Annotated in this window: 43 protein-coding genes and 10 pseudogenes; 28 read left to right on the forward strand and 25 right to left on the reverse strand. The window is 65.4% G+C overall.

Translation table 11 applies throughout. The features are described from left to right. Nucleotides 1–90 precede the first annotated feature (90 nt). Nucleotides 91–972, reverse strand: coding sequence for a KPN_02809 family neutral zinc metallopeptidase (ypfJ, locus tag G205_RS12275; protein WP_009358244.1), 882 nt, complete (start codon nucleotides 970–972; stop codon nucleotides 91–93). Nucleotides 973–1,031: 59 nt separating this feature from the next. Here ypfJ and G205_RS12280 point away from each other — a divergent pair, with 59 nt between their 5' ends. Together G205_RS12280 and G205_RS12285 are read left to right on the forward strand one after the other, a co-directional pair. Next, the gene (locus tag G205_RS12280; protein ID WP_009358245.1) at nucleotides 1,032–2,438 is read left to right on the forward strand and encodes a class I adenylate-forming enzyme family protein; all 1,407 of its coding nucleotides are present in this window, start codon (nucleotides 1,032–1,034) and stop codon (nucleotides 2,436–2,438) included. Next, the gene (locus G205_RS12285; RefSeq protein ID WP_009358246.1) at nucleotides 2,407–3,615 is read left to right on the forward strand and encodes a thiolase family protein; all 1,209 of its coding nucleotides are present in this window, start codon (nucleotides 2,407–2,409) and stop codon (nucleotides 3,613–3,615) included. Before G205_RS12280 ends, G205_RS12285 begins: the two co-directional genes overlap by 32 nt. Nucleotides 3,616–3,637: 22 nt before the next feature. On the opposite strand, the gene G205_RS12290 is transcribed toward G205_RS12285, so the two are convergent. The 3 genes from G205_RS12290 to G205_RS12300 are packed head-to-tail and all read right to left on the reverse strand — an operon-like array spanning nucleotide 3,638 to nucleotide 5,653. After that, on the reverse strand, nucleotides 3,638–4,273 hold the full coding sequence (locus G205_RS12290; RefSeq protein ID WP_009358247.1) for an energy-coupling factor transporter transmembrane component T family protein: 636 nt from the start codon (nucleotides 4,271–4,273) through the stop codon (nucleotides 3,638–3,640). Next, on the reverse strand, nucleotides 4,270–4,998 hold the full coding sequence (locus G205_RS12295; RefSeq protein WP_009358248.1) for an energy-coupling factor ABC transporter ATP-binding protein: 729 nt from the start codon (nucleotides 4,996–4,998) through the stop codon (nucleotides 4,270–4,272). The genes G205_RS12290 and G205_RS12295 overlap by 4 nt, the downstream gene beginning before the upstream one ends. A gap of 10 nt (nucleotides 4,999–5,008) precedes the next feature. Next, nucleotides 5,009–5,653 (reverse strand): biotin transporter BioY, encoded by a 645-nt coding sequence (locus tag G205_RS12300; RefSeq protein WP_009358249.1) that lies wholly within the window; start codon nucleotides 5,651–5,653, stop codon nucleotides 5,009–5,011. Nucleotides 5,654–5,792: 139 nt separating this feature from the next. Here G205_RS12300 and G205_RS12305 point away from each other — a divergent pair, with 139 nt between their 5' ends. The 3 genes from G205_RS12305 to G205_RS12315 all read left to right on the forward strand — a co-directional run bounded on the left by G205_RS12305 (nucleotide 5,793) and on the right by G205_RS12315 (nucleotide 8,473). Further along, nucleotides 5,793–6,479 (forward strand): LmeA family phospholipid-binding protein, encoded by a 687-nt coding sequence (locus tag G205_RS12305; RefSeq protein WP_035752924.1) that lies wholly within the window; start codon nucleotides 5,793–5,795, stop codon nucleotides 6,477–6,479. A gap of 60 nt (nucleotides 6,480–6,539) precedes the next feature. After that, the gene (locus G205_RS12310; RefSeq protein WP_009358251.1) at nucleotides 6,540–7,604 is read left to right on the forward strand and encodes a spore photoproduct lyase family protein; all 1,065 of its coding nucleotides are present in this window, start codon (nucleotides 6,540–6,542) and stop codon (nucleotides 7,602–7,604) included. 263 nt (nucleotides 7,605–7,867) lie between these two features. Next, nucleotides 7,868–8,473 (forward strand): hypothetical protein, encoded by a 606-nt coding sequence (locus tag G205_RS12315; protein WP_009358252.1) that lies wholly within the window; start codon nucleotides 7,868–7,870, stop codon nucleotides 8,471–8,473. On the opposite strand, the gene G205_RS12320 is transcribed toward G205_RS12315, so the two are convergent. Beyond that, on the reverse strand, nucleotides 8,470–9,144 hold the full coding sequence (locus G205_RS12320; protein WP_009358253.1) for a recombinase family protein: 675 nt from the start codon (nucleotides 9,142–9,144) through the stop codon (nucleotides 8,470–8,472). The genes G205_RS12315 and G205_RS12320 overlap by 4 nt on opposite strands. A 1,216-nt stretch (nucleotides 9,145–10,360) precedes the next feature. Here G205_RS12320 and G205_RS12325 point away from each other — a divergent pair. Further along, nucleotides 10,361–10,768, forward strand: a complete 408-nt coding sequence (locus G205_RS12325) for a hypothetical protein (RefSeq protein WP_009358254.1) — start codon at nucleotides 10,361–10,363, stop codon at nucleotides 10,766–10,768. A gap of 1,622 nt (nucleotides 10,769–12,390) precedes the next feature. Further along, nucleotides 12,391–12,768, forward strand: a pseudogene (locus G205_RS12335) (IS21 family transposase); the annotation flags it as partial. Nucleotides 12,769–12,888: 120 nt separating this feature from the next. Here the strand turns inward: G205_RS12335 and G205_RS12345 are convergent. From G205_RS12345 to G205_RS12355, 3 genes and pseudogenes are all read right to left on the reverse strand, one after another. After that, nucleotides 12,889–13,877 (reverse strand): annotated as a pseudogene (locus G205_RS12345) (tyrosine-type recombinase/integrase). Beyond that, the gene (locus G205_RS12350; RefSeq protein ID WP_009358259.1) at nucleotides 13,874–14,812 is read right to left on the reverse strand and encodes a tyrosine-type recombinase/integrase; all 939 of its coding nucleotides are present in this window, start codon (nucleotides 14,810–14,812) and stop codon (nucleotides 13,874–13,876) included. The pseudogene G205_RS12345 and the gene G205_RS12350 overlap by 4 nt, the downstream one beginning before the upstream one ends. Next, nucleotides 14,809–16,014, reverse strand: a complete 1,206-nt coding sequence (locus G205_RS12355; protein ID WP_009358260.1) for a site-specific integrase — start codon at nucleotides 16,012–16,014, stop codon at nucleotides 14,809–14,811. Before G205_RS12355 ends, G205_RS12350 begins: the two co-directional genes overlap by 4 nt. Before the next feature lie 141 nt (nucleotides 16,015–16,155). Here G205_RS12355 and G205_RS12360 point away from each other — a divergent pair. The 4 genes and pseudogenes from G205_RS12360 to G205_RS12370 all read left to right on the forward strand — a co-directional run. Further along, nucleotides 16,156–17,313: pseudogene (locus G205_RS12360) on the forward strand (DDE-type integrase/transposase/recombinase); the annotation flags it as partial. A gap of 148 nt (nucleotides 17,314–17,461) precedes the next feature. Continuing rightward, nucleotides 17,462–17,755 carry an ATP-binding protein gene (locus G205_RS23580; protein WP_275450415.1) on the forward strand — a complete coding sequence of 98 codons (294 nt, stop codon included), beginning with the start codon at nucleotides 17,462–17,464 and terminating at the stop codon, nucleotides 17,753–17,755. After that, nucleotides 17,719–18,087 carry an ATP-binding protein gene (locus tag G205_RS23585; RefSeq protein ID WP_275450414.1) on the forward strand — a complete coding sequence of 123 codons (369 nt, stop codon included), beginning with the start codon at nucleotides 17,719–17,721 and terminating at the stop codon, nucleotides 18,085–18,087. The genes G205_RS23580 and G205_RS23585 overlap by 37 nt, the downstream gene beginning before the upstream one ends. Before the next feature lie 119 nt (nucleotides 18,088–18,206). Then, nucleotides 18,207–18,479, forward strand: coding sequence for a hypothetical protein (locus G205_RS12370; protein ID WP_009358263.1), 273 nt, complete (start codon nucleotides 18,207–18,209; stop codon nucleotides 18,477–18,479). Nucleotides 18,480–18,585: 106 nt separating this feature from the next. Here the strand turns inward: G205_RS12370 and G205_RS12375 are convergent, their stop codons facing one another. Then, complete coding sequence (locus G205_RS12375; protein WP_009358264.1) at nucleotides 18,586–18,966, reverse strand: hypothetical protein; 381 nt, start codon at nucleotides 18,964–18,966, stop codon at nucleotides 18,586–18,588. 265 nt (nucleotides 18,967–19,231) lie between these two features. Between G205_RS12375 and G205_RS12380 the strand changes: the two genes are divergently transcribed. Further along, nucleotides 19,232–19,498: a hypothetical protein gene (locus G205_RS12380; RefSeq protein ID WP_009358265.1), complete on the forward strand. Its 267-nt coding sequence runs from the start codon at nucleotides 19,232–19,234 to the stop codon at nucleotides 19,496–19,498. Between the two features lie 624 nt (nucleotides 19,499–20,122). Here G205_RS12380 and G205_RS21750 read toward each other — a convergent pair. From G205_RS21750 to istA, 3 genes are all read right to left on the reverse strand, one after another. Beyond that, entirely contained in the window at nucleotides 20,123–20,575 is a 453-nt protein-coding gene (locus G205_RS21750; protein ID WP_152419577.1) for a hypothetical protein, read from the reverse strand. A 75-nt stretch (nucleotides 20,576–20,650) separates the two neighbouring features. Then, the gene (gene istB, locus G205_RS12385) at nucleotides 20,651–21,409 is read right to left on the reverse strand and encodes an IS21-like element helper ATPase IstB (RefSeq protein WP_009358266.1); all 759 of its coding nucleotides are present in this window, start codon (nucleotides 21,407–21,409) and stop codon (nucleotides 20,651–20,653) included. Further along, nucleotides 21,406–22,641, reverse strand: a complete 1,236-nt coding sequence (gene istA / locus G205_RS12390) for an IS21 family transposase (protein WP_009358267.1) — start codon at nucleotides 22,639–22,641, stop codon at nucleotides 21,406–21,408. The genes istB and istA overlap by 4 nt, the downstream gene beginning before the upstream one ends. 296 nt (nucleotides 22,642–22,937) lie before the next feature. Here istA and G205_RS12395 point away from each other — a divergent pair, with 296 nt between their 5' ends. After that, on the forward strand, nucleotides 22,938–23,393 hold the full coding sequence (locus G205_RS12395; RefSeq protein ID WP_152419579.1) for a DUF6278 family protein: 456 nt from the start codon (nucleotides 22,938–22,940) through the stop codon (nucleotides 23,391–23,393). Nucleotides 23,394–23,487: 94 nt separating this feature from the next. Here the strand turns inward: G205_RS12395 and G205_RS12400 are convergent, their stop codons facing one another. Beyond that, nucleotides 23,488–23,760 (reverse strand): DNA gyrase subunit A, encoded by a 273-nt coding sequence (locus tag G205_RS12400; RefSeq protein WP_009358268.1) that lies wholly within the window; start codon nucleotides 23,758–23,760, stop codon nucleotides 23,488–23,490. 96 nt (nucleotides 23,761–23,856) lie between these two features. On the opposite strand from G205_RS12400, the gene G205_RS21755 reads away from it, so the two are divergent. Next, the gene (locus G205_RS21755) at nucleotides 23,857–24,192 is read left to right on the forward strand and encodes a hypothetical protein (RefSeq protein ID WP_152419580.1); all 336 of its coding nucleotides are present in this window, start codon (nucleotides 23,857–23,859) and stop codon (nucleotides 24,190–24,192) included. A 100-nt stretch (nucleotides 24,193–24,292) separates the two neighbouring features. On the opposite strand, the gene G205_RS21935 is transcribed toward G205_RS21755, so the two are convergent. Further along, the gene (locus G205_RS21935) at nucleotides 24,293–24,520 is read right to left on the reverse strand and encodes a hypothetical protein (RefSeq protein WP_160166611.1); all 228 of its coding nucleotides are present in this window, start codon (nucleotides 24,518–24,520) and stop codon (nucleotides 24,293–24,295) included. 153 nt (nucleotides 24,521–24,673) lie between these two features. Further along, the gene (locus tag G205_RS12405) at nucleotides 24,674–25,117 is read right to left on the reverse strand and encodes a hypothetical protein (protein ID WP_235046906.1); all 444 of its coding nucleotides are present in this window, start codon (nucleotides 25,115–25,117) and stop codon (nucleotides 24,674–24,676) included. Nucleotides 25,118–25,210: 93 nt separating this feature from the next. On the opposite strand from G205_RS12405, the gene G205_RS22880 reads away from it, so the two are divergent. The 3 genes from G205_RS22880 (at nucleotide 25,211) to G205_RS12415 (ending at nucleotide 27,609) form a co-directional block, all read left to right on the forward strand. Continuing rightward, nucleotides 25,211–25,534, forward strand: coding sequence for an alpha/beta fold hydrolase (locus tag G205_RS22880; RefSeq protein ID WP_009358270.1), 324 nt, complete (start codon nucleotides 25,211–25,213; stop codon nucleotides 25,532–25,534). A 179-nt stretch (nucleotides 25,535–25,713) separates the two neighbouring features. Continuing rightward, nucleotides 25,714–25,845: a hypothetical protein gene (locus tag G205_RS23490; protein ID WP_009358271.1), complete on the forward strand. Its 132-nt coding sequence runs from the start codon at nucleotides 25,714–25,716 to the stop codon at nucleotides 25,843–25,845. Between the two features lie 165 nt (nucleotides 25,846–26,010). Next, nucleotides 26,011–27,609 carry an ABC-F family ATP-binding cassette domain-containing protein gene (locus G205_RS12415; protein WP_009358272.1) on the forward strand — a complete coding sequence of 533 codons (1,599 nt, stop codon included), beginning with the start codon at nucleotides 26,011–26,013 and terminating at the stop codon, nucleotides 27,607–27,609. 18 nt (nucleotides 27,610–27,627) lie between these two features. Here G205_RS12415 and G205_RS12420 read toward each other — a convergent pair whose 3' ends face one another. Genes G205_RS12420 through G205_RS12435 form a run of 4 tightly spaced genes read right to left on the reverse strand, consistent with a single transcriptional unit; the run spans nucleotide 27,628 to nucleotide 29,678 of the window. Continuing rightward, nucleotides 27,628–28,107 (reverse strand): YbaK/EbsC family protein, encoded by a 480-nt coding sequence (locus G205_RS12420; protein ID WP_009358273.1) that lies wholly within the window; start codon nucleotides 28,105–28,107, stop codon nucleotides 27,628–27,630. A gap of 3 nt (nucleotides 28,108–28,110) precedes the next feature. Next, nucleotides 28,111–28,980: an SURF1 family cytochrome oxidase biogenesis protein gene (locus tag G205_RS12425; protein WP_009358274.1), complete on the reverse strand. Its 870-nt coding sequence runs from the start codon at nucleotides 28,978–28,980 to the stop codon at nucleotides 28,111–28,113. Continuing rightward, on the reverse strand, nucleotides 28,981–29,250 hold the full coding sequence (locus tag G205_RS12430; RefSeq protein ID WP_009358275.1) for a hypothetical protein: 270 nt from the start codon (nucleotides 29,248–29,250) through the stop codon (nucleotides 28,981–28,983). It lies immediately after the preceding gene. Then, the gene (locus G205_RS12435) at nucleotides 29,247–29,678 is read right to left on the reverse strand and encodes a DUF3099 domain-containing protein (protein ID WP_009358276.1); all 432 of its coding nucleotides are present in this window, start codon (nucleotides 29,676–29,678) and stop codon (nucleotides 29,247–29,249) included. The genes G205_RS12430 and G205_RS12435 overlap by 4 nt, the downstream gene beginning before the upstream one ends. A gap of 151 nt (nucleotides 29,679–29,829) precedes the next feature. Here G205_RS12435 and G205_RS12440 point away from each other — a divergent pair, with 151 nt between their 5' ends. Continuing rightward, on the forward strand, nucleotides 29,830–30,555 hold the full coding sequence (locus tag G205_RS12440; RefSeq protein WP_009358277.1) for a beta-ketoacyl-ACP reductase: 726 nt from the start codon (nucleotides 29,830–29,832) through the stop codon (nucleotides 30,553–30,555). A 127-nt stretch (nucleotides 30,556–30,682) separates the two neighbouring features. After that, a pseudogene (locus G205_RS12445) lies at nucleotides 30,683–31,437 on the forward strand (SDR family oxidoreductase). A 70-nt stretch (nucleotides 31,438–31,507) separates the two neighbouring features. Here the strand turns inward: G205_RS12445 and serB are convergent. Further along, nucleotides 31,508–32,400: pseudogene (serB, locus tag G205_RS12450) on the reverse strand (phosphoserine phosphatase SerB). Between the two features lie 147 nt (nucleotides 32,401–32,547). On the opposite strand from serB, the gene G205_RS12455 reads away from it, so the two are divergent. From G205_RS12455 to G205_RS12475, 5 genes and pseudogenes are all read left to right on the forward strand, one after another. Then, the gene (locus G205_RS12455) at nucleotides 32,548–33,333 is read left to right on the forward strand and encodes an ABC transporter ATP-binding protein (RefSeq protein WP_009358279.1); all 786 of its coding nucleotides are present in this window, start codon (nucleotides 32,548–32,550) and stop codon (nucleotides 33,331–33,333) included. A gap of 15 nt (nucleotides 33,334–33,348) precedes the next feature. Then, nucleotides 33,349–34,133, forward strand: a pseudogene (locus G205_RS12460) (sulfite exporter TauE/SafE family protein). A gap of 7 nt (nucleotides 34,134–34,140) precedes the next feature. Continuing rightward, nucleotides 34,141–34,948: pseudogene (locus G205_RS12465) on the forward strand (TrmH family RNA methyltransferase). 139 nt (nucleotides 34,949–35,087) lie between these two features. Next, nucleotides 35,088–35,345, forward strand: coding sequence for a type B 50S ribosomal protein L31 (locus G205_RS12470; RefSeq protein WP_009358283.1), 258 nt, complete (start codon nucleotides 35,088–35,090; stop codon nucleotides 35,343–35,345). 95 nt (nucleotides 35,346–35,440) lie between these two features. Then, nucleotides 35,441–36,532 carry a lipoate-protein ligase LplAB gene (locus G205_RS12475; RefSeq protein WP_009358284.1) on the forward strand — a complete coding sequence of 364 codons (1,092 nt, stop codon included), beginning with the start codon at nucleotides 35,441–35,443 and terminating at the stop codon, nucleotides 36,530–36,532. Between the two features lie 90 nt (nucleotides 36,533–36,622). Here the strand turns inward: G205_RS12475 and pepN are convergent, their stop codons facing one another. Both pepN and G205_RS12485 read right to left on the reverse strand, forming a co-directional pair. After that, a complete protein-coding gene (gene pepN, locus G205_RS12480) occupies nucleotides 36,623–39,256 on the reverse strand; it encodes an aminopeptidase N (RefSeq protein ID WP_009358285.1) in 2,634 nt (877 codons plus the stop codon). A gap of 32 nt (nucleotides 39,257–39,288) precedes the next feature. After that, a pseudogene (locus tag G205_RS12485) lies at nucleotides 39,289–40,277 on the reverse strand (YeiH family protein). 172 nt (nucleotides 40,278–40,449) lie between these two features. On the opposite strand from G205_RS12485, the pseudogene G205_RS12490 reads away from it, so the two are divergent. The 3 genes and pseudogenes from G205_RS12490 (at nucleotide 40,450) to G205_RS12500 (ending at nucleotide 43,840) form a co-directional block, all read left to right on the forward strand. After that, nucleotides 40,450–42,005, forward strand: a pseudogene (locus tag G205_RS12490) (circularly permuted type 2 ATP-grasp protein). Between the two features lie 60 nt (nucleotides 42,006–42,065). Beyond that, nucleotides 42,066–42,992, forward strand: a complete 927-nt coding sequence (locus G205_RS12495) for an alpha-E domain-containing protein (protein ID WP_009358288.1) — start codon at nucleotides 42,066–42,068, stop codon at nucleotides 42,990–42,992. Further along, a pseudogene (locus G205_RS12500) lies at nucleotides 42,989–43,840 on the forward strand (transglutaminase family protein). Before G205_RS12495 ends, G205_RS12500 begins: the two are co-directional and overlap by 4 nt. 43 nt (nucleotides 43,841–43,883) lie before the next feature. Here the strand turns inward: G205_RS12500 and G205_RS12505 are convergent. From G205_RS12505 to glgC, 3 genes are all read right to left on the reverse strand, one after another. After that, the gene (locus tag G205_RS12505; RefSeq protein WP_009358289.1) at nucleotides 43,884–44,369 is read right to left on the reverse strand and encodes a pyridoxamine 5'-phosphate oxidase family protein; all 486 of its coding nucleotides are present in this window, start codon (nucleotides 44,367–44,369) and stop codon (nucleotides 43,884–43,886) included. Between the two features lie 15 nt (nucleotides 44,370–44,384). Beyond that, nucleotides 44,385–45,836, reverse strand: a complete 1,452-nt coding sequence (locus tag G205_RS12510; protein ID WP_009358290.1) for an SDR family NAD(P)-dependent oxidoreductase — start codon at nucleotides 45,834–45,836, stop codon at nucleotides 44,385–44,387. An 84-nt stretch (nucleotides 45,837–45,920) separates the two neighbouring features. Next, complete coding sequence (glgC, locus tag G205_RS12515; protein ID WP_009358291.1) at nucleotides 45,921–47,330, reverse strand: glucose-1-phosphate adenylyltransferase; 1,410 nt, start codon at nucleotides 47,328–47,330, stop codon at nucleotides 45,921–45,923. A 101-nt stretch (nucleotides 47,331–47,431) separates the two neighbouring features. Here glgC and glgA point away from each other — a divergent pair, with 101 nt between their 5' ends. Next, a complete protein-coding gene (gene glgA / locus G205_RS12520) occupies nucleotides 47,432–48,637 on the forward strand; it encodes a glycogen synthase (protein ID WP_035752937.1) in 1,206 nt (401 codons plus the stop codon). Nucleotides 48,638–48,697: the final 60 nt, after the last annotated feature.

The following is a 48,697-nucleotide window of genomic DNA, read 5'->3' on the forward strand; positions in this document are numbered from 1 at the left end:
AGGTGGCCGGGCCGTCGTCGTCCCGTTTTCGATTGCTCCGTAACCGCCCTTATGAAGGCCGAAAACGGCGGTTACGGAGCAATCGATGGGTTAAAGGCTCGGCGCCGCAAACGTGTCGCACTGGTTGATGTCGCCGGTTTCGAAGCCGCGGTAGAACCAGCGCTGCCGCTGCTCGCTGGAACCATGCGTCCAGGCCTCCGGCGTCACCCGTCCGGTGGCCGCTTCCTGGATCCGGTCATCGCCCACCGCCGAAGCCGCGGACAGCGCGTCATTCAGGTCCTGCTGGGTGAGGGGCTCAAGGAACGGCTGGCCGTCCGGACCCGGCTGGGTGGAGGCGTGCTTTGCCCACAGCCCGGCGTAGCAGTCGGCCTGCAGTTCAACCCGGACGGCGCCGGACTCAGGGCCCTGCGGATCCTGCTGCGCGCGGTCCAGGTAGCCCAGGACGTTCTGGATGTGGTGGCCGAACTCGTGCGCCACCACGTACTCCTGGGCCAGCGGCCCGCCGGAGGAACCGAAGCGGTTCACCAGTTCCGTGAAGAACCCGGGATCGAAGTAGGCGGTGGTGTCCGTGGGGCAGTAGAACGGTCCCACGGCACTGGAGGCCGTTCCGCAGCCGGTGCTCACCGCCTCGTCGAAGATCACGGTCTCGGGCTGCGGATACTGGACGCTGTACTGCTCCAGGTAGGCGGGCCAGAACGCGTTGAGGCTGTTGACGGTGCCGGTGATGCGGCAGTCCACGCGCGCGTCGGCGTCGGCCCCGGTTTCGCAGGCCGGCGCCGTACCCTCGCTTTGCGGGGCAGGGGCCGCGCCGCCCGCCAGGCCTTCGAGGAGCTGGGGATTGATGCCGAAGAGCGCCGCGATCAGCAGGATGAGCCCGCCACCGATGCCGCCGCCCACCTTGACGCCCCGCCCCATGCCGCGCCGGTCCTGGACCTGCGAGGGATCCAGCTGCACATTGTCATTGAAACTCATAAAGTCACATTACCCCTGGGCCCGGAAGTCAATCCGTGCAGGCCGGTAAAGTTGATCCGATGCCTTTCCTCAACAGAATCCAGCGATGGGCCGGCGAACGGCCCAACGACACCGCCGTCGTGATCGCGGGCCGCCGCCTGTCCTGGGCAGAGCTCCGGGACGCCGCGGCCGGCCAGGTTGCGGAGACGAAGGCGGTCACCGCACTGTGCGAGGCCAATTCCGTCGATTTCGCCGTCAACTACGCGGCCGCCGTGGCGGGCGGGCGCCAGTGCGCCGTCCTGGATCCCGCCTGGCACAAGCACCTGCAGGACGACATCATCCGCCGCATCGATTCATCCGCTTTGCCCGCGGCGGTCTCGCCTGATGACGAACTTCGCGACGGGCCGGGGGACATCACCTTCCTGATTGGGCTGACGTCCGGCACCACGTCCGTGCCCAAGGCCTTCACCAGGTCCCGGCGCTCCTGGCAGCAGTCCTTCGACGCCTCCATCGAGTTCTTCGGCCTGCGGCAGGATGACGTCACGCTGGCGCCCGGACCGCTGGCGGCCAGCCTGAACCTGTACGCGCTGAGCGAGTGCCTCTACGCCGGCTCGGAATTCCAGACGCTCGAGCATTTCGACGTCGGGGACGTCCACTCCGCGATCACCCACGACCGCGTCACCCGGCTGGTTTTGGTGCCCACCATGCTGCGGATGCTCAGCGAACGCGGCCTCACCGGCTGCGTGGACGCCTCCGGGGTGCGCACCATCATCTGCGCCGGTTCAAAACTGGACGCCCGGACCCTTGAGGCTGCCCGGCGCTGGGCGCCGCACGCCACCATCTATGAGTACTACGGCGCCTCGGAACTGAGCTTCGTCTCCGGGGCCGGGCTGCCTGCCGGCCAGCCCGCGGCCGTCGGCGGAACCGGCATCGGCCATCCCTTCCCCGGAGTAGACGTTGCCATCCTCGACGATGACGGGAGGCCGGTGCCCGGCGGCGCGTCCGGCAACATCTGCGTGCGGAGCGGGATGGTCAGCAACGGCTATCTGTGGGGGGACGACGGGCAGGCCCTGCGGTCCTTCGGTGACTGGTTCACGGTGGGGGACCAGGGCTATCTGGAGGCAGGGGAACTCCACATCCTGGGCCGCCGCGCGGACATGATCCTCACCTCCGGCAAGAATGTCTATCCGCACGAGGTGGAGCTTGCCCTCGCCGCGGTGCCCGGGGTTGCCGCCGCGGTGGCTGCCGGAATGCCGGACGATCTCCGCGGCCAGCGCGTGGTGGCGGGCATCGTTCCGTCCGCCGGCGGGGTCACTGCGGCGCAGCTGCGGGCGGGCCTGGAGGGGATCCTGCCCCGGGACAAGCGGCCGCTGCAGTACTTCGTCCTCTCGGAACTTCCTGTGACCGGCGCCGGCAAGATCAGCCGCACCATGCTTCTCGATTGGATTCACCATCATGACCGGCGGGTGCGGAACCTTGGCGCCTGAAGTGTTGCCGGCGGACCGGCAGCCGGTGATCGTCGCCGCCAGGCGGACCCCGGTATGCCGCACCAACGCGGCCCTTGGCAGGCTGCGGGCCCACCAGCTGCTGGCACCCGTGCTCCGGGAACTGCTGGCCGACACCGGAACGGAACCGGCAGCCGTCGACGATGTGGTCATCGGCAACGCCGTGGGCGGCGGCGGGAACGTGGCCCGCCTGGCACTGCTGGAGGCGGGCCTGCCGGTCAGTGTTCCGGGCATCACCGTTGACCGCCAGTGCGGTTCGGGCCTGGACGCCATCGTCCTCGCTGCCCGTTTGGTGGCAGCCGGCGGCAGCCCCCTCTTCCTCGCCGGGGGAGTGGAAAGCACCAGCACGGCACCCCTGCGCGCCCACCGGACGGACGACGGCGGCGCTGACTTTTACCGGCGGGCCCAGTTTGTGCCGGCGGACTTCGGTGATCCGGACATGGGCCCGGCTGCCGAAACAGTGGCCCAACAATTTGGGATCAACCGGGAGCGCCAGGATTCCTTCGCGCTGGCAAGCCACCGGCGGGCCCTTTCCGCCGCCGACGCAGGGCACTTCGACGGCGAACTGGTCGCCGTGCCCACCACTTCCGGAACTGTGGCGGCGGATGACGGTCCGCGCCGCGGCCTCACTCCCGCGGTGATGGCGCGGTTCCCGGCCGTCTTTGTGGAAGGCGGAACCGTCACCGCCGGAAACTCCTGCTTCGACGCCGACGCCGCGTCCGCCGTCGTCATGACGTCCCTTGAACGGGCACGGGCAATGGGTGCCGCCGACGGCCTGGTAGTCCTAGGCACCGGAACCGCTGGTGTGCATCCCGAGATCCTGGGCGTGGGGGCCGCCATAGCCGCCCGCGATGCCCTTGCCGGGGCCGGCCGGACCGCCGATGAGCTGGACTTTGTGGAGTTCAACGAGGCATTTGCATCGCAGACCCTGGCCTGCCTGGACCAGCTGGGGATCGCGCCGGAACGGGCGAACATCGACGGCGGTGCGCTGGCGCTGGGCCACGCCTACGGGGCATCCGGCGCCGTCCTGGTAACACGCCTCCTGGCGCAGGCACGCCGGGCGGGCACTCCGGGCAGCCTGGCCATGGCCATGATCAGCAGCGCCGGCGGGATGGGCACGGCCGCCCTGCTGGAGTACCGGCAGCTCCAGGACGGCTAGGCCCCGGGCACCTGAGGGAGCTTCAGTCTTCGGCCTCATCGTCGGCTTCGCCCAGTCCGCGGGCCGCGAGAGCCTCGCCCGTCTGGCGCGCGAACGCCACCGAGGTAATGAAAACCGGCAGGACCAGGGCCCGCGGATTGCGTTCCAGGCCCCGGGCCCGGGCGGAATCACGGACGTCGGCGAAGGTTCCTGCAATATAGGGGATGCTCCGCAGCATGATCCCGATGGTCAGGGCGAAGCGTTCCGGATCGGCCCCGAACCTTTTGAAGGGACCCGCCGCCCTGACCACGCCGTCCAGGAGTTTGTGGACCGGGGTGGTGGCGGTGAGCAGGGAAGCGGCCACCACGCAGACCAGGATGTTCAGGACAATCCTGCCCGCCGTCGGGGCGCCCAGCTGCCACCACTGGAAGAGTCCGATGACCAGCAGGACGGCAGCGAGCGGGCGGACGGCACCCCACAGCCGCTTGGGGCCCGCGCCGGACAGCAGGAAAAGGCCGCAGAGAGCGCCAAGCATCCCCAGCGACATCCGCCAGTCCACAGTCACGAACGAGGCCAGGCCGCAGGCGAACACCAGGAGGAACTTCAATGCCAGCGGCGCACGGTGGACCAGCGAGTCCCCCGCGACGTAGTTGGCGAGCAGGAAGCCGTGGCCCCTCACGGCTGCGCTTCCTGCGCGTCCAGGCTTGCCAGGCAGAGCGCCCGGTAGGCGGCCACGGCGGGGGCGGCAGCGCCGTCGAACACCACCTTGCCCTGGTCGATGACCAGGACACGGTCCATGTCCAGGGCCATGTCCAGGTCATGGGTGGACATGATGATCTGCTGGTCCAGGCCGGCCAGGGTCCGGCGCAGCAGTTCGCGGTTGCGCAGGTCCAGCAGGGTGGACGGTTCGTCCAGGACCAGGACGGCGGGTTCGACGGCGAGGACGGCGGCGAGGGCCACCAGCTGCCGCTCGCCGCCGGACAGCTCGTAGATGCTCTGGTCCGCCAGGTGCAGCAGGCCCAGCCGGTCCAGGGCGTCTTCCGCCTGTCTCCGCCGCTCGGCACCGTTCTTCACGGACCGGCGCAGGGACAGCTCCACGTCCTCCCTGCCGGTGGGCATGACCAGCTGGGAGAGGGGATCGGTGAAAACAAACCCAACGGTGCGGCGCACGGCCCGGACCGAGCGGACCGTGTCCGCGCCGTCCACCAGCACACGGCCGGAACTGGGCTGGACGAGCCCGTTGACCAGGCGCAGGAAGGTGGACTTTCCGGAACCATTGGCACCGATGACGCCCACCCGCCGCTCCGTCAGCTGCAGGTTCACGCCGTCCAGGAGGACCTTGGGTTCCGGGAGATGGTCCACCGGAACGGTTACGGCTGCCTGGTCAAAGGTCACGTTGGGCATGGCCAGGGTCCTAGGCTTGCGCGGGCTGCGGGGCGGTCCGCTTGACCCTGCGGACCAGGATGTCCGGGAAGGCCCGGTGCAGGGCGACGGCGATAAGCGCAGCCAGGACGTTCTTGATGATGTCGCCGGGGTAGAACACAACATCGCTCAGGAAGGCCTGGCCCCAGGTGGCCTTGGTGTTCAGCACGATGCCGGCGATGCCCAGCGAGTGCACAACCACCACGCTGGTGACCGTGGCGGAGAGGAACAGCCACAGTGCCCGGGCCTTGATGGTCCGGCGGATGACCACCGTGGCCAGCCAGCCCACGATTCCCGCGGCGATGGGGAAAGCGATGATGTAGCCGGCGGACGGTCCGGCGAGGATGCCCAGGCCGCTGCGTCCCTGGCTGAAGATCGGCAGGCCCGCGAGGCCCAGCAGGACATAGAGTCCGACGGCGGCGAAGCCCCGCCCGGGGCCGAGCACCAGGCCGGTCAGCATGACGGCGAGGGTCTGGAAGGTGATGGGGACGCCGAAGCCGTTGACGGCAAGGCCGGGGACCAGTGCCGAGGCGGCCACCAGGGCGGCGAAGACGGCGATCAGGCCGAGGTCCGTGGCGTTCCAGCGGCGGCGGCCTGCATGCGGGGTCTTTGTGGCGGCGGTTTCGGTGTTGCTCATGGGGTTCCTGTCGGGGTTGTACAAGCGGAATCTAATGTACTGCCGACGCTACCGGGATGGAACCGGGGCCATTTTGTAGGTGCCCTACTAAAAGGGCGGGCGGAGGCTGAGGGACTTAGCCAACTGCCACAATGGCTTCATGGGGTGGACACGGATACGGGAGTGGCTGATTGGTGCCGCAGGCATGCTGGTTGTCCTGGGTATCGCAGCCGTGGTTCTCTGGTGGGCGGCCAGCGACCCCGCCGGAAGGAACGGGGACGGACCTTCACCGGTCCCGGGCGCGGCAAGCCCGGTGGGGACAGTGCCTCCAGAGGACCTGCCTGACGGTGGGGTGTGGTTCTCCGATGTGTCGCTTGATGCGGGCTCGGTGGCTGCGGGAGGCTCACTGCTGCGCGACGTCCGGGCCACCGGGCAGGACGTGGTGTCGGGGCCGGACGGGATGGCTGCCGCACGGCTCGACGTTGAGGCCACCGTGCCGTTCGACGTCGTCGCCGGCGAGCTTGGTGACGGGGCAGTGGTCGGGGCAGCAGGAGGCGGCGAGGCCAGGGTGGTCCGCACAGTTGAGGCTTTCGGCCGGGAACTGCGCGTCACAGCCACCGGCACTGTCGAGGTGGCGGCCGGAAGGCTTGTGGTCGAGCCGCGCTCGATCGACTTCGGCGGTCCTGGCTTTCTCTCGGACGCGACTGCCGCCGTCGTCCGCAGGCTCGTGACCATTGAGCACGATGTTGAGGGGCTGCCGGAGGGACTCGTGCTCCGGGACGTCGCGGTGCGCGCTGATGGCTTTCGTGTCAGCCTCCGCGGCGAGGACGTCCGGCTCGCGCCGTAAGGGGTGATGCCCTGGGCTTAACGGCCCGGCTGGCAGGGGATGCCTTGGGAGAATGGAGTCATGGACTTTAACCGGCTGCTGCAGATCCGGCGAATCTTTGCCCAGCCGGCGGCGCTGGAGCTGCCACGCGGCAAGGAGATCGTCGCGCGATGGCCGGAAGCCGACGTCGTGCCGGTGGACAACCACTGGAACATTCCCGAACTGCACGGCGACGAAACAAACGTCCCGCGCTGGTCCCGGATCAAAACGGAAGCGCTGGTGCTGGGCGTCAAGAAGGCGCTGACCGTGAAGCCCAACGGCCGGTCCGCCGATTTCATCGCACCCTCCACTGCGAACGGCTGCGCCATGGCATGCGCCTACTGCTACGTGCCCCGGCACAAGGGGTACAGCAATCCGGTCACCGTGTTTGCCAACATTGACCAGATCGCGGGGGCACTCGAGCGGCACGTCCTGCGTCAGGGCATCAAGCTGGAGCCCAACCAGTGTGATCCCGAGCTCTGGGTCTATGACATCGGGGAAAACAGCGACTGCTCCGTCGACGCGCTGGTCAGCGACAACGTGGAGGACCTCGTCTCGCTGTTCCGGGACCTGCCCACCGCCAAACTGTCCTTTGCCACCAAGTACGTGAACCCCGCGATGCTCAATTGGGACCACGGCGGGCACACCCGGGTCCGCTTTTCCGTGATGCCGGCGGACCTGGCCAAGTCGGTGGACGTACGGACCTCGCCTGTGGCCGAGCGCATGGCAGCCATCAACGACTTTGTGGCCGCTGGCTACGAGGTGCACGTGAATTTCTCGCCCGTTATCGTCACGGACACCTGGCTCAGCGACTGGGAGGAGCTGCTGCGCCAGCTCGACGCGACCCTTACGGATGCCGCGAAGGCGCAGCTCGCTGCGGAGGTCATTTTCCTGACGCACAACGAGCGGCTCCATGAGGTCAACCTGGGGTGGCATCCGCAGGCTGAGAAGGTGCTGTGGCGCCCGGACCTGCAGGAATCGAAGGTGTCCTCCAACGGCTTCAGCAACGTCCGCTACCGTTCAGGAGCCAAGGCCGGTTACGTCCGGCAGCTGACCGCGCTGATCCAGAAGATCGCGCCGTACTGCCGGATCCGCTATGCGTTCTGAGGCCTGAAGCCGGACCGGCCGCGCTAGACTTGTTCGACCATGACTGGTGCCCGATACCGTCTGTTTGCCTGGCTGGTTGCCTGGTGACCGTCCTCGCTGGCTGTGCGCCCGCCGTCGGCCTTAACGAAAATTCTTCGCCGCAAACGGCGCCGGCCACTTCTGCCCCTCCGGCCGCGCCGGAACCCGCCGCCGCGCCGCCAGCTGCCCCGGCTCCTGCCCGGACGCAGGCTCTAACTCCCACGGAGGCTCCCGTACCGCCCCCGGTGCCGCAGCCGTTCGCCCTCAACCTGTACCAGGAGGGGGACTTTGTGCCGCAGTACACCTTTGACTGGTGCGTTGCGGCGAGCATCCAGATGGCGCACAACCTGATCGACGATACGGGCGGCGGCACGTGGAGCGCTTCGGCCCACCAGGGGGAGCTGTGGGAGATGGCGCGGGCACGGTCGTCCAACTCGTACAACGGGGCGAACCCGCGGGGATGGGCACAGGTGCTGACCGAGGTGGGCATGGGGCCGTACTCAGTGGTCAGCGTGCCTGGCTATCAGGACGCGCTGCGGACCGCGGCGCGGGCCATTTCCGAGACCGGCCGCCCGGTGGGGCTTGTGATGTGGAGCGGCCGGCACGCGTGGGTGATGAGCGGGTTTGAAGCGGTGGGCGACCCGGCAGTGTTCCCGGAGTTCACCGTCACCGGTGTCCGGGTCCTTGATCCGCTGTACCCGCACGGCAGCGAGCGGTGGGGTCCGTCGCCCGTCCCCAACAGTCTGCTCACGCCCGAACAGCTGGCAACGCAGTTCGTGATCCGCGAGCCGCGGCGCTGGAGCACCGACCTGCCGGCGGGCTACCTGCTGGTGCTGCCAACGCAGGGTTAGCCGATTCCTGGTTTAGTCGTGCCCTTTCTCTTGGTCCCCGTCTCCTGGCCGGGAGCCGGAAACCGCCTGATACGCCTCGTTTCCGGCGGTTCAGGTTCTACTGGCGTCCGCTGGATAGTGCGGTACACGGTGGACCGGGCAACGTTGAACAGCGCCGCGATTTCAGCGGTCGTGTGCTGGCCGCGCCGGTAAGTGTCTACAAGGAGCTTTTCCTGGGCGGGGGAGAGCTTGGGCTTCCTGCCCCGCAGGCGCCCTTTGGCTTTGGCGATCTGCATTCCTTCCCTGGTTCGGGCCCTGATCAGGTCCGATTCGAATTCGGCCACCATGGCCAGCATGTTGAAGAGCAGCCGGCCAACAGGGTCATTGGGGTCGTGGATGCTGCCGCCGATGCTCAGCTTTACCTGGCGCCGGGTGAGTTCCTCCACGATGTCACGTGCATCAGGAAGGGATCGGGCGAGCCGGTCAAGCTTGGTAATGACGAAAGTGTCTCCTTTCCTGCATGCCGCCAGGGCTTCCCGCAGTCCGGGGCGGGCCCTGTTGGTGCCGGTGTATCCGTGATCGACGAAGATCTGCTCGTCCTCGACGCCAAGGGCGCGGAGAGCGTTGATTTGCGCGGTGAGTTCCTGTTCGGCCGTTGATACGCGGGCGTAGCCGATATGTAGTGCTGTCATGGCGCGAACTGTAGCGCTTGGGCGACCTTCAGCGGGCAGTTTTTTCGGCGGGGTATTTGCAGGTCTTTTGCTCAAACGCTGCGGAAAACTCTTGTCAGTTTCAGAAGTCGTCTGCACCAATGTCCAAAGCCGTCTGCACGGGCTGGCCCGTTGAGCCAGAGGTTGTCCTGAATCGCCAGTGATTAGAGGCAGGACCGGCTATCGAGACGTTGCGTAGGCGGGGTCCTGCCTGGACGACACAGGGCTTCCTCAACGGGAGATCACACCAGGAAATTGCGATGTCCATAAAGTTCGTTGATCCGGATCAGCCCAAGGAGTCACGGGCCTACGGGACGCCTCGTCGCCGGGCCTCTGCGGGACGATTAGCCGCGGGGAATAATTGTCCAATCGCACGTTAAACTCGTGCGCTCGGCTTAGTTCCACATGTAGTAGTTTGTGAACAAACAGCCTATGGCTTCTTGACCCATTACGACTACGACAGTTCTGGGAGCCTGATTGAACCAGATGCTTGGCCCTATAGTTTTCGGCTCCATCTCTCTGGTGATCGGAGCTATCTCGTTCTGGGGCCGCTCACGGCTTTCACATATGGGAGCCAAACTCTCTTCGGCGGTGAACGAGAACATCAATTATGAGGAAGCCTATCGACGACGGCTCCGATACGGCTACGTCTCCGGTCTGATATTTCTTTCAGTAGGTGCGGGGTTCCTAATTTTTGGAGTCGTTAACCTGCTAACCAATACGGGCTGAGTAACAGTGGTACCGCTGCGCAGAGGATGAACCAGCCGGGGAAGTCCCACTGTGGGTTAGTCGCTGTTACGCTGACGCCACGACCAGTCGTCGGACGCTCGCGTCCAATTGCTGCCCGCGAAAATAGGTAATGGACCAAGTCTGGAGAGGCCATGAAACCGCTCGAAGCGCCCCGAGCAATGCTCGTGTTTGCGGGGATCGGAACCTTGATGTGGGGGGCTTTCGGACTAATGGAGTTGTTTTCAGACGACGTTTCCTGGCGGATTTACGCCTACTTGCTGATGACGGCAACTTGCCTGTACATGGTCATCCGGGCTGTCCTTACGATTCGCCAGAGAAGGCGTTCTGAGCTGTAGTCAGCGGTTTCCCACACGGCCCGGCTGTTGTTCACGTCCCGTTGGAGCTTCCCGAAGTGTGGCGTCATGTCATAGTTACAGCAAGCAAGAGGGGCTAGCCAGGGGGAAATACGGTGTACTTTCCGAATCAACTGCTTTCGCGCTTGGTGGGCGACCGGATGTATTCCGTCGAGTTCGTGCTCAACAGCTATGTCCAGTTGCGGTTTGATGGAGCTCCTGATGCCGGTTGCCCCGTTACCCTCAACTGCTATGTTTGGCCCCTCGTAGAGCGGGCGGGTCGCCTCTGGCATGAGCAGGACCTAGGCTACGGTGACGCGTTGCGCCGAATGACTCCAGGCACCGTGATGTCCACTAGCGAAGAAACAGGAACTGGGATTCGAATCGAACTCGATACCGGCACGGTAGTAATCCATCCAGCGGTAGAAGAGGTCCATGTCGAGATTGCCGAACTGAAGGGTTTCCCCGATGGATCTTGGATGGTCTGGCGCCCAGGCGAGGAAACCTTCGAAGACCTGCGGTGACAAAATTCAAAAGGCATGCCCATGGGGTCAGTTCCCGTACCGGTATCTGATAGAGGAAGAAGAATTGTCCTGATCGCGATTCCCAAGCGGACCGGTGTTGACGGTCAAACAAACCGTAGCCGTTCGGAAAGAAGACGGGTCTGTGCTCCTGTGGGGTATAAAGCGCTCCACAGGGAGTGTGATAGTCACTCCAGTGGCACAAGCACGACCGTAAAACGGCCTTTAGTGGTAGCCGTGCCGGTGAAGGTTGCTAATTCGACTCTTCGTCAACGCATCTAACATCACCATGATGCCCATTTTTGGCTTCGGCAGCCAAGTAAAAATTCTTACCACGCGGCGACATGCCAGCTCACCAGGTCAGGGCCAGCCGCGGGACGGCCCCGGAGCCGGCCGCATGTCGATCAGGGGTCGTATCCCCCGGATCTGGCGGTCAAAAACATTGCTGCGCTTGCAAAGAGGGACAGCAAGACCCCTGTGAAGCCTAGGGTCATTAGCGCGATCCGCCGCGAACCCCACGACTTGCCTTTCTGACGCGGGTAGCGCGACTCGAAGATAGTTATGGGGAAAGTCATCACTAGGCCTATCAACATGAGTGCTAAACCTAGTTGCCCGCTAATCATGAGGACCTTCCCGATCAGGGGGCCCCTTGCTTGGAGTGTCAGCTTTGGGGGCTTCTTCCGCCTTTTTTCGGGCGTAATCACGCCGGACCATCGCAAGCACAGCCAGTTCTAGGCTTAGGAAAGCAACGAGACCTGCCAAGGTTCCGAAAAAGGCCTGAATAAGGCCAAATGCGAGGAAGCCTGGGCCTATGAGAACTAGCAGGAGCGTCAACGGTGAAAGCTGTTGAGACTCGGCGCCCATCCAGCCCTCGGGCGTGGTGGCCCATTTGCTCACACGACCCTTTTTCCGCTTGGCTCCGTGGGGCTCCATGCCATTCAATATAGACTCCGGCTGGGCTCCACAGGAGTGCTGCAGAAGGTGAAGCTACGCCACCCTCAATGGGGAGTGTTCCATTGAGGGTTCCCTTTCATCGGTCGATGCCTCGAAACTTTCCTGGCTCAAACGCTAGGGTTGTGAGCCGTCGGGTCCGCGCGCTTACCTCTGGGTCGCGTGCGAGGATACCGATATGACGTCCAACGCTGCAGAGGAACTAGCCATTGCCATCGGATTAGCAATAAGTGGCGGCCACGGACACCAGTACGACGCCAAGTCCACATGCCAGCACGGTAGCCTCGTCGAACAGTTCGCAATTACCGTCCACCCGAACGCTATGCGATGGTCATCAGCTAGTCTCAAAACCGGGCGGACACAGTCTTTTGACCCCCAAACTCTGACACTGCACGATGGGGAAGAAGCCAGACATTTAAGTCTTGACCGAATACCGGGCTCCTTCGCAGAGCAAGTGCAGCTCGCATTTCCACTGTTGTTAGCGGCCATGAAAAACTGCCCATAGGCGGCCACGAAAATGCCCACTGACGGCCAGTAAAACTGCCCACCGGTGGCCATGAGATCTGCCCACTTCCTCAACTGAACCTGCCGCGTCTTAAGCGGTGGGGGCCTCTCCCCGGGATTTGATGACGGTGTCTAGTCGCACCAAATGTCGTCCCAGGAAGAGGCCCTGTATGAAGCATGACGGAGAAATCATGGAAATTCTTGCTGCCTACGATCTGACCGGATCGTTGCGCGCCACGGCCGAGCTCACGGGCTGCTCCCATCACACCGTTGCCAGGCACGTCGCGGCGCGGGACGCCGGCCGGCCGATCGCCGAACCTGTTCCCCGACCCCGGGTCACGGATGCTTACCTGCCCAAGATCGAGGAATGGGTCGAGGCGTCCAAGGGCCGGATCCGGGCCGATAAGGCCCACGAGAAGCTGATGGCCCTTGGTTATGTGGGGTCGGAGCGGTCCACGCGCCGGGCGATCGCGCAGGTCAAGGCCGCTTGGCGGCTTGGCCATGTGCGTGTGCACCGGCCGTGGATTACCGAGCCGGGGATGTGGCTGTTATGAAGAATTCTTCATAACAGCCACTATGCAGAACCCGGAATTATGCGGAAAGTACCCCGACAGCGGCTGGGAACCGGCACCATCACGGCGATCTGGCCCGGGTAGCTTTCTGCATAATTACAGGCCTTCCAGGAAGGCCAGCAGTTCGTCGGGTGGGTGGTAGCGGCCGGGGCGGGATCCTGGTGGGGCCGTCCTGTCAAGCGCCCGTTGTTTGAGCGTCAGGTCGGCGTGGAGATAGATCTGGGTGGTGCGGATGTTTTCATGGCCAAGCCAGAGGGCAATGGTGGCAATATCGATCCCGGCCTGCAGGAGCCGCATGGCGCAGGTGTGGCGTAGCGTGTGCGGGGAAATCGTCTTCAAAGCCAAGGATGGGCAGTCTTTCGTTGCCGTCTTGACGTGCCGGGCAACGATTTTTGCCACCGCATCCCGCGTCAGTTTCTGGCCCGAGGGACCGGGAAAGAGTGGGGCCAGTCGTTGTGGTTTTTGCTCTGCAAGCCACGCCTTGAGGCGTGCACCGGCGTCCTTGCCCAGGGGGTGATCCGTTCCTTGCGGCCCTTGCCCCGGCAGGAAAGGTAGGCGCCGGATTCCAGGTGCACATCGGCTGCGGTTATGTTGACAATTTCGCTGACCCGCAGGCCAGTGACGATGGCTACGAGCAAAAGCGTCCGGTCCCGTCGCCCCCGCCATGTTGAGGCATCCGGCGCGTTGATCAGGGCGGTGGATTCCTCTTCCGTCAGGTAGGTCACGATGGCCGTGTCGGAGCGTTTTGCCGGGATCGCCAGCACGCGTTGGATGAGTTCAGCATGTTCTGGAAAGTCGTAGGACGCGTACCGAAACAGCGCCCGGATAGCCGCCAGCCGGGCGTTTCTGGTGTGGATGCTGGCCCCTCTGCTTCTTTCTAGCCAGGCAAGGTAGCTGCCAATGAAAGTGGCATCGAGGTCTTCAAGCTTCAGGCTTTGAGGTGCCTTGCCGGTTTCCTCCTTGGCGTAGTGCAGGAGCAGCCGGAACGCGTCGCGGTATGAGGCCACCGTGTTCTGGCTTGCCCGGCGCTGCCCCATGAGCCGGCGGAAGAAGAAAGACTCCAGGATCGGTGCCAGGGCTGTCATGATTTCTCCGCCAGATAGGAGCCGAGCCGTTCCGATACCAGGGACATCAATTCCGGTGTCCCGCTCAGATACCAGTACGTCGCTTCCGGGTTCTGGTGCCCGAGGTAGGTCGAGAGCACCGGCAGCAGCGGCCCGACGTCCACGCCCGTGCGGTACCAGGCCTGAAGAGTTTTCACGGCAAAACCATGTCTCAGGTCATGTAGATGGGGCTGGTGACGAAAACCGGGCCGAATCACTCCTGCTTCCCGGGCCAGCCGGGCAAAGACCTGGCTGGCGTTGTCCGCGATCAGGCGCGTGCCACGGGTGGAAAGGAACACGGCGGGATCCTTGGGATGCGGATAGGCGGTGTCCCGGATGCCCGAGTATTCCTTCAGGGCGGCCACCGTGCTCGGATGTAGCGGCAGCTGCCGCGCTTTCCGGTATTTTGCTTCCCGGATCGTCAAAAGCCTTTGGCCCCAGTCGACGTCGGAACAGTCCAGGTTGGTGGCTTCGCTGCGCCGCATGCCTGTCACGGCAACCAATGAAATATAGGTTCGGTAGGTTCGGGCACGGAAGCTGGGGGTGAGGCGGTCTGCGGCCGCCAGCACCCGGTCCAACTCGTCATCGGAAAAGATGTAAGGCGCCGGCCGGTGGTACCCATCGTGCAGCAGCGACTGTTCAGGGACCTGCGTGAGGGGGTCGAAAGCCTGCAAGTATTGGGCGAAGGGACGCACCGCGCCCAGGCGCGCGTAGCACCACACCGGGTCGGCGCCTGCTGGCAGTGTTGCCCATTCCAGCACCCGCGAGCTGGTGAGATGGGTGTCGCCGGAGCGCTGAAAGTACTTGATGAAATCCAGTAGCAGTTGCCCCTGCTGCTTCAGCTTGTAGCCCATGCTCCGGCGCATGTGCAGATACTGCTCGGCCATCAACGCTACGTCGTTCTGGGGCATGGTCATGGCTGGCTCCCAGGCCAAGGCAGCGCCAGCGCACGCAGCGACTTGTCGTCGACTTTTGCGTACTGGGCCGTGGTGGCAGGGCTGCGGTGGCGCAGCACTTGGCCGACCTCGGCCAAGGAAGCACCGGCACGCAGCAGTTGAGTTGCCGCGGTGTGCCTGAGCCGGTGGGCATGGATTCCCTCAAGCCCGGCACGCCTGCTCGCGGCCAGGATCACTTCGGAAACCCCGGCAGATGCCAGCCCTCCCACGGGTGCGTGAACCCTGAGAAACAGCGCATCGCCGGCACCCTCGGGCCGACCTTGTCGCAGGTATTCCGCCAAGGCTGATCCAACATCCTGAGGCAGCGGGAGCTTCTCTTCACAGCGCCCCTTGCCCCGAAGGACGATGTCCCCGGTGCGCCAATTGAGATCCGTGAGCGTCAGGGAGGCGACTTCATTGGCACGCAGCCCCAGCCGGACCGCCAGGACCAGAATCGCGTAGTCACGCCGCCCCGTCGCAGTGTCCCGGCCGCACGAGGCCAGCAGCGCATCCACTTCCGGCATGCTCAGGCCTTGCGGAATGTTGCTGTCGTGGCTGGCCACGGACGGCACCGCGCCAGCCAACGCCCGGTCAGACAGACCTTCCATGAACGCCCAGCCCAGAAAGGACCGCAACCCCGTGATCGTATATTTGACGCTTCCGACCGATTGCGCACCGTAAAAACCGGTGGTGAAGAGAATGACCTCCGCCCCGCCCATGGTCTCCAGGGAACGGGAACGAGCCGACAGCCAGTCCATCAATGCACTGGCTGCCCGAAGATAGTTCCGCACTGTTTTGGCCGCGAGTCCCCGCTCATTCAGGAGGTAGCGCTCAAACCGCCTCAGAATGATCAGTTCCGGACTCGTCCGGTCCGGTGGCGGCTCAGGAACCGGGATCACGCCCAAGCGGCGCAAGTACTGCATCAACCCAACAAACGACGCCGGTGTCGGACGCATCCAGTTTGCTTCCTCAGCCAGCTCGTCAACGAACCGCTGCAGCACCTCATCCGTCAGGGCCCCGGTATCCAGTCCGCGCGCATCCATCCAACGGCTCAACCGCCCCACCAGCGAACCCAACTGCTGCGCCGTTGACATCGCATACCTACGCCCAGCCAATAACTCCCGGTAGCCAGCCACATACGGCGCCAAGGGGCCCGTCATCGGCCCCGGAAAATACTTCGTCATCTTGCTCACCTTCCCGTATCGAGAAAACAAGCATGAGCCGCCCGCGATTATGCAGAAAGCTATCCGGGCCAGACCAGCGTTATGGTGCCGGTTCCCATCCGCTGTCGGGGTACTTTCCGCATAATTCCGGGTTCTGCATAGTGGCTGCAGTACGACTTCGGCGACGGGCCGCGGATCGGTGGGGTGAAGACCATCCTGTTCGTGGCCTGGCTGGCGTTCTCGAGGTTCCGGATCGTCATCCCGCTGCGGGACCGGACCGCGCCGAGCGTCTTCGCAGCTCTGGACCGGTGCTTCCGGATCCTGGACGGGGCACCGACCTACGTCCTGACCGATAACGAGAAGACCGTGACCACCGCTCACGTCGCCGGGGTCCCGGTGCGGAACCAGCAGACCCTGGACTTCGCCCGCCACTACGGGGTCACCGTGCTGACCTGCCAGCCGGCGGACCCCGCCACGAAAGGCGGCGTCGAAGCATCGGTGAAGCTGGCTAAGGCCGACATCGTCCCGACAGAAACCAACCTCCGACCCGAGTATGCCTCCTTCGTCGAGCTCGAGGCCGCCTGCCAGGCCTTCATGGACGAGGTCAACCACCGCGAACACCGGGCCACCCGCCGCAGACCGGCTACCGTTCTGGCTGAGGAACAGCCCCGGCTGCACCGGATCCCCGACACAGCCCACACGATCGCGTTCGGGCTGGCCCGGACCGTCCCGGAGAACACCCCGATGGTGACCTTCGAGAACGCCCAGTACTCCGTCCCGGCGCATCTGCTCGGGGCCCGGGTATTCGTCCGCTCCCACGGCACCGGGCCCGATGAACAGGTCATCATCGTCCACCACGGCCCCGCCGGTCCGGTCGAGGTCGCCCGCCACCACCGGGCCAGGCCCGGCAGCCCCGCGGTCATCGAGGAGCACTTCCCCGGAACCAGGACCCGGATCCCGGGCGACTACGCCGTGAAGGCACGCACCGCCGGGGAGGCCGAGTTCCTCGCCATCGGTGAGGGCGCCAGAACCTGGCTCATCGAGGCCGCCGCGGCAGGAACGGGCAGGATGAACGTGAAAATGGCTGAGGCCGTGACCCTGGCCAAAATCGCCGGCACCGAAGCGGTCGACCGGGCGCTGGGCGACGCCGCCCTGCACGGCCGCTTCGCCCACGGTGACCTGCCCTCAATCCTGAACGCCAACATCCGCCGCACCACCACCCACGCCGCGAACGAAACCCGGTCACTGACCCAAGGCACCAGCGCCTGGGCCGGCCTCGGCGCCGGACCCTCCACCACGTCGAAGGAGCAGAACCGATGAGCCCCGTCACCACCGCCGCCCCGCCCCTGCCCGCAGACCTCGAAGCACTGATGCGGCAGCTGAAAATGCCCCACGCCCGGGCACTGGCCCCGGAACTCATCGCGACCGCGCGAGCCAGCGCTGGGAACCGGCAGAAGTCATCAAGGCCCTGTTCACCGAAGAAACAGCCGGCCGGGCACGGTCCATGCTCGCCACCCGCCGCAAGGCGGCAGGCTTCCCGACCGGGAAAACCTTCGACGCCTGGGACCCCGCTGCCTCGTCGATCCCGGCACCAACCCAACAAGCACTCCGGACACTGGAATGGATCACCCGCAGGGAGAACCTGGTCGTCTGCGGGCCCTCAGGCACCGGGAAAACGTTCTTCCTCGAAGCCTCGGACAGCAGGCCGTCGAAGCCGGCATGCGCGTGGCCTGGTTCAGACTCGAGGACCTCGGCGCCCTGATCCGCGCCCACCGCACCGACGACAGCGTCACCAAAGCCGTCACCCGGATACTCCGCGCCGAACTCGTCGTGATCGATGACATCGGGCTCCTGCCCGTGGCCACCGACGCCGCCGAAGGCCTCTACCGTGTCGTGGATGCCGCCTACGAAAAACGCTCTGTCGCGATCTCCTCGAACCTGCACCCGGCCGGGTTCGACGAGCTCATGCCGAAAACCCTGGCCACCGCCACCGTTGACCGGCTCCTGCACCACGCCCACGTCTGCCAGACAAGCGGCGACTCCATCCGCCTCACCCAAGCCCTCGCCGGAAAAGGAGTCACCCAACTGAACTAAGACGACCCGGATGGCCAACCCCCGCCGTAACCCTCAGTGGGCAGATCTGTTGGCCATCACCGGGCAGTTTTAACGGCCACCGGCGGGCACTTTAACTGGCCGCCAGTGGGCAGAAACTAATGGCCATTGACACACTGTCGCTGCCGATCTGGGGCCGACAGCGTGACGAATACCATCCAGTCGCTGTCGAGCAGCACAAACGGGAGACGATCCTGATACTCCGTCACCGCGAAGACAACGGAATCTTCGGCTCTCTGGTTGTAGATCGCGACACCGGCGTGGCCACGAGACTAGTGACGCCCACGCGAGCCCTGCTGCAGGAAGTACAGCAAATGAGCACTTCCAATGACGGTGCCGTGAGTTTTGGCTTCGTCACCGGATCCGAGCCATAGGAACACGGCCAAAAGCACGACATACCCAATTCACCGCGCTGAATCTGAATTGGGCTTGAACCGGACCGTCCCACAGAGGGTTAACTACCGCGATCTAAGGCGTTTCCTAATAAGGGGCGACAACAATTTGGACGTCGTCCTCATAAAGAACGTTTCCTGGATCGTGGGAGTAGAGGACCTGCCAGCCCACCCCGTACCGGGTGAGAAGCTCCGTGTAGAACTCCACTCCAGTCAACAGGTGCATGGCACTGCACTTGAACCAAGACTGCGCTCTAGGGTTGATCGTGCGATCGTAAATCGATCTGTCTATCGTCGTTGGGTCTGTGTATGCGGTGTCATAGTGATCGTTCGCACTGCGCCAGGAAGCCCAGTCTTGGGAGCTGAGCTTGCCATCCTTAGCCAAGCCGTTGGCTAGAGCGAAAATGCCCGGGTAAGAACCGCGGTCGTTGGGAACGCTTGCCTGATAACGAACAAATTCATTCTTCATGCTGGCTAGGTAATCACTCGGCCAGGGATCCGGTTGGATTTGGCTTCGTGTTGCCAGAACGTGCCCCGTTGAGGGTTCCTCGTGGAGCCGCTAACGGGACAACTTCAAGGTTCCATTCAAGACAACCACCACTAGACGCTCGGGGCACAAAACAATGTACGACAGGCAGTCAGGCTTGCTCCGAATGCTATCTTGAGCCACAAATGCCGAGTCGAGAAAGCTCCGAAACGACTAAACGAGCTTCACAATAAGAGGTGACCCGCCAGTGAACAGAGAACTCGTCCTACCGCCTGGTTTCGGTGATTACGCCTGGGAATTCGAGGCCAAAGGCTACCTGGATGCCGCAGTGCGCATCGACGGCTCGCTGATAAGCGTGAGCTTCTATGATCCCGTTCGCTTGCAACAAGACATAGCTGCCGATATCCAAGCAGGCCGGATCTTCACCGTTAAACGCTTGCTCGTTATCGAACAGGTCACGATTGAAAACATGCAGTGGGCAGTTGCGGAAGCGCCATTAGATTTCTTTGGATGATCGCCACGCTCCGATGGCCCTAAGTCGCAATTACACTGCTCGTCCTGGTTTCTCCTCGGAACCATGGGAAGCGTCCCGCGGACGGTTGGTCGGTTGGGAACCCTCTCCGGACGATGAGTATTAGCCGAGGACCACTTGTACTGGCTTGAATCTGAAAGGTCCACCACACTCGCGTCCAAAGGGGTATTCGCCTGTGGACTCCGTTTCTATTGGCAGGGCACTCGTTAGGCGATTTCCAGAGGTAGTGCTGGCGACCACGTATATCGAGGTGACGCTGACCGGCGGAATCAGGTAGGGCGGGGATTGCGGCACTAGCCATTTACCTTCCGCGTTTTTCGTCACCTGCTCAGGAATGCAGCCCTCGCCGAAACAAGCTAACACCGATTCCGGCGGGGTGGAGAAGGATAGTTCTACGTCACCCGCAAACGCCCAGCCCATTGCTGGACATGCTCGGTCTGCGCCTGCCATGCTACCGACCACGAGGGCGGATCCCAGCACGGCGGTACCCGCGGTTACAGCCAGCAGAATTACTCCCCGAGGCTTCATAGTGCGAGCCTACGCCGTCGATCAGATCTCCAAGGAACCTCAAGCGGACGCCCCGAAAAGCGTTGCGCGCGGTTCCCGCTATGTGCCGACACTGGCGTATTCGCCGTTCAGTTCCTTGGCCAGTCGTTCGGTGTTCCACGTTGAGGGTTGCCCGCCTGCCTTGCGGCTGAAGTCGACGACCATCCAATTCTTGCCGTATACGAGATGGATCTTGCCCTGATTGGTGTTAGACAAGAGCTGGTAGCTTTCCCTTAGGGCGTTTTGATCCGGGTAAAGGTCTAACTGGACATTCTCAAAGCACAGTTTCTGTGCTGCCGTGAGCGGAACACCATCGCCGATAGGAACTATCGGTTCGCCAGCAGGATCAGATTCACAGCCCAGGATGCCATCGACGGCAGTGTATGCCTCATCGATAGAACTGAATGTGCGTAAGTTTTCGCTTTGCGGTTGGTCTTGGGGCGCGCACCCCGTGAGTGGGATCGCAACCATAAAGGTTGCTACGGCAGCTTCTACCAAACGTCCACGTTTCATTTATTTCTACCTGTTAACGCCAACCGAAAATAGGGCCAGTTTTGCCGATTGAAAACAGGGCCACGGGTTGCTGTTCTATTGTGCCTGAAGCTGGGTTCTTGTCTTGTTCCGGAGCCGGTAGCTGCTACCGGTGAGGTTCAGGACTTCTGCGTGGTGAACGATCCGGTCGATCATCGCCGAGGCCACTGTCGCGTCGCTGAAGACCTCGCCCCACCTGCTGAAGGCGAGGTTGCTGGTAAGCACCAGGGAGGCGTGTTCGTAGCGGGATGAGACTAACTGGAAGAACAGGTTGGCCGAGTCCTGGTCGAAGGGAATGTAGCCGACTTCGTCAACGATGAGCAGCTTGTAACGGCGCAGCTTGGCCAGTTCCTGGGGCAGGCGTCCGCGGTCGTGGGCTTCGGCCAGTCTCGATACCCACCCGGTCGCGGTGTCGAACAGGACGCGATGCCCGGCGTGTGCGGCCCGGATCCCGATCCCGACGGCCAGGTGGGTTTTCCCGGTGCCGGGCGGGCCCAGAAGGACCACGTTCTTGGCTTCCTCCAGGAAGACCCCAGTTCCCAGGTGCGCGACGAGGTTCCGGTCCGCGGCGGGCTGGTGGTCGAAGTTGAACTCCTCCAGCAGCTTGTGTCCGGGGAACCTCGCGGCCCTGATCCGCAGGGCGGCCCCGGAGGCTTCGCGTTCGGCAACCTCGCGGGAGAGGACAGCGGCGAGGTATTCCTCGTGTGACCAGCCTGCCTCCCGGGCCCGGTCGCCGAGGGTACGGTAGCCGTCGGCGATCCGCGGGGCGCGCAGTGCGCGGGCGTAGTACTCGATGTCCTTCACTGCAGCGTTCACCGTGCTGCCCCGGAGAGCTCGCGGGCATCGTCGGGGATGGCGACGCCGAACAGTTCGTCATAGATCGACAGGTCACGTTCCTCCACTACCGTGGACCGTCCGGCCTTGACGCTGCGGTGGATCCGTCGGAGGGAGGCGGCCTTGTCTACGTGGCCGGGGTCGGTGAAGATCTGGTGCCTGGCCCACCGCCGCTCATGGCTGGCCAGTAGCCGGCCGTCTGCGCTCACGGTGACTTTTTCCAGGTCTGCTTCGACGTTCACGATCCGCCCGATCGCGCCCGGGTCCACGGAATAGTCGTTGGAGAAGACCCGCACGTAGTAGTCCCGTGGTAGCCGGACGCTGCTGCGGAAGGCGAACTCGGGCGCCACTGGCGTTAACGGGCGCATCGCATCCCGGTCCCGGACGAAGAGCTCGATCGGACGGCCATGACGGGTCCGGGAGTAGCGCGCGTTCGCGCGTGGCAGCCAGTCCGCGAGCTGATCGTTGAAATCCAGCGGGGACGCGAACGTCCGTCCGGGCATGAAGCCTTGGCGGAAGTAACGGTTCATCCGCTCCACCACTCCTTTGGATTCCGGATCCCGTGGCGGCAACTGCCGGATCTCGCAGCCCAGGACGCCCGCGAACGCCGCCGCCGGCTCGGTCAGCCGGCCCTGGCCGATCCCTGATTCGTTGTCCCAGACCAGCTGCTTCGGGACCGCGCCGGCCTCCTGCAGCAGCGACCACATCCCGCCAAGCAGATCAAAGGTCGTGCGGGTCGGCAGCATCCTGGCCTGGATATATCCGGAGAACGCGCTCGTCATCACCAGCACCGGAGGCTTGCCCTCCTGCCCGTGCCCCAGGGGTAGCGGCTCATGGGGGAACCATAAATCGCACTGCATCGCCTGGCCCGGTTTATGGACCAGCCGGTCCACCGGATCCGCCGGCATATATTCGGGCCGGAGTCCACGGACCTTGTCCCGGAACAAGGATGCAGAGCCCGTCCAGCCGACGCGTTCGGCCAGTACTGAGGCCGGCATCGTCGGCGTCTGCACCAACAAGGCCCGCACCTGTGGCGCGTAAGCATCAAAGCTCGAACCGGCCGGTTTCCGCTCATACTTCGGTGGCCGCTCTGCCTCCAACGCCCGGTCCACCGTCCCCCGCGAAACCCCGAGCTGTTTAGCCAGCTCCCTCTTGGAGATCTTCTCCGTCGCGTATCGGTGGCGTATCTGCGCCCAAACATCCAATGTGATCACCTTCCATAATGGTCAGTGGCCTCATTTTCAGTTGGCGTTATTGGCCCTATTTTCGGTTGGCGTCAACACTACCCCCAAGCAGAATTTGTTGTGTTGCCAGCCTAGAACTGCAGCGGGAAACAAAGCATGGGTCCAGCTGTTCCGCAATGAAACCGATATGACCAGTTGCAGGTAAGCGCACGGTAAAGGATCGTCTGCCGACAGTCCCGCTTATTTTTCGTTTTCCGGCGTCCTTGGCGGGTTCCGGGAACCGATAAGCCTGTTCGAGCCAGCCGGCACCCGGCTAGTCTTTCGAGATGACGGATACTGGCCGCTCAGATGAACCACTCCAGCAACTCCCGCAAGGACTTCCTCGCCGCTACGCCGAATACAAACCGGCGTCTGCAGTGCCAGCGACTCCTCCGACCAATGTGGGTGGTTACGACGAGCTACTGGCCCACTTCCGCGCTGTTGGGAAGGAACTTCCCCGCTCCAAAGAAGGCCTCGCCGCCGTCGACGAACTTATGGACGGCCACCCCGACCGGGCCGCACTGGCAAAGCTCGTCCGTGCCATTGGCATGTTCTACGGTGACGTACTCACGCACACTATTCCCGGGGCGCACTGGATAGAAGAAGACAGCCCATGCGTCCAGGTAAACCGGACCACAGCTGTCTCTGTGGTTTTCGTGGCCGAAAGGCGACTAACCATGGGGATACCTACGCTCATGCAAAATTATGCGCACGTACTGGAAATGGTGACGTCAGAAACCTGAGCGAACCCAAAATATTGATGCTGGTGACTTACCGGCAAGATGCTGGTCGCGCGTCGCGTTATAGGTTCCCAGCCGACCTTCGTTCACCGAACGCTTAGCGCGCATCAAGCAACATTGATCTGAGTTCTCCTGCACGGGAAGCCATGGCCCGACGCTGGCCTCCGGTGAATCTTCTCACCTGCAGGTCGATGACCGCCCGGCTGCTCACGGCCCCGATGCCCAACAGCTGACCCACACGACGGATTGCTTCGTCCACTGTCTCGGAATCGTCAACCACCCGGAACATCTCATCGCGCCGATCCATTGCCTGCAAAAGAGCCTCAAGGGTTGCTAATTCGTCCCTCGCATGTCGCTCATCCTCATCCATGCCGCGATTCTTGCACGACCAGAGGCCTCGGAGCATCCTTCGTCCGGTTGAGGCGTATGCTCTGGGCTTATTCGGGATTGGGGGAAGGACCCGCACGTGAAAAGCCGAACGCGTCATTTGATGGCTCTCGCCCTGTTGCCTCTTGCCCTCGTGGCCTGTGGTAAGACACCAAACGAGGCAACCACCAGCTCTGCGCCGCCGGGCCGCTGGCACGTGTCCGTTCTCGGCCCCAGGGAGAATGATGCCTCGATCGAACACTGCCTGGAAGACCCACTAATCGAGGAGGCCATTCAATCTGCAAACTTGCCCTCAACGCATCTCAGCATCAAACTGCTCGAAACCGCTACTCAGAAGGAAGCCGAGCGAATCGCTGATTGCCTCCGAGCGAACGCAGGCAGCGGCGAAGTAAGCATCACACGACAACGGAACTGATTACGGGACACCAGCACCCCCTGCTGGCCGTCCCGCAGACGGTTCCACTCGCGACGTTAGCGAGATCGCGAGCTGTACGGCTGAAGTAGGCTGGCAAAGTTCAAGCTGGACGGCTAAACCATTGGGGGTAACGATGGACATTATTCTGACGGTCGTATTTGCGGCCATATTCTTTTACGTTCTCTATGGAGTCATCCGGGCGGCGACCCGAGATGGCATCATTGCCGCCAGGCAATCCGAAAGAGGTCACACCGCTTATGAGGCCGATTCGCTGGAACATCGTTAAAGTTTGCAGTGTCGCGGTAACGGTAACGTCGTGCTTGCGCACCGCGGCTTTGATGGTTACACCCGGTCCATTGAGGCCCGAATACCAATTTCAACGTAGATTGGCCTGTGCTTCCCCGAGCCCTCCCGCATTATGCTTTTCCCCATTTGAGAAGCATAGAAGGCAGCCGAGTGGGAAACGCGGAATATGGACCAGTTAGGGCGTGATCGTCAGAGTTTCCACGGGCATGACGCAGGAGGCACGTATGAGATCCGTAGCCCCTCCCGCCCTGTTGTTCTTTCCGGTGTCGTCGCACCAGTCGATCGCGTAGGGCATGGCGGTCACCGTCGCCTTGCCAACGGGCATGTCTGCAGGAACCGTGAAAGCATAAGTGAACTCTCCGGCGTCGCTCATCGGAGCCGTTGTATTGACGACCTCTGCGCCCTTGGCATCGGTGACAATTACCTGGATCCGGGCATCAGTTCCATACCGCGGATTACAGTTCGCTGCGGGTGCGGAGACGGTCACCGTGTCTCCCGGCTGCACGCTGTCGGGAGAAACAGTGTAGGACGGCGGGAAACATGGAGGCTCGCCGGTGGTGAAGGGCCCGCAGGCACCCGCGGACCCCATCACGGTGCCGCCCAGTACTGTGGCAACCAAGACGGAACGCAATCCCGCCGGCAGGGCTGGGCGGAATGACAGCTTCATCTCCCCAGTGTGGGGCAGACGGAACGACGGGAACAGGGCTGAACGATGCAGACAGACAGCGGCTGGGTGGACGTGCCCCACGCCCGGATCTACTGGGAAGCCACGGGAAATCCTGATGGTTTTCCTGTCCTGTACCTGCACGGCGGGCCAGGTTCTTCACTCGGCCAGGGCGGTTACCGGAAACGCCACGACCCGCGCCGCTTCCTCACGGTAGGACTGGACCAGCGCGGCTGCGGCCGCAGCACTCCGGCAGCTTATGAAGACCTTGACCATCTGCACGACAACACCACCCAGACACTGGTTCAGGACATCGAGGCGGTCCGAAAGCACCTCGGCATCGAACAGTGTATTGTCACCGGCGCATCCTAGGGCAGCACGCTGGCCCTTGCATACGCGCTGGAGCACCCCGGACGCGTCCTCGGCATCGCCCTGGTGGCGGTGACGACAACCAGCCCGGCAGAGATCCAGGAGATCCTGGCCCGCGCGCACCGGCTCAACGGCATCCCGGACATCTGATCCACGGCCGGCGGGACATCAGCGGCCCCGTCGTGACCGCCTGGCGGCTGCACCGCCAATGGGCAACAAGCCGGCTCGTCATCGTCGAGGACGAAGGGCACGGCGGCCCGGCGTCGATGACCGCACTCACGCAGGCAGTCGAGGACATTGCGGCAACACTGTGAGCCAGTGCCCGGCAAAACACCGAAGGGACAGCCAACTAAGGCAAGGTCCCCAACGGTTGAACCGGGCGGTAGACTTGTACGGGCCGTTCTCCGGCCATTCTGCCCCGCGTCCTCCTGATCCTCCCGAGGCTGGGGCGTTCCCTGTTGTGAAAGGCCTTACCTGCTGTGATTACCGTCCAGGACCTCGAACTGCGCGCCGGCGCCCGGCTCCTCATGGACCAGGTGAGCTTCCGCATCGACAAGGGCGACAAAATCGGCCTGGTGGGCCGTAACGGCGCCGGGAAGACAACCCTGACCCGCGTCCTGGCGGGGGAGGGCCTGCCGGCCGCCGGCAAGGTCACCCGCAGCGGCGAGATCGGCTACCTGCCGCAGGACCCGCGGACCCCGGACATGGAGCAGCTCGCGCGGGACCGCATCCTGTCCGCACGCGGCCTGGACGTCGTCGTCGGCAAGCTCAAAAAGGCGCAGGCCGACATGGCGAGCGAGGACGCGGAGGTCCAGCGCAAAGCCATGGCACGCTATGACCGGCTGGAGGCCGAGTTCCTTTCCGGCGGCGGCTACGCCGCGGAAGCGGAAGCGGCGGCCATTTCCTCCAACCTCGCGCTGCCCGAGCGGATTCTGAACCAGCCGCTGAAGACCCTCTCCGGCGGCCAGCGGCGCCGCGTGGAACTGGCCCGGATCCTGTACTCCGGTGCCGAAACCATGCTCCTCGACGAGCCCACGAACCACCTGGATGCGGACTCCATCTCCTGGCTCCGCGACTTCCTCAAGAACCACCAGGGCGGCCTGATCGTGATCAGCCACGACGTCGAACTGCTCGAGGCCACGGTCAACAAGGTGTACCACCTGGACGCCAACCGCGCCCAGATCGATTTCTACAACATGGGCTGGAAGCGCTACCTGCAGCAGCGCGAAACGGACGAGCGCGCCCGCAAGCGCGAACGCGCCAACGCCGAAAAGAAGGCCCAGGTCCTGATGGACCAGGCCAACAAGATGCGTGCCAAGGCCACCAAGGCCGTGGCCGCGCAGAACATGGCCAAGCGTGCCGAGCGGCTCCTCAGCGGCCTGGAGGCGGTCCGCGAGCATGACCGCGTGGCAGCGCTCCGGTTCCCGGATCCCTCGCCGTGCGGCAAGACCCCGCTCACGGCCGAAGGGCTCAGCAAGTCCTACGGATCGCTGGAAATCTTCACCGACGTTGACCTCGCCATTGACCGCGGGTCCAAGGTGGTCATCCTGGGCCTCAACGGCGCCGGCAAGACCACGCTGCTGCGGATGCTCGCCGGCGTGGACCAGCCCGACACCGGGGACATCGTTCCCGGCCACGGCCTCAAGGTGGGCTACTACGCCCAGGAACACGAGACCCTGGACCACGACCGCACGGTCCTGGAGAACATGCGCTCGGCCGCACCGGACATGAAGGACGCCGAGGTCCGCGGCATCCTGGGCTCGTTCCTGTTCTCCGGGGACGACGTGGACAAGCCCGCCGGCGTGCTCTCCGGCGGTGAGAAGACGCGCCTGGCCCTGGCCACCATCGTGGCCTCCAGCGCCAACGTACTCCTCCTCGACGAGCCCACCAACAACCTGGACCCCGCCAGCCGCGCCGAAATCCTCGGCGCACTGCGGAACTACACGGGCGCCGTCGTCCTGGTCAGCCACGACGAAGGTGCTGTGGAAGCCCTCAACCCGGAGCGTGTGGTGCTGCTGCCGGACGGCGTCGAGGACCTGTGGAACGAGGACTACCTGGACCTGATCACGCTGGCCTAGCGCCTAGCGCCCTAGCGCCTAACGGACCCGGAGCTCCCGGGCTCCGGTGATCTCGCGGAGCTGGCCGTAGGTGATGCTGAACATCGTGGTGTGGTCACCTGCGCCGGCCCAGAGGAGCTCCTGGCCTCTGAGTGACTCGTCCAGGAGCGTCCGGATCTTCCGTGGGTGGCCCACCGGCGACACGCCGCCCACCGCCTGGCCCGTATGCTTCAGCACAAAGTCCGGTGAGGCGCGGCGGATCCTTCCCTCGCCGAGGTGCCCCGCCACCAGGGTTGTGTCCACCCTTGCCGCCCCGCTGGCCAGGATGAGCAGCGGTTCGCCGTTCAGGTCAAAGACCAGGCTGTTGGTGATCGCCGCGACGTCGCAGCCCAGCGCTTCGGCCGCCGCGATCGCGGTGGGCACCCCGGCCGGGAAGCTGCGCACGGTATCCCCGACGCCGGCTGCCACCAGCGCGGACTTCACCAAGGCGACGGGGCCGGCACTGCCGTTGTCGGCCATGGGTCAGTACCCCTGCGCGTCCAGGAGCGCGTCTTCCTCTTCCTCGGACGTCGCCTTCTTCCGCTTCCGCGGCGGGGACGGCCGACGGCGGGCTGACGCGGCGGAATGGACGGTTCCGTCATCCAGGGCGTCATCCTCGGCGTCGATGGCCGCGTTGCGCGCCTGCTGCCGGGCGGCGTAGCCGAAGCCCACGAACATCAGGATGCCGAAGGCGAACCACTGCAGCGAGTAGGACAGGTGCGTGCCCTCCTCGGTGGACGGCTTCGGGAAGGCGGCCGGCATGTCCGCTGCCGGCGGCGTCTCGGACGCGAGCTGTCCGTACGCGCCGGTCAGCAGGGGATAGCCGAGTTCCTTGGAATAGGCGGCAAGGTCGATGGATGCCAGCTGGCCTTCCGGTGCCCCGCGCTGCAGTTCGGGTTCCGGATGCTTCAAACGCACGACGGCGGTGACGTCACCGGCGGGCGGCGCCGGCACCGAGTCCGGGCTGCCCGGGTTCTTGTTGCCGATGGGGAGCCAGCCGCGGTCCACCACCACTGTTTCGCCGGACTCCAGCCGGAACGGGACCACAACCTCGTAGCCGGGCTGCCCGTTCAGCGGACGGTTCCGCACAATGCGCTGGCCTGCCACGTCATAGGTGCCCTTCAGCTCCACCTGGGTCCACTCCTTGGCCGGATCCAGGCGGCTGAACTGGTCGCGTGCCTGGTCAAAGGGAATGGGCGCTGCGGAGTAGTTGGTCACCACGCGGTTGATCTCGGCGAGCGTCTCCGCCCGGCGGTCCATCTGCCAGCGGCCGAGGAACACACAGGCGGTGGCAAAGATCGCGGCCAGCAGGAGATAGCCCAGCCACTTGCTGGAGAACAGGAAACGGTACATTCAGCTGTCCTGCTCCGGGGCGCTGTCCGGGGAGCCGGCGTCGAGCGGGAGCGTTTCCTTCCACAGCCCGCGCGTCTGCAGGTAGTCCTCCAGCCAGTCCCGGTGCTCACCGCAGGCCAGCCAGATCTTGCGCCGCTCGGGGGCATGGATCTTGGGGTTGTTCCAGAGGAGCTGCCAGGAGGCGCCGGACCGGCAGGCCTTGCGGGAGCAGACTGCCCCTGGTTCGGCCAGTGCAGGATCGGTCCCTGCAGCAAAGTCGAAGATGCTCATGATGCCTGCCGCTCCTCCCCGGGATCGGTCCCGTCGTCGTCGATCAACTCACCCTGCAGCACCTCACTGCCGGGACCGTCGTCGCGGGCGGGCTGCAGCGGGCTTTCTATTTCGGCCAGGGGAGCGGAGTCCAGCAGCGAATCGCTGTGCGCCTCGGCTTTGTCGTTCCCGTTCGCGATGACCACCGCGATCCACGGCAGGAACACGGCGCCGGCAACCATGACGATCTTGAACCAGCCGTCCACCACAAAGATCAGGATCAGGCACACCATGCGGATGCCCATCGCCAGGGCGTACTGGATCATGCGTTTGCGCATGTCCTCGGAGTGCGCACCCGCGGCATCCGTAATGCTGTGGACCTCCGAGTCACCGGAGAACCGCCCGGGTTCTCCGGCCGCGGTCTGTCCCGCATGGTTTTCAAGGGTCACGGTGGTTTATCACGCTCCAAAGGCTTGCATCAATTCTCTCACCATCGGCAGTGCCACCCAAACCCGTGCCGGAGCTGGCGATAAGATCGTCAGGCAGCCCATCCCACCCTTGCTACCGCGGCAGCGTGCCGCAGAATTCCGGAGCGTCTTAATGACTGAAGCAGTTTCCGCCCCCCGCAGCGTCCTCATCACCGGCGGCAACCGCGGCATCGGCCTGGCCATCGCCGAGGCATTCCTGGCCAACGGGGACAAGGTGGCCGTGACCTACCGCAGCGAATCACAGCTGCCGGACGGAATCCTCGGCGTCAAGGCGGACGTCACCGACGAGGCATCCGTGGACGCAGCCTTCAAGGAGGTCGAAGCCGCCCACGGCCCCGTTGAGGTCCTGGTTGCCAACGCCGGGATCACCAAGGACACGCTGCTGCTGCGCATGAGCGAGGACGACTTCACGTCCGTCATCGACACCAACCTCACCGGTGCTTTCCGCGTTATCAAGCGGGCCTCCAAGGGCATGATCCGCCTCCGCAAGGGCCGTGTTGTCCTCATCTCGTCCGTCTCCGGCCTCTACGGCGCCCCCGGCCAGATCAACTACTCCGCCTCCAAGGCCGGCCTGGTGGGCATCGCCCGCTCCCTGACCCGCGAGCTCGGGTCCCGCGGCATCACCGCCAACGTGGTGGCCCCCGGCTTCATCAACACGGACATGACCGCCGAGCTCCCCGAAGCCACCCAGAAGGACTACCTGGCCAGCATCCCGGCGGGCCGGTTCGCCGAGGCGTCCGAGGTGGCCAACGTGGTCCGCTGGATCTCCAGCGACGAGGCCGCCTACATCTCCGGCGCGGTCATCCCTGTAGACGGTGGCCTGGGCATGGGCCACTGACCCCTTCCGCCAAACTAGCCCCGCGGGGCTTCTTTGTGGGACCCGGACAACGGAATCGGCACCGGCCGCTGGCATGATGGACAGCAGGCCTTCATGGATTTAGACGTATCGAACAAAAGGAGCCCCTATGGGACTGCTGGACAACAAGACCGCCATCGTCACCGGATCATCGCGCGGCATCGGCGCTGACGTAGCCAAGATCCTTGCCGGCGAGGGCGCCGCCGTCGTCGTGAACTACCGCCAGAAGGCGCCCCGCGCCAACAAGGTGGTCCAGGGGATTGAGGCCGACGGCGGCCGTGCCGTGGCCGTGGGTGCGGACCTCACCACCCAGGAAGGCGTCCAGGCCCTGGCCTCCGCGGCGATGGAGAACTTCGGTTCCCTGGACATCCTGGTCCTCAACGCCTCCGGCGGCATGGAAACCGGCATGGGCGAGGACTACGCGCTTAAGCTGAACCGCGACGCCCAGCTGAACATGCTCAACGCCGCGGTGCCGCTGATGAAGGAAGGCTCCCGCGTGGTCTTTGTGACTAGCCACCAGGCGCACTTCATCAACACCGTCCCCACCATGCCCGCCTACGAGCCGTGGCCCGCAGCAAGCGTGCCGGCGAGGACGCCCTGCGCGAGCTCATCCCCAGCCTGGCCGAGAAGGGGATCTCCCTGGTGGTAGTGTCCGGCGACATGATTGAGGGCACCGTCACCGCCACGCTGCTGGACCGCTCCACGCCCGGCGCCATTGAGGCCCGCCGCGCAGAGGCCGGCAAGCTGTACTCCGTGGAGGAGTTTGCACAGGTGGTGGCAGGAATGGCGACCGCCGACGTCGAATCCGGCCACACCGAATACGCCGGCGGCGCAGACTACTTCGGCAAGGGCGCGCAGCAGTAGCCCAACCTGCCAAGAAGAAGGAGTCCGGTGCGTGCACCGGACTCCTTCTTCTTGGCTTATTCGAAGACGTTCAGACGCCGGCGACGTATCGGACGGCGTCCAGGTAGGGCATGTTGACAGCGGCGTCCGCCACTGCCCGGACGGCGGGCTTGGCGTTGAAAGCGACGCCGATTCCGGCCGCCCCCAGCATGTCCAGGTCGTTGGCGCCGTCGCCCACGGCCACCGTGTGTTCCAGCGCGATGCCCTCGGCGGCCGCCCATTCGCGCAGGTACTTCTCCTTGGCAGCCCGGTCCACCACTGCGCCCAGGACCTTGCCGGTCAGCACGCCGTCGACGATTTCCAGCTCGTTCGCCTGCCAGTAGTCCAGGCCCAGTTCCTCGGCGATCGGCTGCAGGATCTGGTTGAAGCCGCCTGACACCACGGCCACCACATGGCCTGCCGCCTTGAACGCGGCCACGAGCTCGGCGGCCCCTTCGCTGAGCTTCACTTCCTGCCGGACGGAATGGACGACGTCGGCCGGCAGCCCCGCCAGGACCGCCACCCGGGCGTGCAGGCTTTGGGTGAAGTCCAGCTCGCCCCGCATGGCGGCTTCGGTGACGGCGGCCACCTCTTCGAACTTGCCCGCATAGGCCGCGAGGAGTTCGATGACCTCCTGCTGGATCAGGGTGGAATCCACATCCATGATCAGGAGCTTGCGCGGGGCCGACCGGAGGCTGCCGGGAACAAGGGCGGTGTCCTGGCCGTCGATGCCGGCTTCGGCCACGGCCCGGCGGAGGGCGGCGAGGCCGGCGGCGGTGGCGTCCGGAAGGGCGAGTTCCGCCACCTGAACGCGGTAACGTTCGTCACCCAGGGAGTCTTCCCGCAGCACCTGGCGCCGGCGGCGGCCAGGACGGAACGCAGCTGCTCCAGCCCGTTTGGAGTCATATTTTGGCCATAGCTGACCGCAGTCACGTTCGAAGTCATGCCTGCAATCTTATCGAGCCGCCGCCGGGTCCTTTGAATTCATTGCGCATGGCCCCGCATCTGCGCAATCCCGCCGGTGGAGGCCGTGTTTCGGTGCCCGGCCACCGGTTATCAGTCGGCCTCTTTTATGTCCTAGTGTCTACTCCTATGAGTGATGTTCTGGAATTGTCTTCCGTCAGTGTTGTCCGAGGTAAGAAAACCCTGCTGGACAAGATTGACTGGGAAGTCAATGAAGGAGAACGTTGGGTCATCCTGGGCCCCAACGGTGCAGGCAAGACCACCCTCCTGCAGATCGCAGCCGCTCGGCTCCACCCCAGCAGCGGCACCGCCGGCATCCTGGACGAGACCCTGGGCCGCACCGACGTGTTCGAGCTCCGCCCCCGCATCGGCCTCTCCTCGGCAGCCCTCGCCACCCAGATCCCCGAACACGAGAATGTCCTCAACGTTGTGGTGACGGCAGCTTACGGAGTCACCGGGCGCTGGCGGGAAGGCTACGAGCGCAACGACGAACGCCGCGCCTTCCGCCTGCTGAACGAGTGGGGGATGGGCCCGCTGCTGAACCGGACCTTCGCCACCCTGTCCGAAGGCGAACGCAAGCGCGTCCAGATTGCCCGCGCCCTCATGACGGACCCGGAACTGCTGCTGCTCGACGAGCCTGCCGCAGGCCTGGACCTCGGCGGCCGCGAGGAGCTGGTGCACAAGCTCGGCGAACTCGCCAGCGACGAGGCGGCTCCGGCGATGGTCCTGGTGACCCACCACCTGGAGGAAGTCCCGCCCGGATTCACGCATGCCATGCTCCTGCGCGACGGCGGCGTGGTCGCCGCAGGCCCGATCACCGAAGTCCTCACCGACGAGCACCTCAGCACCACGTTCGGCCTTGACCTCGATGTCACGGAGAGCGCCGGCCGTTACACCGCCACCGCGCGCCGCTAAGCGGCAAGCAACACGATGGACCTGCTCAGCAGCATCCTTGTGTCCATCGCCGGCCTCTGGGCCGGCACCATCAACGCGGTGGTGGGCTCCGGCACGCTGGTGACGTTCCCGGTGCTCATTGCCCTGGGCATCACACCGGTGGTCGCCTCCATGAGCAACGCCATGGGGCTGGTGGCCGGCGGTGCCGCGGGGGCCTTCGGATACCGGCGGGAACTCAAGGGCCGCGGCCGCCAGCTGCTGCGCCTGCTCCCGGCGTCGCTCCTGGGCGGCATCTCCGGTGCCTGGCTCCTCCTGCACCTGCCGGAGGAAGTCTTCCACTATGTGGCACCTGTGCTGCTGGTGGTGGCGCTGCTCATGGTGGTCTTCCAGCCCAGGCTCCAGGCGTGGGTCCGGAACCGCGAGGAAAACCCCGAACACGCGGTGCGCGACAAGCGGCACGGCGTGCTCCTGGTGGTGCTGGTCTACCTCGCCGGCGTCTACGGGGGCTACTTCGTGGCAGCACAGGGGATCCTGCTGGTCGGGATCCTGGGAGTCTTCCTGACCGGCACCATGCAGAACGCCAACGCCATGAAGAACATCCTGGTGCTTGGCGTGAACCTGGTGGCTGCCGTATCCTACCTGCTGTTCGCCTTCGACCGGATCAACTGGCTGGTGGTACTGCTCATCGCGGTCAGTTCGAGCATCGGCGGCCTGCTGGGCGCAAGGTGGGCCGCCGGCTCTCGCCGACGGTGCTGCGTGCCGTGATCTTCGTGCTGGGGCTGGTGGCCCTGGGATTCATGACCGCCAATCTGCTGAAATAATCGCCCGGTGACAATCCACTATCTTGAGTCCGCGGACGATCCGCGCGTGTCCGACTACACCCGGCTCACCGACGTCCACCTGCGCAAGCTCCGCGAGCCGGCGGAGGGCATGTACATCGCCGAATCCTCCGAGTGCTCCGCCGTGCCCTCGCAGCCGGCCACCAGCCCCGGTCGTTCTTCCTGGCCGAGAAATGGCTCGAAGACCTGCGGGACGTCCTTGACGAGCATCCCGACGTCCCGGCCTTCATCGGCAAGGCGGCGCTGCTCGAGGAAATCACCGGGTTCCACCTGCACCGGGGCGCATGGCAGCCATGCACCGTCCGGCCCCCGTCCCGCTGCCTGAACTCCTGGCCGGCGCCCGGCGGGTGGCCGTGCTGGAGGATATCGTGGACCACACCAACGTGGGCGCCATCTTCCGGTCCGCCGCCGCCCTGGACATCGACGCCGTCCTGGTCTCGCCGCGGTGCGGAGACCCGCTCTACCGCCGGAGTGTCCGGGTCAGCATGGGAACGGTGTTCCAGGTTCCCTGGGCCCGGCTGGATAGCTGGCCGCAGGATCTCCAGGTCCTCAAGGACCACGGCTTCGAGGTGGCAGCCCTGGAGCTCACGGCGGACGCGCAGGATGTGGACGTCGTCGCGGCACGGAACCCCGACAAACTCGCCCTGGTGCTCGGCACCGAAGGCGCCGGCATGAGCGCGGAGACGCTTGCCGCCGTCGACCTCGCCGTGAAGATCCCCATGCGGAACGGCGTGGACTCGCTCAATGTGGCGGCGGCGTCGGCCGTGGCGTTCTGGGAGCTGCGGGCACGGGCCTAGCCGGTTCGTCAGCACCACCGGTGTCCGCTATGATTGATAGCTGGTTGTCCTGCTGATTCCGCTTCGGCGCAGCAGAACATTCCATCCCATTCATACCTGGCAGCTGGCAAAATCCAGCTGCGTGAACAAAGGTCCCATTATGAAGTCTGATATCCACCCGAAGTACGAAGCTGTTGTTTTCAACGACCTGGCTTCCGGCGTCAAGTTCCTGACCAAGTCCACCGTGTCTTCCTCGAAGACCATCGAGTGGGAAGACGGCAACACCTACCCGGTCATCGACGTCGAAATCTCCTCCGAGTCCCACCCGTTCTACACGGGCAAGCAGCGCATCATGGACTCTGCAGGCCGCGTCGAGCGCTTCAACGCTCGCTTCAAGGGCTTCGGCGGCAAGAAGTAATTCTTCCTCCAAGCTTCATCGGAAGGCCCGCACCGGCAACGGTGCGGGCCTTCCTGCTTTAACACCGTGGACCCATTTGCGGCAGGATGGACGACATGAGCCACCACCTCCTGCCGCACAATGAGTCCAGCAACCGCCTGCACGGCGAGTACAAGGTCCCGGGCGGGAAACTGGTGGTGGCGGACCTGTCCGTGACCGACGGGCACCTGGCGGACGTCTCCATCAGCGGCGACTTCTTCCTCGAACCGGACGAGGCCCTCCTGGACATCAACCGGGCACTGACCGGCCTGCCCGAATCCACGCCCGCCGCCGACCTAGCGGCGGCTATCACGGCAGCGCTTCCGGCGCACGCCGGCCTGTTCGGCTTCTCCGCCGACGCCGTGGCCGTCACGGTGCGCCGGGCACTGGCCAAGGCAACCTCGTGGACCGACCACCACTGGAACGTCATCCCGCCCGCGGTCCTGCCCACCGAAATCAACGTGGCACTGGACGAGGTCCTGACCGAAGAAGTCGGTGCCGGCCGGCGCAACCCCACCCTGCGGTTCTGGGACTGGCAGGAACCGTCCGTGGTCATCGGCAGCTTCCAGTCCGTCCGGAATGAGGTGGACCCCGCCGGCGTGGCAAAGCACGGCATCAGCGTGGTCCGCCGGATCAGCGGCGGGGGAGCGATGTTCATGGAGGCCGGCAACTGCATCACCTACTCGCTGTACCTGCCGCAGACCCTCGTTGACGGGCTCAGCTTCGCCGATTCCTACCCCTTCCTGGACGCCTGGGTGATGGCAGCCCTGGAGAAGCTTGGCATCACGGCCTTCTACGTGCCGCTCAACGACATCGCCACGGACCAGGGGAAGATCGGCGGCGCTGCACAGAAACGGCTCGCCAACGGCGGCATGCTGCACCACGTCACCATGAGCTACGACATCGACGCGGACAAGATGGTGGAGGTCCTCCGGATCGGCAAGGAGAAGCTCTCGGACAAGGGGACCCGCAGCGCCAAGAAGCGCGTGGACCCGCTCCGCCGGCAGACCGGCCTGGCCCGGACGGCGATCATCGAGGCCATGGCGGAGGTTTTTACCGGGCGGTACGGGGCCACAACCTCAGCCCTCACCGAGAGTGAACTGTCCCTGGCCCGTGAACGCGTGGCCATGAAGTTCGGTACTGAGGAATGGCTCCACCGGGTTCCCTAGCACCGCACCCCGCGCTGACCGCCGGGATGGGCGCGCAGGGACTGCCCGTGCGCAGCGAGCCGGGTGGTCGCTGCGCACGGCGGCACAAGGCTACGGCGCTGATGAAACCACGACGGCGTCCTGGGCCGTGAGTGCCCGCAGCAGGTGGCTGCGCTGCTCCACGATGATGCGCCGCAGTGCGCGCGGGGCGTCGGCGGATGCTGCCAGCCAGTCATCGGTCCTGCGGAGTACAGGGTGGTCCGCAGGTGCCATGCCTTCCGCGAGGTCCTGGTTCAGGGGGAACAGCCCGCGGACAATCCTGCTGGCGATTTCGATGCTCCGCCCGTCCCACACGTCCCGCAGGCACTCAAAGTAGGGTTCCACGTACGGATCCAGGAGGCCGGCCGGGGCAGTGGTGAAGCCGCTGATGGTGGCGCTGAGCTGCTGGTTGGAGAGTGCAGTGCCGTGGACGGCTTCCTGCCACGCGGCGGCCTTGACGGCGGGGTCCGGCCGCGCCGCAACGGCTGTGGCATGGCCGGCGCGCCCGGATGCGGTGGTGTCGCGCGCCAGTTCGGCATCGAGTTCGGCAAGGGTTGCCTGGCCGTTCGCGGCGAGTGCGTGCCAGAGATGCCAGCGGCGTTCGGCGTCCACCGCCAGCCCCTCGAGGGGTGCCGTACCGTCCAGCAGTCCGCGCAGGCGCGGGAGCAGGGCGGGCTCGTGCCTGCTGAGCGTGCCCAGCGTCCTGGCCCACGCCAGCTGGTGGTCGGACCCGGGGGCGGCACGGTCCAGCTCGGCAGCGACGGCCGCCAGGAACGAGGACCGTACACCGTCCCGTCCGGCAGCCGGGGTGTAGCGTTCGACGGCGGTGCAGGCGTTCTCGAGGATGTTCAGCAGGACGCCGATGCCGGTTTCCGCCGGGCCGAACGCCGCCACCGCGTCGACGTAGCGTGCGGCCGGGTTTTCCCCGTCCCGGGCCGAGTTCCACAGCGCCGTCCAGCACAGGGCCCGCGCCATGGGGTCGATGATCCTGTCCAGTGACGCCAGGACAGTGTCCAGGGAGACCGGATCAAGCCGGACCTTGGCGTAGGTCAGGTCGTCGTCGTTGAGGAGCAGTAGCGCTGGCCGCGGCTTGCCCGCCAGGTCCGGAACGGGCGTGGCGGAGCCGTCGACGTCGGTTTCCACACTTCCGGTGCGGACCAGGGCGCCGGAGGCGTCGAAATCGTACAGGCCCACCCGGAGCCGGTGCGGCCTGGGCTTGTCCCGTCCCGTGACCGGGTCCGCGGCCTCCTGGACGATCGCCACACTGCCGATGGCGCCGTCGTCCGTTGCGTCCGGCGTGACCTCCAGGGCGAGGGTGGAGATGCCCGCGGTCTGGAGCCACTTCCGTGCCCAGCCGGACAGGTCCCGGCCGGAGGCGGCGCTGAGTGCCGCCAGGAGGTCCGCCAGGGTGGTGTTGGAGTACGCATGCTTGCGGAAGTACTCCCGCGAGCCTGCGATGAAAGCGTCAAAGCCCACATACGCCACCAGCTGTTTGAGCACCGAGGCGCCCTTGGCGTAGGTGATGCCGTCGAAATTCTGCTTGGCCGCTTCAAGGTCGGGGATGTCCGCCACGATGGGGTGCGTGGTGGGCAGCTGGTCCTGGACGTACGCCCACGCCTTCCGCTTGTTGGCAAAGCTCACCCACGCGGAGTCCCAGCCGGTGGCCCGGTCAACGCCCAGGGTGCCCATGTAGTCGGCGAAGGATTCCTTGAGCCAGAGGTCATCCCACCACTGCATGGTCACCAGGTCGCCGAACCACATATGCGCCATCTCGTGCAGAAGGGTGTTGGCACGTCCCTGGTACTGGGCGTCGGTGGCGCGGGAGGTGAACACGTAGCTGTCGGTGAAGGTGACCAGGCCGGGGTTTTCCATGGCGCCCAGGTTGTACTCCGGCACGAACGCCTGGTCGTACTTGCCCCACGGGTAGGGGTAGGCGAAGAGCCGGTTGAAGAAGTCCAGCCCGTTCCTGGTCACCCGGAACAGCTCCTCCGCATCGAAAGAGTCCGCCATGGACGCCCGGCAGTACAGGGCCAGCGGGATGTCCAGGGAGGTCCCGTCGTCGAGCGTTGCCTGCCAGCGGTCCTCGGCCTTGAAGTAGGGGCCGGCCAGCACGGTGGTGATGTACGTGGACATGGGCTCCGTGGTGGCGAAGTCCCAGCGGGCGGTAGCGGGGTCGCTGGTGAGCAGCGTGCGGGCCGTTTCCACCCCGTTGGATGCCACATGCCAGTCCGCCGGCGCCATGACGTGGAAGGTGAAGGTGGCCTTGAGGTCGGGCTGCTCGAAGTTCGCGAAGACCCGCCTGGCGTCGGCCGGTTCGTACTGCGTGTACAGGTAGCACTGGCCGTCAGCGGGATCCACGAAGCGGTGCATCCCCTCGCCGGAGCGGCTGTACAGGGCGGTGCCCGTGACGGTGACCTGGTTCTCGAGCTGCAGGTTGTCCAGCCGGATCCGCGCCCCGTCCACCACGTCCTCCACCCGCAGGCCCTTGCCGTTGAGGAACACGCTGTGCACCCCGCCGCCGATGAAGTCCAGGAAGGTTGATGTGCCGGCCTCGGCGGCGGAGAAGGTGATGACGCTCCGGCTGGTGTAGCCGGGGACGTCCGGATCCGCTGCCTGCCGCACGTCCAGCGAGACGTCGTAGCTGGTGGTGGTGATCAGGGCTGACCGTTCGGCAGCCTCGTCGCGCTGCAGATTCTGATTCGACACCCAGCTATCTAATCACGGTGCCGGCGCGGGGATCAGCGGGCGATCAGCAGGGCGGCGGCGAGTCCCAGGGCGGCAATCAGGAGCCAGGACGCAAGGGCCGCCAGCAGGGCACGCCCGCCGGTCAGGAGCAGGGTGCGGATCCGCACGGCCGAGCCCAGTCCGAACAGCGCCGCGCCCAGCAGGACGTCCTGCAGCACCGCCCCCGCTTCCAGCCATTCTCCGGACACCCAGCCGGTGGACCGGAGTCCCGCCATCGCCACGAAGCCGAGCACGAACAGCGGCACCACGGGCGGAAGCTTCGGGTCCGCCCCGTCGCTGTCCGGGCGGACCGCGAGACGCTGGTGCGTGCCGGCCATGGCGGCCACCGGTGCCAGCAGCAGGACCCGCGTGAGCTTGACGACGACGGCGATGCCCAGCGCCGCCGTACCTGCGGTTTGCGCCGTGGCCACCACCTGGCCGACGTCGTGCACGGATGCGCCGGTCCAGGCGCCGAAGACGGGCGCGGTGAGCTGGAGCGGATGCACCAGCAGGGGCAGGACGCCGATGGCGAGCGTCCCGCACAGCGTTACCAGGGCCACCGGCAGGACCGTGTCCACGTGCCGGATGCGCCGCACGGCGGCGATGGCGCCGATGGCTGAGGCGCCGCAGATCGAGAACCCGGTGGCCACCAGGAGGGCCGTCACCGGGGGCAGCCGGAAGAGCCGGGAAATCAGGTACGTGCCGCCGAAGCTTGCCGCCACCACCCCGGTGATCAGGACCAGCGAAAGCCAGCCCAGCCCCAGGACATCCATGACGCTGACCTTCAGCCCCAGCAGCACGATCCCGCCGCGCATCAGGTGCTTGCCGGCGAAGTCGAGGCCGGGCCTGGCCCGCCCGGCAGTCCACACGCCCGCCAGTGGCAGGTTCGCCGCCAGGACCCCCAGCACCACGGCCATGGTCATCGCCGGCAGGGCCGGAACCACGGCGTGGACCAGGAATGCGGCCACCAGGCCACCGCGGCGGTGGCCAGTCCGGGAAGCAGCCGGCCAGCGCGGCGGGGCTGTCCCTCACCGGACGCTGGATGGCTTCTGCTGACTGGCACCTCCCTACTGTGCCGGATGCGGCGCGGAATCAGCGAACCGGCGGCCCCGGCCAACACGCCAATTGAGGGCCGGTTTATGAGTTCGAAACAAAAAGATGGTTGGCTATTGGGCATGCCAGACCTATTCCAGGACTACTCCGAGGCCGCAGCCCGGACCGGAGCCTACGATGAGATGTTCGCCCCAGGCCAGCAGGCACGGGACTCGTACGGGCAGGTGGCAGAGGCACTCCGCAAGCTCTCCCTGCTGACGTCAGTGCCCGCGCCGACTCGATGGCCCGCACCTTCCTGGACCGTGGCGTCACCTTCGACTTCGCGGGGGAGGAGCGCCCCTTCCCGCTGGACATCGTGCCGCGGGTCATCCCCGCCGCCGAGTGGGATGTCCTGGAACGCGGCGTCGCGCAGCGCGTGCGCGCGCTGGAGGCGTTCCTTAACGACGTGTACGACAAAATGACCGTGGTGTCCGACGGCGTGATCCCCCGCCAGCTGGTGACCACCAGCGCGCACTTCCACCGGCAGGTCCACGGCTTCGAGCCCGCAGGCGGCGTCCGCGTGCACATCTCGGGCATCGACGTAGTGCGTGACGCTGCCGGGACGTTCCGGGTCCTGGAGGACAACGTGCGCGTCCCGTCGGGTGTCAGCTACGTCCTGGAAAACCGCCGCGCCATGGCCAAGGGCCTGCCCGAAGCGTTCGGCCAGCAGCTCATCCGCCCGGTGGAGGAGTACCCCCGCCGGCTCCTGTCCGCCCTGCGCAAGACCGCACCGGCCGGCGTCGACGACCCCACCGTGGTAGTCCTGACCCCCGGTGTGTTCAACAGCGCCTACTTTGAGCACACGCTGCTCGCGGGCCTGATGGGCGTGGAGCTGGTGGAGGGCCGTGACCTGATCTGCCGCGGAAACCGCGTGTACATGCGCACTACCGCCGGTGAGCAGCGCGTGGACGTCATCTACAAGCGGATCGACGACGACTTCCTGGACCCCCTGCAGTTCCGCGCCGATTCCATGCTCGGCTGCCCGGGCCTGGTCAACGCCGCCCGCGCCGGCGGGGTCACCATCGCCAACGCCGTGGGCAACGGCGTCGCGGACGACAAACTGGTCTACAGTTACGTTCCTGACCTGATCCGCTACTACCTCGGCGAGGAGCCCATCATCGCGAACGTGGACACGTTCCGCCTCGAGGAGAAGGAAGCCCGGGAGTACACCCTGGACAACCTGGCCGAGCTGGTGGTCAAGCCGGTGGACGGCTCCGGCGGCAAGGGCCTGGTGATCGGCCCGGACGCCTCCAAGGACGAGCTGGACGCGCTCCGCCAGCGGATCATCAGTGATCCCCGCGGCTGGATCGCCCAGCCGGTGCTCCAGCTCTCCACCGTGCCCACCCTCAGCGGCGACAAGTTCGGTCCCCGCCACGTGGACCTGCGCCCCTTCGCGGTGAACGACGGCGACAACGTCTGGGTGCTGCCCGGCGGCCTGACCCGTGTGGCGCTGAAGGAAGGGTCGCTGATCGTGAATTCCAGCCAGGGCGGCGGCTCCAAGGACACCTGGGTCCTCGCCGATTCGCCGCAGATGCCCGTGGAAACCGTTCCCCGGCCCTCCATCTCGGTGCGCGAGCGGGTCTCCGTCTGGCCGGTGGAGAGCAACTGGCGCGACCGCCAGTCGGAGCAGCAGCAGTGAGCCGGGATACAGCCCGGCAGAAGTCTTTTCCCTTTTCGGGCCCGCAGGAGGTAGCCGCGAATGCTTAGCCGAATTGCCGAATCCCTGTTCTGGATCGGCCGCTACGTGGAGCGGGCGGACGGCACCGCACGCATCCTGGACGTCCACCTGGAGCGGCTGAACCACCTGCCCATGGAAGAACGCAAGAGCGTGGCCCAGGAACTCCTGGCCGTCATGGGCGCCCGCCCGCAGAACGAGGACTTCGGGCTGCCGGAACTGCTGCACGCCCTTGCCTATGACAAGACCAGTGCCACGTCCATCGCCGGCTCCCTCGGCGCTGCCCGCGAGAACGCACGGCGTGCCCGCGAAACAGTGTCCTCCGGTCTCTGGGAGAGCCTGAACACCACCTATTACGGGCTGAGCCAGCACCGCAAGGACGTGGTGGGCACCTACCGGTTCTGCAACTGGACGCTGGAACGTACAGCCATGGTCAGCGGCCTGGCGGATACCACGGTGAGCCATGACGAGAGCTGGCTGTTCCTGGTGCTGGGCCGCTCCCTGGAACGCGCGGACATGACCGCCCGCATGCTGTCCACCCGGGACGTGCTGTCCGCGGGCATGTCCTGGGTGAACATGCTCCGCTGCGCCGGCGCCTACGAGTCCTTCCTCCGGACCCGCCGGGCGGCCTTCGGCGACCAGCATGCGGCCGAGTTCCTCCTGCTGGACCGGCTGTTCCCGCGCTCCATCGTCTACGCCCTGCGCGACGCCGACGAATGCCTGGCCAAACTCGACCCCTCAGCACAGCGGGTGGGCTTCATCAACGACGCCCGCCGGATCGTGGGCCAGGCCCGCACGTTCCTTGAGTTCCACCGCACCGACGACCTCATGTCCGAGCTGCCGGAACACATGGAGCGCGTGCAGAAGGCAGTGTCGCAGGCATCGGACGCCATTTCCCGTAAGTACTTCAATCAGGCGGATGAACTGGCCTGGGTGGGAGAAGTTTCATGACCCGGCTGAGCATCGCCCACAAGACGGCGTACAAGTACAACAAGCGCGTCACCCTGTCCTACAACGAGGCCAGGATGACGCCGCTGACGGACTCCCAGCAGGTGGTGCTGGAGTCGGTGGTGAAGGTCTCGCCGTCGCAGGCTGCCGTCAGCACCTACCGCGACTACTGGGGCACCCGGGTCACGGGCCTTCGACATGCAGATGCCGCATGAGCACCTGGAGGTGGTCTCCAACATCACCGTCGAGGTCCACCGGGCCGAGAAGATCCCGTCCGAGGCGGACATCGTGGGCTGGGACGTCCTGGCGTCGCCGGACACGCTGAACACGTTCAGCGACTGGCTGCCGCAGTCCCGGCTCAGCGGCCCCGGCGAGGAGGTCCTGGGAATCATCCCGGAGGTGGTTGCCGGGAAGAACCCGCACGAGGCCGCCATGGCCATCTTCGCGTGGATGCGCGGCGAGATGACGTACATGTCCGGTTCCACCGGCGTCACCACCAACGCCGAAGAGGCGTGGGGCCAGCGCCAGGGCGTCTGCCAGGACCTGGCCCACCTTGCGATCGGTGCGCTGCGCAGCTGCGGCATTCCGGCCCGCTACGTCTCCGGCTACCTGCACCCGCGCTCTAGCGCCGGCATCGGGGAGACTGTCGCCGGACAGTCCCACGCCTGGCTGGAGTGGTGGGACGGCGAATGGCGGAGCTGGGACCCCACCAACCACAAGCCGGCGGGCGACTTCCACGTCACCGTGGCACGGGGGCGCGACTACCGTGACGTCTCCCCGCTCAAGGGCATCCTGTCCGGCGGCGGCGGTTCAGCCTGAGCGTGAGCGTGGAGATCACGCAGCTCGCCTGACCAGTCCCGGGTTTGGGCTCCGATTTCCGGGTTTATGGCCGCGTTATTCCGGCGAGGACTTTGCGGCGCTGCTGTGCTGGGTCCACCAGGTCAGGGGATCTGTCACCTTGAACCGGCGTCCGGTCACGCTGTCCGGGGTGACCCGGACGAAGGCATCCTTGTGCCCCGCCTGCCAGGGGAAGAGGTAGAGCCGCGCCGTGTCCAGGACTTCCTCGGTGCCCCTGACCACGGCAGAGGTGCCCTTGAGTACCACGCTCCACGCCATGCCGGTCGAGGGATCCACGCCGTCGGCTTCAAGCGCCACGGGAGAGTCGCCCGAGGCGCCGGACAGCTTGGTGCCTTCGCCGGTACGGAACACTACTGTGCCGCCGTCCACGGTGTAGTTGATGGGGAAGATGTCCGGGCGCCCGTCGACCACGATGGCGAGCCGGCCGACGGATACCGTCCGGAGCATGGCCCAGCATTCATGGTGTTCAAGGTTCTGCACGGCGGACGATGGCTCTTCAGTGGAGGCTGGCTCGGCGTTCATGCCGCGAGCTTACCGCTACCAGGGGCTGGGTTTGTAGTCCTTCAGGAACACGCCGTACTGGTCTTCGCCGTTCTCGCCCATGACGATGGGATCGTAGACGCGGGCGGCGCCGTCCACCAGGTCCAGGGGGGCGTGGAAGCCTTCCTCCATGAGCCGGACCTTGGTGAAGTGGGGGCGTTCGTCGGTGATCCATCCGGTATCGACGGCGGTCATCAGGATCCCGTCCGTCTCCAGCATTTCCTGGGCACTGGTGCGTGTCATCATGTTCAGCGCAGCCTTGGCCATGTTGGTGTGCGGGTGCCCCGGGCCTTTGTAGGCGCGGGAGAACTGGCCTTCCATGGCGGAGACGTTGACAATGTACTTGCGCCGGGCGGTGGACCGTTTCATGGCTTCCCGCAGCCGGCTGACCAGCAGGAACGGCGCGGTGACGTTGCAGAGCTGCACTTCCAGCATTTCCAGCGGGTCCACCTCATCCACCACCTGGGTCCAGCTGTTGATCGTGGCGAGGTCCGGCACCAGCCCGCCGGCATCGATCGCCGTCCCGGACGCGATGCGTTCCAGTGAAGCGGAGCCGGTGGACAGTGCAAGCGATGTGATGGCGTCACCGGCCAGCACGGGATGCTCCGTGACGCTGCCGGCCAGGGCAAGCGGGTGCTTGTCGTGTGCGTGGCCAAAGGTCAGCAGCTCCGGACCGCCGTTGGACCGCTCCAGGGCAGCGGGCAGCGGCTCGTCCTCGGCATCCACCAAAGGCTTGTAGGCGTTGCCGGAGCGGCGGACGGTCTGCGCCGCGTTGTTGATGATGATGTCCAGCGGCCCTGCCTCATTGAGGGAGTCAGTGAGGGCCATGACCTGCGCGGGGTCCCGGAGGTCGATGCCCACGATGCGGAGCCGGTGCAGCCATTCCCCGCTGTCCTCCATGGCGGCGAAGCGGCGCGCGGCGTCCTTGGGGAAGCGCGTGGTGATGGTGGTGTGGGCGCCGTCGCGCAGCAGCCGCAGCGCAATGTACATCCCGATCTTCGCCCGGCCTCCGGTGAGCAGCGCCCGGCGCCCGGTCAGGTCGGTCCGGGCATCGCGCTTGCTGTGGCTGAAGGCAGCGCACTCCGGGCACAGCTGGTGGTAGAAGGCGTCCACCTGCGTGTAGTGCTGTTTGCAGATGTAGCAAGGCCGGGACCGGATGAGATGTCCGGCCACTTTCCCCGTGGCGGAAGGGGCAAGCTTGTTGCCGCGCGTTTCGTCGTCGATCCTGTCCGGCGCGGCGGTTGCCGTCTGGGCAAGGACGGCCCGGTCGGCTTCGGCGATGAGGTCCCGCTTGGTGACCCGGCGGTGCCGCTTGACGGCCTTGAACATCTTCCCGGTGGCGCGGCGCACAGAGATGTAGTCCGGGTGCTCCTCGTCATAGGCGTGGATGGTGTTCAGGACCTTGAGGCAGGCCTGGATTTCCTCAGGGGTCAGGTCGGGGGAGCTCATTAGGCTAATTTTACAGCCCGAAGCGGCAGCTTAAACGCCGCCGGCGGCGCCCCTTGGGGTGCCGCCGGCCACGGAACAGCCAGTCTAGGAGAGCCGGGCGCGGGGACCGGCGTCGGCTGCCGCAGCTGCATGGGTCTGGGCCACCTTGTCCACGGACTCCTGGACATCCGGGTACTGTGCCGCGGCGGCCTTGACCGCGTTGGGGACGAGGTGCAGGTTCCTGGCTGCCAGCTGCCTCTCCTCTTCGCCGGGCTCGGGAACTTTCTGGCCCTTGGCCAGGACGGTGATGCCGGACTCAGTGACCTTGAAGCCGCGCGCCCGGTCCAGGTCGGCGTCGAGTCCGATGGCTGCACCGGCGGGAACCTTGACGTTCTTGTCGATGATGGCCCTGTTGATGACCGCGCCCTCACCCACCTGCACCTTGTCCATCAGGACCGAGTCGATCACGCGGCTGCTCGTTGCCACGTAGACGTCGTTGGACAGGACGGATCCCTCCACCACGCCGCCGGAGATGACCACGCCGCTGGAGACGATGGAGTCGAGCGCCGTGCCCACGGTGTTGTTCTGGCCGCGGACAAACTTGGCGGGCGGGGAGATGCTCTGCCGGGTGTAGATGGGCCATTCGGAGTTGTAGAGGTTGAAGACCGGCAGCGGGGAGATCAGGTCCATGTGCGCGTCGTAGAAGGAGTCGATGGTTCCCACGTCGCGCCAGTAGGTGCGGTCCCGCTCGGTGGATCCCGGAATCTCGTTGAGCGTGAAGTCGTAGACGCCCGCCTCGCCCTGGTTGACGAAGTAGGGGATGATGTCCCCGCCCATGTCGTGCTTGGTGTCCAGCCGTTCGGCGTCGACGTGCAGGGCGTCCACCAGTGCGTCGGCGTCGAAGACGTAGTTGCCCATGGAGGCCAGGAACTGGGTGGGGTCGGCTGCAAGGCCGGGCGTGGAGGCGGGCTTCTCCACGAACGCCGCGATCTTCTGGGGGTCGTTCTGGTCCACCTCGATGACGCCGAACTGGTTGGCCATGTTGAGGGGCTGCCGTACGGCGGCCACCGTCGCCTTGGCGCCACTGTTGACGTGCTGGGCAACCATCTGGGCGAAGTCCATGCGGTATACGTGGTCGGCGCCGACCACCACCACAATGTCCGGGTTGGCGTCGTGGATGAGGTTCAGGGACTGGTAGATGGCGTTGGCGCTGCCCAGGAACCAGCTCTTGCCGACGCGCTGCTGCGCCGGCACCGAGGCAACGTAGTTGCCCAGCTGGGTGGACATCCGCCAGGTCTCGGAGATATGCCGGTCCAGGCTGTGCGACTTGTACTGGGTCAGGACGACGATCTGAAGGTAGCGGGAATTCACCAGGTTGGACAGGGCGAAGTCGATAAGGCGGTAGCTGCCCGCAAAGGGCACCGCCGGTTTCGCGCGGTCTGCCGTCAGTGGCATCAGTCTGTTTCCCTCACCGCCTGCGAGGACAATGGCCAGGACTTTTTTGTTCAACGGCATAGTGGTCGCTCCTGTACGCCTTCGTATCTCCCCAAACAGTCCGGCATGCCCGGACTCCTTCACACTAGAACAGTTATGCGTGAAGGACTACCTTGGGTCTTGTGCGAATAGACATTGTGACTAAAGAGTTCCCGCCGGAGATCTACGGCGGCGCCGGGGTGCATGTGGCCGAATTGAGCAGGGTGCTTAGTAAGCACGTTGACCTGCAGGTTCGTGCTTTTGGGGCTCCCCGCGACGCCGATTACCATGGCGCCCATGTGACGTCCTACTCCGTGCCGGAGGATCTTGGCTCGGCCAACGCCGCCGTCCAGACGCTCGGCGTGGACCTGCGGATCGTTCCGGACGTCGAGGGCGCGGACCTGGTCCATTCGCACACCTGGTACGCCAACATGGCAGGGCACCTGGCCTCGCTGCTGCATGGCATCCCGCACGTCCTGAGCGCCCACAGCCTGGAACCACTGCGTCCGTGGAAGGCCGAACAGCTCGGCGGCGGCTACGCGCTCTCTTCCTGGGTCGAGAAGACCGCCTACGAGGCAGCCGCGGCAATCATCGCCGTGTCCGAGGGCATGCGCCAGGACATCCTGCGCAGCTACCCCAGCGTGGACCCTGAGAAGGTCCGCGTGGTCCACAACGGCATCGACGTTGAACTGTGGAACCGGGACGAGAACGACGACGCCGTCCGCGCCCTGGGCATCGACCCTGCCAAACCGAGCGTCGTGTTTGTGGGCAGGAACACCCGCCAGAAGGGCGTGCCCTACCTCCTCCGGGCCGCAGCGAAGCTGCCCGACGACGTCCAGCTGGTCCTGTGCCTCGGCGCGGCAGACACCCCGGAGCTGGCCGCCGAGACCGCCCGGCTGATCGAGGACCTGCAAAGCCAGCGGACCGGCGTCGTGCTCATTGAACGCATGCTGCCCCGGCACGAACTGATCCAGGTGCTCAGCCACGCCACCGCCTTCGCCTGCCCCTCCATCTACGAGCCGCTCGGCATCGTGAACCTCGAGGCCATGGCCTGCGGCGCTGCCGTCGTAGCCAGCGCCACGGGCGGCATCCCCGAAGTGGTTGAGCACGGCCAGACCGGCCTGCTGGTGGACCTGGAGCAGGTGACGGACGGCACCGGCACGCCGCTGGATCCGGACAAGTTCGTCAGCGAGTTCGCCGCGGCCCTCACCGAAGTCGTGTCGGACCCCGAACGCGCCCGCGCCATGGGCCAGGCGGGCAGGCTCCGTGCCGAGAAGCACTTCTCCTGGGAATCCATCACCGAAACCACGCTTGAGGTGTACCGCTCGGTGCTGCCCGCAGCGCACTGACCCTCCTTCGACAGAACGACGGCGGCGCCGCTTCCCCCGCGGGGGAAGCGGCGGCCGCCG

The organism is Arthrobacter nitrophenolicus (assembly GCF_000332815.1).
Lineage (GTDB): Bacteria > Actinomycetota > Actinomycetes > Actinomycetales > Micrococcaceae > Arthrobacter > Arthrobacter nitrophenolicus.

Coding starts and splice junctions, on each gene's coding strand:
- G205_RS22880 (WP_009358270.1), top strand. CDS start 25,211: ATGCAGACAGACAGCGGCTGGGTGGACGTGCCCCACGCCCGGATCTAC.
- G205_RS12420 (WP_009358273.1), bottom strand. CDS start 28,107: ATGGCCGACAACGGCAGTGCCGGCCCCGTCGCCTTGGTGAAGTCCGCG.
- G205_RS12425 (WP_009358274.1), bottom strand. CDS start 28,980: ATGTACCGTTTCCTGTTCTCCAGCAAGTGGCTGGGCTATCTCCTGCTG.
- G205_RS12430 (WP_009358275.1), bottom strand. CDS start 29,250: ATGAGCATCTTCGACTTTGCTGCAGGGACCGATCCTGCACTGGCCGAA.
- G205_RS12295 (WP_009358248.1), bottom strand. CDS start 4,998: ATGCCCAACGTGACCTTTGACCAGGCAGCCGTAACCGTTCCGGTGGAC.
- G205_RS12400 (WP_009358268.1), bottom strand. CDS start 23,760: ATGGATGAGGATGAGCGACATGCGAGGGACGAATTAGCAACCCTTGAG.
- ypfJ (WP_009358244.1), bottom strand. CDS start 972: ATGAGTTTCAATGACAATGTGCAGCTGGATCCCTCGCAGGTCCAGGAC.
- G205_RS21750 (WP_152419577.1), bottom strand. CDS start 20,575: ATGAAACGTGGACGTTTGGTAGAAGCTGCCGTAGCAACCTTTATGGTT.
- G205_RS12495 (WP_009358288.1), top strand. CDS start 42,066: ATGCTTAGCCGAATTGCCGAATCCCTGTTCTGGATCGGCCGCTACGTG.
- G205_RS12440 (WP_009358277.1), top strand. CDS start 29,830: ATGACTGAAGCAGTTTCCGCCCCCCGCAGCGTCCTCATCACCGGCGGC.
- G205_RS12300 (WP_009358249.1), bottom strand. CDS start 5,653: ATGAGCAACACCGAAACCGCCGCCACAAAGACCCCGCATGCAGGCCGC.
- G205_RS12510 (WP_009358290.1), bottom strand. CDS start 45,836: ATGAGCTCCCCCGACCTGACCCCTGAGGAAATCCAGGCCTGCCTCAAG.
- glgC (WP_009358291.1), bottom strand. CDS start 47,330: ATGCCGTTGAACAAAAAAGTCCTGGCCATTGTCCTCGCAGGCGGTGAG.
- G205_RS12310 (WP_009358251.1), top strand. CDS start 6,540: ATGGACTTTAACCGGCTGCTGCAGATCCGGCGAATCTTTGCCCAGCCG.
- G205_RS12350 (WP_009358259.1), bottom strand. CDS start 14,812: ATGACCATGCCCCAGAACGACGTAGCGTTGATGGCCGAGCAGTATCTG.
- G205_RS12455 (WP_009358279.1), top strand. CDS start 32,548: ATGAGTGATGTTCTGGAATTGTCTTCCGTCAGTGTTGTCCGAGGTAAG.
- G205_RS12285 (WP_009358246.1), top strand. CDS start 2,407: ATGACCGGCGGGTGCGGAACCTTGGCGCCTGAAGTGTTGCCGGCGGAC.
- G205_RS12475 (WP_009358284.1), top strand. CDS start 35,441: ATGAGCCACCACCTCCTGCCGCACAATGAGTCCAGCAACCGCCTGCAC.
- G205_RS12375 (WP_009358264.1), bottom strand. CDS start 18,966: ATGAAGAATGAATTTGTTCGTTATCAGGCAAGCGTTCCCAACGACCGC.
- G205_RS12395 (WP_152419579.1), top strand. CDS start 22,938: ATGACGGATACTGGCCGCTCAGATGAACCACTCCAGCAACTCCCGCAA.
- G205_RS12355 (WP_009358260.1), bottom strand. CDS start 16,014: ATGACGAAGTATTTTCCGGGGCCGATGACGGGCCCCTTGGCGCCGTAT.
- G205_RS12470 (WP_009358283.1), top strand. CDS start 35,088: ATGAAGTCTGATATCCACCCGAAGTACGAAGCTGTTGTTTTCAACGAC.
- G205_RS12280 (WP_009358245.1), top strand. CDS start 1,032: ATGCCTTTCCTCAACAGAATCCAGCGATGGGCCGGCGAACGGCCCAAC.
- G205_RS12305 (WP_035752924.1), top strand. CDS start 5,793: ATGGGGTGGACACGGATACGGGAGTGGCTGATTGGTGCCGCAGGCATG.
- G205_RS12505 (WP_009358289.1), bottom strand. CDS start 44,369: ATGAACGCCGAGCCAGCCTCCACTGAAGAGCCATCGTCCGCCGTGCAG.
- G205_RS12370 (WP_009358263.1), top strand. CDS start 18,207: ATGGCCATTGACACACTGTCGCTGCCGATCTGGGGCCGACAGCGTGAC.
- G205_RS12320 (WP_009358253.1), bottom strand. CDS start 9,144: ATGACAGCACTACATATCGGCTACGCCCGCGTATCAACGGCCGAACAG.